The sequence below is a fragment of the Bradyrhizobium sp. MI1.10 genome (genome assembly GCF_055811035.1).
Map to the genome: position 1 here is coordinate 1 of NZ_JBVVPN010000052.1, position 50,179 is coordinate 50,179.

47 protein-coding genes and 1 pseudogene are annotated in these 50,179 nt (G+C 63.7%); 31 read left to right on the forward strand and 17 right to left on the reverse strand.

Annotated elements, in window-relative coordinates; genetic code table 11:
- Positions 1 to 225: 225 nt before the first annotated feature.
- Positions 226 to 1,632, reverse strand: a complete 1,407-nt coding sequence (locus AC0L3K_RS34630) for a DHA2 family efflux MFS transporter permease subunit (protein ID WP_473367691.1) — start codon at positions 1,630 to 1,632, stop codon at positions 226 to 228.
- Between the two features lie 197 nt (positions 1,633 to 1,829).
- On the opposite strand from AC0L3K_RS34630, the gene AC0L3K_RS34635 reads away from it, so the two are divergent.
- Complete coding sequence (locus AC0L3K_RS34635) at positions 1,830 to 2,138, forward strand: hypothetical protein (protein WP_473367692.1); 309 nt, start codon at positions 1,830 to 1,832, stop codon at positions 2,136 to 2,138.
- Between the two features lie 20 nt (positions 2,139 to 2,158).
- A complete protein-coding gene (locus AC0L3K_RS34640) occupies positions 2,159 to 3,046 on the forward strand; it encodes a sigma-70 family RNA polymerase sigma factor (RefSeq protein WP_473367693.1) in 888 nt (295 codons plus the stop codon).
- 150 nt (positions 3,047 to 3,196) lie between these two features.
- Here AC0L3K_RS34640 and AC0L3K_RS34645 read toward each other — a convergent pair whose 3' ends face one another.
- Positions 3,197 to 3,724 (reverse strand): winged helix-turn-helix transcriptional regulator, encoded by a 528-nt coding sequence (locus AC0L3K_RS34645; RefSeq protein ID WP_473367694.1) that lies wholly within the window; start codon positions 3,722 to 3,724, stop codon positions 3,197 to 3,199.
- A 215-nt stretch (positions 3,725 to 3,939) separates the two neighbouring features.
- On the opposite strand from AC0L3K_RS34645, the gene AC0L3K_RS34650 reads away from it, so the two are divergent.
- Complete coding sequence (locus AC0L3K_RS34650; RefSeq protein WP_007596006.1) at positions 3,940 to 4,677, forward strand: SDR family oxidoreductase; 738 nt, start codon at positions 3,940 to 3,942, stop codon at positions 4,675 to 4,677.
- 52 nt (positions 4,678 to 4,729) lie between these two features.
- On the opposite strand, the gene AC0L3K_RS34655 is transcribed toward AC0L3K_RS34650, so the two are convergent.
- Complete coding sequence (locus AC0L3K_RS34655) at positions 4,730 to 5,623, reverse strand: SMP-30/gluconolactonase/LRE family protein (protein ID WP_473254741.1); 894 nt, start codon at positions 5,621 to 5,623, stop codon at positions 4,730 to 4,732.
- Positions 5,624 to 5,656: 33 nt separating this feature from the next.
- Complete coding sequence (locus tag AC0L3K_RS34660; protein WP_007596002.1) at positions 5,657 to 6,316, reverse strand: GntR family transcriptional regulator; 660 nt, start codon at positions 6,314 to 6,316, stop codon at positions 5,657 to 5,659.
- 228 nt (positions 6,317 to 6,544) lie between these two features.
- Here AC0L3K_RS34660 and AC0L3K_RS34665 point away from each other — a divergent pair, with 228 nt between their 5' ends.
- The 9 genes from AC0L3K_RS34665 to AC0L3K_RS34705 all read left to right on the forward strand — a co-directional run bounded on the left by AC0L3K_RS34665 (position 6,545) and on the right by AC0L3K_RS34705 (position 14,147).
- The gene (locus AC0L3K_RS34665; RefSeq protein WP_473367695.1) at positions 6,545 to 7,561 is read left to right on the forward strand and encodes a TRAP transporter substrate-binding protein; all 1,017 of its coding nucleotides are present in this window, start codon (positions 6,545 to 6,547) and stop codon (positions 7,559 to 7,561) included.
- 76 nt (positions 7,562 to 7,637) lie between these two features.
- Positions 7,638 to 8,147: a TRAP transporter small permease gene (locus tag AC0L3K_RS34670; protein WP_007595997.1), complete on the forward strand. Its 510-nt coding sequence runs from the start codon at positions 7,638 to 7,640 to the stop codon at positions 8,145 to 8,147.
- A gap of 61 nt (positions 8,148 to 8,208) precedes the next feature.
- Complete coding sequence (locus AC0L3K_RS34675) at positions 8,209 to 9,489, forward strand: TRAP transporter large permease subunit (RefSeq protein ID WP_473367696.1); 1,281 nt, start codon at positions 8,209 to 8,211, stop codon at positions 9,487 to 9,489.
- 31 nt (positions 9,490 to 9,520) lie between these two features.
- Positions 9,521 to 10,015, forward strand: a complete 495-nt coding sequence (locus AC0L3K_RS34680; protein ID WP_473254740.1) for a type II 3-dehydroquinate dehydratase — start codon at positions 9,521 to 9,523, stop codon at positions 10,013 to 10,015.
- 14 nt (positions 10,016 to 10,029) lie between these two features.
- On the forward strand, positions 10,030 to 10,686 hold the full coding sequence (locus AC0L3K_RS34685; RefSeq protein WP_473367697.1) for a hypothetical protein: 657 nt from the start codon (positions 10,030 to 10,032) through the stop codon (positions 10,684 to 10,686).
- Entirely contained in the window at positions 10,686 to 11,504 is an 819-nt protein-coding gene (locus AC0L3K_RS34690) for a sugar phosphate isomerase/epimerase family protein (RefSeq protein ID WP_473254738.1), read from the forward strand. The genes AC0L3K_RS34685 and AC0L3K_RS34690 overlap by 1 nt, the downstream gene beginning before the upstream one ends.
- A 29-nt stretch (positions 11,505 to 11,533) precedes the next feature.
- Positions 11,534 to 13,255 (forward strand): FAD-dependent oxidoreductase, encoded by a 1,722-nt coding sequence (locus tag AC0L3K_RS34695; protein WP_473254737.1) that lies wholly within the window; start codon positions 11,534 to 11,536, stop codon positions 13,253 to 13,255.
- A 159-nt stretch (positions 13,256 to 13,414) separates the two neighbouring features.
- A complete protein-coding gene (locus AC0L3K_RS34700; RefSeq protein ID WP_007595988.1) occupies positions 13,415 to 13,576 on the forward strand; it encodes a DUF2934 domain-containing protein in 162 nt (53 codons plus the stop codon).
- Between the two features lie 283 nt (positions 13,577 to 13,859).
- Positions 13,860 to 14,147: a DUF2934 domain-containing protein gene (locus AC0L3K_RS34705; RefSeq protein ID WP_473367698.1), complete on the forward strand. Its 288-nt coding sequence runs from the start codon at positions 13,860 to 13,862 to the stop codon at positions 14,145 to 14,147.
- 277 nt (positions 14,148 to 14,424) lie between these two features.
- On the opposite strand, the gene AC0L3K_RS34710 is transcribed toward AC0L3K_RS34705, so the two are convergent.
- Positions 14,425 to 15,156 carry a DUF3750 domain-containing protein gene (locus tag AC0L3K_RS34710; protein WP_473367699.1) on the reverse strand — a complete coding sequence of 244 codons (732 nt, stop codon included), beginning with the start codon at positions 15,154 to 15,156 and terminating at the stop codon, positions 14,425 to 14,427.
- 121 nt (positions 15,157 to 15,277) lie between these two features.
- Between AC0L3K_RS34710 and AC0L3K_RS34715 the strand changes: the two genes are divergently transcribed.
- Positions 15,278 to 15,538, forward strand: a complete 261-nt coding sequence (locus AC0L3K_RS34715; RefSeq protein WP_007595982.1) for a hypothetical protein — start codon at positions 15,278 to 15,280, stop codon at positions 15,536 to 15,538.
- 152 nt (positions 15,539 to 15,690) lie between these two features.
- Here AC0L3K_RS34715 and AC0L3K_RS34720 read toward each other — a convergent pair whose 3' ends face one another.
- Positions 15,691 to 15,921: a hypothetical protein gene (locus AC0L3K_RS34720; protein WP_219681540.1), complete on the reverse strand. Its 231-nt coding sequence runs from the start codon at positions 15,919 to 15,921 to the stop codon at positions 15,691 to 15,693.
- Between AC0L3K_RS34720 and AC0L3K_RS34725 the strand changes: the two genes are divergently transcribed.
- Positions 15,920 to 19,030 carry a DEAD/DEAH box helicase gene (locus AC0L3K_RS34725; RefSeq protein WP_035993472.1) on the forward strand — a complete coding sequence of 1,037 codons (3,111 nt, stop codon included), beginning with the start codon at positions 15,920 to 15,922 and terminating at the stop codon, positions 19,028 to 19,030. The genes AC0L3K_RS34720 and AC0L3K_RS34725 overlap by 2 nt on opposite strands.
- Positions 19,031 to 19,033: 3 nt before the next feature.
- Here the strand turns inward: AC0L3K_RS34725 and AC0L3K_RS34730 are convergent, their stop codons facing one another.
- The 4 genes from AC0L3K_RS34730 to AC0L3K_RS34745 all read right to left on the reverse strand — a co-directional run bounded on the left by AC0L3K_RS34730 (position 19,034) and on the right by AC0L3K_RS34745 (position 23,384).
- Positions 19,034 to 20,305 carry a DUF892 family protein gene (locus AC0L3K_RS34730; protein ID WP_007595978.1) on the reverse strand — a complete coding sequence of 424 codons (1,272 nt, stop codon included), beginning with the start codon at positions 20,303 to 20,305 and terminating at the stop codon, positions 19,034 to 19,036.
- A 142-nt stretch (positions 20,306 to 20,447) separates the two neighbouring features.
- On the reverse strand, positions 20,448 to 20,741 hold the full coding sequence (locus AC0L3K_RS34735; protein WP_007595967.1) for a hypothetical protein: 294 nt from the start codon (positions 20,739 to 20,741) through the stop codon (positions 20,448 to 20,450).
- Between the two features lie 104 nt (positions 20,742 to 20,845).
- Positions 20,846 to 23,083 (reverse strand): glycogen debranching protein GlgX, encoded by a 2,238-nt coding sequence (glgX, locus tag AC0L3K_RS34740; RefSeq protein WP_473367700.1) that lies wholly within the window; start codon positions 23,081 to 23,083, stop codon positions 20,846 to 20,848.
- A gap of 19 nt (positions 23,084 to 23,102) precedes the next feature.
- Complete coding sequence (locus AC0L3K_RS34745) at positions 23,103 to 23,384, reverse strand: DUF3606 domain-containing protein (RefSeq protein WP_354127220.1); 282 nt, start codon at positions 23,382 to 23,384, stop codon at positions 23,103 to 23,105.
- A 276-nt stretch (positions 23,385 to 23,660) separates the two neighbouring features.
- Between AC0L3K_RS34745 and treZ the strand changes: the two genes are divergently transcribed.
- Together treZ and AC0L3K_RS34755 are read left to right on the forward strand one after the other, a co-directional pair.
- Positions 23,661 to 25,472: a malto-oligosyltrehalose trehalohydrolase gene (treZ, locus tag AC0L3K_RS34750; protein ID WP_354127221.1), complete on the forward strand. Its 1,812-nt coding sequence runs from the start codon at positions 23,661 to 23,663 to the stop codon at positions 25,470 to 25,472.
- Positions 25,473 to 25,535: 63 nt separating this feature from the next.
- Positions 25,536 to 26,393, forward strand: coding sequence for an SDR family oxidoreductase (locus AC0L3K_RS34755; RefSeq protein WP_473367701.1), 858 nt, complete (start codon positions 25,536 to 25,538; stop codon positions 26,391 to 26,393).
- Positions 26,394 to 26,469: 76 nt separating this feature from the next.
- On the opposite strand, the pseudogene AC0L3K_RS34760 reads toward AC0L3K_RS34755, so the two are convergent.
- Positions 26,470 to 26,583 (reverse strand): annotated as a pseudogene (locus AC0L3K_RS34760) (DUF892 family protein); the annotation flags it as partial.
- Between the two features lie 115 nt (positions 26,584 to 26,698).
- Between AC0L3K_RS34760 and AC0L3K_RS34765 the strand changes: the two are divergent.
- From AC0L3K_RS34765 to AC0L3K_RS34775, 3 genes are all read left to right on the forward strand, one after another.
- Positions 26,699 to 26,893 carry a hypothetical protein gene (locus AC0L3K_RS34765; protein WP_027519884.1) on the forward strand — a complete coding sequence of 65 codons (195 nt, stop codon included), beginning with the start codon at positions 26,699 to 26,701 and terminating at the stop codon, positions 26,891 to 26,893.
- A gap of 77 nt (positions 26,894 to 26,970) precedes the next feature.
- A complete protein-coding gene (locus AC0L3K_RS34770) occupies positions 26,971 to 27,198 on the forward strand; it encodes a hypothetical protein (protein WP_354127223.1) in 228 nt (75 codons plus the stop codon).
- A 317-nt stretch (positions 27,199 to 27,515) separates the two neighbouring features.
- On the forward strand, positions 27,516 to 27,719 hold the full coding sequence (locus AC0L3K_RS34775; RefSeq protein ID WP_473367702.1) for a hypothetical protein: 204 nt from the start codon (positions 27,516 to 27,518) through the stop codon (positions 27,717 to 27,719).
- A gap of 38 nt (positions 27,720 to 27,757) precedes the next feature.
- On the opposite strand, the gene AC0L3K_RS34780 is transcribed toward AC0L3K_RS34775, so the two are convergent.
- Both AC0L3K_RS34780 and AC0L3K_RS34785 read right to left on the reverse strand, forming a co-directional pair.
- Positions 27,758 to 29,545 carry a peptide ABC transporter substrate-binding protein gene (locus AC0L3K_RS34780; RefSeq protein ID WP_473367703.1) on the reverse strand — a complete coding sequence of 596 codons (1,788 nt, stop codon included), beginning with the start codon at positions 29,543 to 29,545 and terminating at the stop codon, positions 27,758 to 27,760.
- A 195-nt stretch (positions 29,546 to 29,740) separates the two neighbouring features.
- Positions 29,741 to 30,325 carry a TetR family transcriptional regulator gene (locus AC0L3K_RS34785; RefSeq protein WP_219681529.1) on the reverse strand — a complete coding sequence of 195 codons (585 nt, stop codon included), beginning with the start codon at positions 30,323 to 30,325 and terminating at the stop codon, positions 29,741 to 29,743.
- 136 nt (positions 30,326 to 30,461) lie between these two features.
- Here AC0L3K_RS34785 and AC0L3K_RS34790 point away from each other — a divergent pair, with 136 nt between their 5' ends.
- The 10 genes from AC0L3K_RS34790 to AC0L3K_RS34835 all read left to right on the forward strand — a co-directional run bounded on the left by AC0L3K_RS34790 (position 30,462) and on the right by AC0L3K_RS34835 (position 41,251).
- Positions 30,462 to 31,907 (forward strand): MATE family efflux transporter, encoded by a 1,446-nt coding sequence (locus tag AC0L3K_RS34790; RefSeq protein ID WP_473367704.1) that lies wholly within the window; start codon positions 30,462 to 30,464, stop codon positions 31,905 to 31,907.
- Between the two features lie 291 nt (positions 31,908 to 32,198).
- Entirely contained in the window at positions 32,199 to 32,993 is a 795-nt protein-coding gene (locus AC0L3K_RS34795) for a MetQ/NlpA family ABC transporter substrate-binding protein (protein WP_473367705.1), read from the forward strand.
- A gap of 131 nt (positions 32,994 to 33,124) precedes the next feature.
- Positions 33,125 to 34,159 carry a putative FMN-dependent luciferase-like monooxygenase gene (locus AC0L3K_RS34800; protein WP_473367706.1) on the forward strand — a complete coding sequence of 345 codons (1,035 nt, stop codon included), beginning with the start codon at positions 33,125 to 33,127 and terminating at the stop codon, positions 34,157 to 34,159.
- 33 nt (positions 34,160 to 34,192) lie between these two features.
- On the forward strand, positions 34,193 to 34,816 hold the full coding sequence (locus AC0L3K_RS34805) for a CMD domain protein (protein ID WP_007595947.1): 624 nt from the start codon (positions 34,193 to 34,195) through the stop codon (positions 34,814 to 34,816).
- Positions 34,817 to 34,829: 13 nt separating this feature from the next.
- Entirely contained in the window at positions 34,830 to 35,417 is a 588-nt protein-coding gene (locus AC0L3K_RS34810; protein WP_354127227.1) for an alkylhydroperoxidase domain protein, read from the forward strand.
- Between the two features lie 60 nt (positions 35,418 to 35,477).
- Positions 35,478 to 36,635 (forward strand): ABC transporter substrate-binding protein, encoded by a 1,158-nt coding sequence (locus AC0L3K_RS34815; RefSeq protein ID WP_007595945.1) that lies wholly within the window; start codon positions 35,478 to 35,480, stop codon positions 36,633 to 36,635.
- Positions 36,636 to 36,648: 13 nt separating this feature from the next.
- The gene (locus AC0L3K_RS34820; protein WP_473367707.1) at positions 36,649 to 38,472 is read left to right on the forward strand and encodes an ABC transporter permease; all 1,824 of its coding nucleotides are present in this window, start codon (positions 36,649 to 36,651) and stop codon (positions 38,470 to 38,472) included.
- Complete coding sequence (locus tag AC0L3K_RS34825) at positions 38,472 to 39,305, forward strand: ABC transporter ATP-binding protein (RefSeq protein ID WP_219681517.1); 834 nt, start codon at positions 38,472 to 38,474, stop codon at positions 39,303 to 39,305. Before AC0L3K_RS34820 ends, AC0L3K_RS34825 begins: the two co-directional genes overlap by 1 nt.
- Entirely contained in the window at positions 39,302 to 40,042 is a 741-nt protein-coding gene (locus AC0L3K_RS34830; protein WP_473254730.1) for an ABC transporter ATP-binding protein, read from the forward strand. The genes AC0L3K_RS34825 and AC0L3K_RS34830 overlap by 4 nt, the downstream gene beginning before the upstream one ends.
- A 177-nt stretch (positions 40,043 to 40,219) precedes the next feature.
- Positions 40,220 to 41,251 carry a HoxN/HupN/NixA family nickel/cobalt transporter gene (locus AC0L3K_RS34835; RefSeq protein ID WP_354127290.1) on the forward strand — a complete coding sequence of 344 codons (1,032 nt, stop codon included), beginning with the start codon at positions 40,220 to 40,222 and terminating at the stop codon, positions 41,249 to 41,251.
- 16 nt (positions 41,252 to 41,267) lie between these two features.
- On the opposite strand, the gene AC0L3K_RS34840 is transcribed toward AC0L3K_RS34835, so the two are convergent.
- The 3 genes from AC0L3K_RS34840 to AC0L3K_RS34850 form a co-directional block, all read right to left on the reverse strand.
- A complete protein-coding gene (locus AC0L3K_RS34840; RefSeq protein ID WP_473254729.1) occupies positions 41,268 to 42,779 on the reverse strand; it encodes a helicase HerA domain-containing protein in 1,512 nt (503 codons plus the stop codon).
- Positions 42,780 to 42,882: 103 nt separating this feature from the next.
- Complete coding sequence (locus AC0L3K_RS34845) at positions 42,883 to 43,701, reverse strand: CxxCxxCC domain-containing protein (RefSeq protein ID WP_473367708.1); 819 nt, start codon at positions 43,699 to 43,701, stop codon at positions 42,883 to 42,885.
- A 530-nt stretch (positions 43,702 to 44,231) separates the two neighbouring features.
- Complete coding sequence (locus AC0L3K_RS34850; RefSeq protein ID WP_007595931.1) at positions 44,232 to 45,296, reverse strand: ketopantoate reductase family protein; 1,065 nt, start codon at positions 45,294 to 45,296, stop codon at positions 44,232 to 44,234.
- 860 nt (positions 45,297 to 46,156) lie between these two features.
- Here AC0L3K_RS34850 and AC0L3K_RS34855 point away from each other — a divergent pair.
- The gene (locus AC0L3K_RS34855; protein WP_473367709.1) at positions 46,157 to 47,239 is read left to right on the forward strand and encodes an alpha/beta hydrolase family protein; all 1,083 of its coding nucleotides are present in this window, start codon (positions 46,157 to 46,159) and stop codon (positions 47,237 to 47,239) included.
- Between the two features lie 77 nt (positions 47,240 to 47,316).
- Here AC0L3K_RS34855 and AC0L3K_RS34860 read toward each other — a convergent pair whose 3' ends face one another.
- Entirely contained in the window at positions 47,317 to 47,796 is a 480-nt protein-coding gene (locus AC0L3K_RS34860) for a MarR family winged helix-turn-helix transcriptional regulator (protein ID WP_007595922.1), read from the reverse strand.
- 506 nt (positions 47,797 to 48,302) lie between these two features.
- Here AC0L3K_RS34860 and AC0L3K_RS34865 point away from each other — a divergent pair.
- Positions 48,303 to 49,886, forward strand: a complete 1,584-nt coding sequence (locus AC0L3K_RS34865; RefSeq protein WP_007595920.1) for a porin — start codon at positions 48,303 to 48,305, stop codon at positions 49,884 to 49,886.
- Positions 49,887 to 50,179 lie beyond the last annotated feature (293 nt).

A 50,179-nucleotide genomic window follows, 5' to 3' on the forward strand; every position in this document is an offset into this window, starting at 1 on the left:
CTTCCCTGCGCCCTCTTGGAAAAGAGGGTGGAGCTACCAGGCAAAGCTCGGGCGAAACGCGCCGCGAGGACGCGAAGACGTGTCCTGCGGGTTGCAATGCGTGTCGGAGGACTGCGATGTCTTCCACCAGATGTCGTTTTCATTTTAGAACGACGCTTCATGATCAGAAAGAAGCGTGACGGCACAAGCCGCCAGCCCGATAACGAAACTCCAGTGTTGTCAGCCTCACGCATCTTGCGGCGCGGCTGCGCCGGCGGTCCGTCGCCGTGCCGGCAGGAAAAACCCTGCAATCGCGCCGGCCAGCGACAGCGTTGCGGCGAGGCTCATCGCCGCGGCAAATCCGCTCTCGAAATGAGCGGCCGAATCGACCCCGCCATGGGCCGAGAAGTTCGCCACCAGCGCGGCGATGCCGAACATGCCGCCGAGGAAGCGGCCCATGTTGAAGATGCCGGACGCCTTGCCCATTTCGGCCACCGCGACCGAGCTCAGGATGGCGTTCTGTGCTGCCGGCATCGCCATCGAGACACCGACGCCGGCCAGCACCAGCGGCGCGACCAGAGCGGAGTAGGTAACCGCGGGGCTCACGATCTCCGCGATCCAGCCGAGGCCGATCGCCTGCATCAGCAATCCCGTCACCACCAGCGGCCGCTCGCCGAACCTGTTGACGACCGCGCCCGCGATCGGGGCGGTGACGAACAGCGTCGCTGTCCAGGGGAGCAGGCGAAGTCCGGCGCCGAAGGCGTCGAAGCCCAGCGTGGTCTGGAGGAACTGCGGCAGCAGGAACAAGACGCCATACATCGCGGCGTAGAACAGCACGCTTGCGGACATGCCGGAGGCAAGCGCCCGCGATGAGAACAGCCGCATCGGCACCATCGGCGCGGCCGCGCGCAATTCCCAGAGCACGAAGCCGGCCGTGAACACCAGGCCCGACATCAGCGTGGCGATGATTTCGGCGCTCGCCCACCCCACGGCGTTGCCGCGCAACAGGCTCCACACCCACGCCAGCGCCGCCAGCGCAACAAGCGCCAGTCCGGGGATGTCCAACGCGGCGGCCGGGCCGAAGCTTTCGCGCAACCGTGCCAGCACCAGGGTGATCGCGATCAGGCCGATCGGCAGGTTGATCCAGAACACCCAGCGCCAGCCGAAATGTTCGGTGATGAAGCCGCCGATGGCGGGGCCGATGATCAGCGCGCAGCCGGTGATGCTGGCGAAAATGCCGAGCGCGCGGGCGCGCTCCTCGCGGCCGAACGTGCCGCTCAGGATCGCCATGGCCAGCGGCATCACCAGCGCAGCGCCGGCGCCCTGCAGCGCGCGGGCGGCGATCAGCGCGGTGGCATTGCCTGCGAGCGCACAGGTCGCCGATGCAACGACGAACAGGGCGAGCCCGGCCGCGAACATGCGGCGGCGACCGAAGCGGTCGCCGAGCGCGGCACCGGTCAGGAGCAGCACGGCAAAGGTCAGGTTGAAGGCGTTGACGGTCCATTGCAGCGTCTCGACCGGGCTGCCGAATTCGGCGCGGATGGTCGCGAATGCCGTCGTGATGATCATGGCGTCCAGCGCCATCATGAAGGATGCCAGCGCGGTGACGCCGAGCACCCAGTTCTGCGCGGCGCGATTGGTCGGGGTCTGCATCGCCCTCTCTCCGTGTGTCGCGCCAGCCTGTCGCGGCGCGTTCTGCGGGCTAGACGAGGGCTGAGCGGCAAAGGATGCGCCCAAAAATAATTGTTTCCGGGCCGCATCCTTCGCCGGTCGGCAAACGTCCTAGGGGTGATGCGGCCATGTGCGCGATTTTGAGCGAACCAGGTCGCGACATGAGCAAGGAGCGCGCGATGAGAAGGACGTTGATCAGGTACAAGGCTAGGCCGGAGCTGGCCGATCGGAATGCTGAGCTGGTTTCGGCCGTATTTGCCGAATTGAAGGCGGCCGGGCCGGACGGTGTGCGCTATCTGACGCTGCGGCTGGAGGACGACACCTTCATCCATCTTGTCGAGGCCGCGGCCGAGGACGGCTCGAGCCCGATCCCGAAACTCAAGGCATTTCAGACGTTCCAGGACGGCATCCGTGACCGCTGCGCGGAGCCGCCGCTGGTTCGTGATGTGAGGATTGTCGGCAACTATCGTATGCTGGACGAGTCCTGAGCAGGCGAAGCGGAGGAGCAATGGCGCCAGACCCCCTGGCCACCGTCGATGTCGAGGCCCTGCTGGCGCGGATGCGGCCGAAACTCCATCGCTACTGCGCGCGCATGGTCGGCTCGGTCATCGACGGTGAGGATGTGCTGCAGGATGCGCTGATCAAGGCGATGGAAGCGCTGCAATCGGTCACGCCTGTCAATATGGAGGGCTGGCTGTTCCGCATCGCGCACAACACCGCGCTGGATTTCCTGCGCCGCCGCAACCGGCAGGAGGCGCTGCATTCGGCCGAGGAGGTGGAGATGATTGCCGACCGGCTCGATGATGTGGAAAGCCGCCAGATCGCCGCGACCAGCCTGCGCACCTTCATGCGGCTGCCGGTGGCGCAGCGCTCCAGCGTGATCCTGATGGACGTGCTCGGCTGCTCGCTTGCCGAGGTCTGCGACATCATGGATTTCAGCCTGCCGGCGGTGAAGGCCGCGCTGCATCGCGGACGCACGCAGCTGCGTGAGTTCGCCGGAGAGCCGGACGACGTGTCGCAGCCGGGCCTGTCGGAAGCCGATCGGACGCGGCTCAGCGCCTATGTCGGCCATTTCAACGCTCGCGACTTCGACGCGATCCGCGCCATGATCGCCGACGACGTCAGGCTCGAGCTAGTCAACCGCACCAGGCTGAAAGGCAAGGCTGAGGTGTCGAACTATTTCGGCAATTATTCGAAGGTCAGCGACTGGCACCTGGTGACGGGGCAGGTCGAGGGACGTCCCGCGATCCTGGTGTTCGATCCGAACGAGCCAGCCGGGCGGGCGAAATATTTCATGCTGCTCGACTGGTCCGCCGGCAAGCTCGCCACTATCAGGGATTTTCGTCACGCAGCCTATGTTATCGATGCTGCGGAGTGCGTGGTGGATAGAGGGTGAACTTGCCTATGTGCTTTTCGCGCAGCGGACCGCGGGTGCCAGCCGGCTCGCGCGAAATGCGCCGCGGGAACGAGAGTTCATGTCGGTTTGAAAGATCAGTCGCATCACTTCCGGGGATATGTCGAACGTTGCTCGCGCTACGCAGCCATCTCACGCGGCGCTGCGGTGGGCCTTTGTCTTTGCCCTTGTCTCTCGCTTTGCCTTCGGCTTCTCCGGCGCCGGGGTGCGTCGAGCACCAGGGCCGGGGTGAGTATGAACCTCCTTGGCCAAAAGCGGCTCGCCGCATTCGGAGCAAACCATGACCGGATCGAAGTCCTTGCCGCATTTGCGGTGTTGATGCAGCAAAGGTCGTCCGCGCGCGTCGACCATATGAGTGTCGCCCCAATGCACGATTGCCATCATGATCGGATAGAGATCGAGCCCCTTCTGAGTGAGGATGTATTCGTGCCGCTTGGGCGAGTCCTGATAGGGGATACGCCGCAACACGCCTTGCCGGACCAGCTTCTTCAGCCGCTCGGCGAGCAGGTGGCGCGTGATTCCGAGCGAAGACTGAAAGCCCTCGAAACGGCGTGTGCGCAGGAAGCATTCACGCAGGATCAGAAGGGTCCAGCGGTCGCCGATCACGCCGATGGTTCGGGCCATCGAACACGGCTCGTCCTCCAGCTCACCCCATTTCATTCCAGATCTCCACTCTGCCCGCGGCTTCCGCGCGAATATCGTTCAGGAAGCCTTTGGTTCAGATACCATTCTAAATCGGTACCTACTGCGAGACAATGTCTTTGCTAGAGCACAAAATCTACTCGAATTGACAGTTCGGTTTTAGAACTGTAAGACAATCTGCGGTCTGAATTATGATCCGACGACCGGATCCAGACCTGACCGGGAGAAGTCCCATGCAAAAGAGAAACGCGACCGTGGCCGTGATCGGCGCCGGTGATTTTATCGGCAGCGAGATTGCAAAGAAGTTCGCCTCCGAGGGCTTTACGGTGTTTGCGGGACGCCGCGACGGCGCCAAGCTCGAACCGCTCGTCAAGGAGATCGAGCAGGCCGGCGGCGAAATTCACGCGTGCGCGCTCGACGCGCGCAAGGAAGACCAGGTCATCTCGTTTCTCGGCGATGCCGACAAGCATGCCCCGCTCGAGGTTTGCATCTTCAACGTCGGCGCCAACGTCAACTTTCCGATTCTGGACACGACCGAACGGGTGTTCCGCAAGGTCTGGGAAATGGCTTGCTATTCCGGTTTCCTCGCCGGCCGCGAGGCCGCGCGCCTGATGCTGCCCCGTGGCCAGGGCAACATCTTCTTCACAGGTGCGACGGCGAGCTTGCGCGGCGGCAGCGGCTATGCGGCCTTCGCCAGCGCCAAGTTCGGCCTGCGGGCGGTCGCGCAAGCCGCGGCGCGCGAATTGGGCCCGAAGAACATTCACGTGGCGCATCTGATCATCGATTCCGGCGTCGACACGGAATGGGTCCGGCAACGGCGGATCGAGGCGCTCGGTCCGAACGCGCTGGACAATCCCGACCTCCTGATGCCGCCATCGTCGGTCGCCGAATCCTACTGGATGCTCTATCAGCAACCCAAAAGCGCCTGGACCTTCGAGCTGGAGATTCGTCCCTTCGGCGAGAAATGGTAGCGAAGCCGGTTCACGACGGCCCGTGCAAGTTCTGAATGAAGAGGGTTCAGGATCAATTGCCGAAGCGGTGTTCTGGAAGTCCCTGTGCGATGCCCTCAATGGCCAGAACATGACCCGCTTGGGGTTCGCGGCTCAATTGCTCACGATCTAGAAACTTTCGCGCCGTCGTCACGAACAAGGTCTTCAGATCGGCTCCGCCGAAGCACACGCAGGTCGGATTGGTCGCCGGCACCGGAATGACGGTGTCGATCCGGCCGTCCGGCCGATAGCGCACCACCCGGCCGCCGGAGAAGAATGCGGTCCACAATCCGCCGGCGACGTCGATACAAGCGCCGTCGGGCCTCTCCCCGGAGGCGCTGCAATCCGCGAACAGCCGCCTGTTTCGGATCACGCCGTCATCGAGATCGAAGTCGAACTGCCAGGTGCGGTAACGCCTGGTATCCGTGAAGTAGAGCGTGCGATTGTCGGGTGAGAACGCGATGCCGTTCGTTACGATGACATCGCCGAACATGCGCACCGTCCGGCCGTCGGCATCTACGCGATACAGCGCTCCGTTCGGTCGATGCAGCTGGTTGTCCATGGTGCCGATCCATAGCCGGCCCCGGGCGTCGACGCGCCCGTCGTTGAGGCGGTTGTCGAGGCCGCTTTCGACCTCGCAGAGCTGAACTGGACGACCGTCATCGGACGCGCGGCGATAAAGTCCCAGATCCTTCGCGAGCAGGTGGGAGCCATCCGCCGTCAGAGCCTGACTGCCGAGAAAGTTGCATGCGTACGGAACAACCTGATGAGCGCCTGTCGCCGGATCGAACGATTGATGCAGCCGCCGGTCGACGTCGACCCACCACAGCTTACGGGAGCGGTCACACCACAACGGCGTCTCCCCGAGGATGTCGCCTGCGGCGACCGCGGTCTCGACCCGATATGCGGGGATCATGTCGGCGGTCATTCCGATATCCGATTCCAGCCGCGAGCCGGGCGATCAGTCCTCGTTCCAGGAGGCGAGGGCGTGCGCGACGCACCCGTTGATGTGCTCGGTGAGCACGGTTTTGGCGCCTTTGATGTCGCGCTTGAGGGCGCATTCGAGCAGCGCCTTGTGCTGGTTGATCGTCTCCGCGCCGCGGTAGCGCAGCGCATAGCGGAAATATTTGTCGAACACGACCGCATGGGTCTGCATCAGCTCGCGCGAACCGCAACTCGAGATCAGCGCCTGGTGGAATTCGCCGTCGTAGCGTTTGCGCAGCTCGGGATCGTCACCCTCCTTGAGGACGGTGCGTTCGGTGGCCGCCAGCTTGTGATGCGCGGACACCACGCGGCCCTCCCACTCGACGTCGCCGGCACGAAACGACTCGGCCATCGCGTGATGCTCCAGCAGGATGCGCAGGCCGGCGAGCTCACGCAGGTTCTGGATGGAGATCGGCGCCACCTCGAAGCCGCGCTGGCCCTCGGCAACCACGAAGCCCTCGGAGGTCAGACGATTGAGGATCTCGCGCAGCGTGGAGATGCTGACCCCGTAGTCCTCCTTCATGGCGTCGAGCTTGAGGCGTCCGGATGGCGTGAGCACTCCGAAAATGATGTCGGCCCGGATGCGCTGATAGCCGCTGTGGCCTGCCGACAGGGGCCGTTCCTCGACTGACGTCATGCCTTCTGATCCCGCCTGTCCCGATCGTCGGCCACTTCGGACGCGGCCGAACCATCAATGTTGCCAGCACTATAGCAGATTTCAGATGTATGATGTATGACAAATCATCATATGAAATAGATATCGTCATTTGACACGGAAATGTATGTGTGATGTCTAAATAGGCTGAGGGCACGAAAAATAATGGCTTAAGCCGCCGGTCGTGCCCGGTCGAACAGGGAGGAAACGATGAGCTTGTTGGTACGGGCGCTGTCTGCGACGGCGATCTGCGTGGCGCTGACGGTCGGCGCATCCGCTGAGGACATTCAGGAGCGCACGATCAGGTGGGGACACCTGAACAACACCGATCACCCCGTCAGCGCGGGGGTGCAGAAATTTGCGGAGATCCTGCTGGCGAAGAGCGGGGGCAAGATGAAGATCCGTGAGTTCGCGGCCTCGCAGCTCGGCAACGAGCTGCAGCAGCAATCGGCGCTGCGCGGCGGTACCCAGGAAATGCTCTCGGCCTCGACGACGTCGCTCGCAACCGTCGTGCCGGAGTTCGGCCTCATCGACTTTCCATTCATCGTGAAGACCATCGAGCAGGCCGACGCGCTCGGGACCGGAAAATTCGGCACGTCAATGCTCGATACGCTGCCGTCGAAGGGGCTGATCGGTCTGGGCTATTGGGGCCTCGGCTTCCGCAACGTCACCAACAGCACGCGGCCGATCACCAAGGTCGAGGATTTCAACGGCCTCAAGCTTCGCGTCATTCCGAACCCGGTCTACCTTGAGACCTTCGGATCGTTCAAGGCCAATCCCGTTCCGATGGCCTTCGGCGAACTCTACTCGGCGCTGGAGACGCGCACCGTCGATGGCGAGGAGAACCCTTTTACGGTCATTCTCTCCAACAAGTTCTACGAAGTGCAAAAGTACGTTTCCGCCACCAATCACACCTTCACCCTGAACATCATCCTGGTGAGCAAGGCGTTCTGGGACAAGCTCTCGCCGACCGAGCAGCGCCTGATGCGCGAGGCGTATGAGGAAAGCCGAGGCTATCAAAAGGAGCAGACACGCCTTCAGACCGAAAAGGCGCTGTCGGAATTGCAGGCCAAAGGCATGCAGTACAACACCGTCGCGCCGGAAGAGCTCGATCGCATGCGCAAGACGGCGCAGCCGGTGGTCGACAAGATTGCCGCCAATCTCAAGCCGGACGCGGTTAAGCTCTTCAACGACGAGCTCGATCGCATCCGCAAGAACGTGAAATAGTCGACCTCGTCAGCATGCAAGACGCAGAGCCGTCCAGTCGGCCGGCTCTGAATCCGACTTTGCCCGGACGGCACGTATGGCGCGATTTCTCGACCTGTATTGCACCCTGCTGAAAGGCATCATCGCCGCATTTCTCGCGGTGATGGTGGTGCTGGTGTTCGGCAACGTGGTTCTGCGCTACGGCTTCAACTCCGGTATCGCGATTTCCGAGGAGCTGTCGCGCTGGCTCCTGGTCTGGCTGACTTTCCTCGGTGCGGTCGTGGCAATGCGTGAGCACGCCCATCTCGGCGTCGATAGCCTTGTGCGGATGCTGCCGGCTTACGGCAAACGCATCTGCTTCATCGTCAGCTACGTCCTGATGCTGTTCGCCGACTGGCTTCTGCTCTCGGGAAGTTGGCGGCAGACGATCATCAATCTCGACGACCGCGCGCCGGCGACCGGCCTGTCGCTCGGCATCTTCTATGGCGTGGGCGTGATCTTCGGCGTTTCGGCCGGCGTGATCCTTCTCTACGATCTGTTCCGCGTCATGTCCGGACAAGCCAGCGAAGCCGACATGGTGGCCGTCAGGGAATCGGAGGAGCACTGATGCTGTCTCCCAATATCGTGTCGCCCGGCGCTCACATCCTGAGAATCTCCGGGATCACGCCATGACGATTGCCGTCTTCACTTTCTCGCTGCTCGGCGCCATGGCGCTGGGCATGCCGATCGCCTTTGCGCTGATCGTCTGCGGCGTGGCCCTGATGAGCACGATCGACATGTTCGATGCCCAGATCGTGGCGCAGAACGTCATCAACGGCGCAGACAGCTTTCCACTCATGGCCATTCCCTTCTTCATGCTCGCCGGCGAGGTCATGAACAAGGGCGGTCTGGCCAAGCGAATCGTCAATGTTGCGCTCGTCGCAGTCGGACATTTTCGCGGCGGACTCGGTTACGTCACGATCCTCGCGTCCTGCATCCTCGCGTCGCTCTCGGGCTCCGCGGCGGCCGACGCCGCAGCGCTGGCTGCGCTGCTGGTGCCGATGATGGTGGCGGCGGGCCACAAGAAGTCCTATGCGGCGGGTCTGGTGGCGGCCGGCGGCATCATCGCGCCTGTGATTCCGCCCAGCATCGGGTTCGTCATCTTCGGTGTCGCCGCGGGCGTGTCGATCTCGAAGCTGTTTCTGGCCGGGATCGTCCCGGGGCTGCTGCTCGGGGCTGGGCTCTGCCTGGCCTGGTGGTGGGTGGTGCGCCAGGAGAACCTGACGCCCCCGCCAAGGGCATCGCTCTCGGAGATGGTAAAAGCCGTGGTCGACGGCTTCTGGGCGTTGATGCTCCCGGTCATCATCATCGTCGGCCTGCGCTTCGGCATCTTCACGCCGACGGAAGCCGCAGTGGTCGTCGCCGTCTATTCGCTGTTCGTCGCGACCTGCATCTATCGGGAATTGAAGCCGTCGCAGCTTTATGAGGTGTTTGTCTCCTCGGCCCTGACGACGAGCATCGTGATGTTTCTGGTGGCAGCGGCGCTGGTATCGTCCTGGCTCATCACCGTGTCCGAGATTTCGGCACAGATCGTCACCCTGCTGAAGCCTTTCATGGGCAACAACACGCTCCTGATGCTGGCGATCATGGTCGTGGTGGTGATCGTGGGAACGGCCCTCGACATGACGCCGACCATCCTCATTCTCACGCCGATCCTGATGCCGATCGTCAAGGCAGCGGGCATCGATCCCGTCTACTTCGGCGTCCTCTTCATCATCAACAATGCGATCGGCCTCATCACGCCGCCGGTCGGTATCGTTCTGAATGTGGTTTGCGGCGTCTCCAGGATCAGCATGCAGGACATCATCAAGGGCGTCTGGCCCTTCTTGATCGCGCAATTGATCGTGCTGTTCGCGATGGTGCTATTCCCGGGACTGGTGACAATCCCGGCCAAATGGTTTGCCGGCTAGACCCGTCGGCACAAAAGAAGGAAAAGCGAAAATGGCCGCAAGGATCATGATCCTCAACGGACCCAATCTCAATTTCCTCGGCATCCGCGAGCCCCACATCTACGGCTCGACGACGCTCGGGGAGATCGAGGCGAGCTGCAAGGCGCTGGCCGATCAGCTCGGAGTTTCGATGTCGTTCCATCAAACGAACATGGAGGGCGAGCTCGTCAGCCTGATCCAGTCCGCCAATGGCAACGCGGACGCCATCATCATGAATCCCGCGGCCTATTCATTCACATCGATCGCGCTGATCGACGCGCTGAAGATATTCGAGGGCGTGAAGATCGAGGTGCACATCTCGAACATCCACGCGCGGGACGAGCTGCACCGCCACTCGATCACGTCGAGTGCCTGCACGGCTGTCATTTGCGGCCTGGGTCCCTATGGTTATCTCGCGGCGATGCTCGCGGCGGTCCAACGGCTGGGGCAAATGCCTGCGACCATGGCACCGGCTCTGCGCGGGCTTCCGGCCGGCGGCAAGGCGTAGGCATGGAGGGCGGAATGCGCGGCACGGGATTTCTCGCCATCTGGAGCGACGTCGAGGCTCACGACCTGACCGACTACCGACACTGGCTGACGCGTGAACACACGACCGAGCGCGTGACGACGAAGGGCTTCCTGGCATCGCGTGTCTTCCGCGCGGCAAGGGACGACATCAACCGCTTCTTCATTCTGTATGAGCTGGAGACGCCGGAGGTCCTCGACGGCGAGGCCTATCTGGCGCGCCTCAACGCTCCGACGCAATGGTCCCAGCGCATCATGCCGAAGCTCGGCAATTTCATGCGGGGCGGCGGTGTCATGATCGCGCGGGCAGGGCGGGGCGAGGGCGCGTCGGTCGTGGCGCTCCGGATCGAGACGTTGCCGAAAGATCCGGAAGGTCTGGCCCAGGCGCTCGTTGCGTGCGACGGGGTCGCCGCCGTGCAGATCGGCGCGACCGACGAGGCGCGGACGTCGGTGCGGACGACGGAGAAGGGCATGCGGAAGAATGAGGGCTTCTTCGGGGGGCTTTTGCTGATCGAGGCGCTCGACGTCGCCTCGTTGCAGGCTGCCTTGCGGCGGGCGAGCGAGCTTGCGCCCGACGTCATGGTCGGGGCGAGCGAGCCGGAAGTTTATCAAAGCATGTTTGCGCTCGACGCCCGTATCGCGGATTTCGGCTGATGACAACGTTCTCGCTCGCCGCGTTGACCGTGCTCGAGCTTGCGCCGCCCGAGATGATCGAATTGGCGGCGCATTGCGGTTACGAAAAGGTCGGGCTCAGGCTGTTGCCCGCCACGCCTGGCAGTGTTGCCTATCGCCTGATGGACGATGCGCCGCTCCTGCGGGAGACGCTTCGGCGGTTGGAGTTGACGGGGGTGTCTGTCGCCGATCTCGAGGTCGTTGCGTTCAGACCGGAAACCGAGATTGCCTCGTTCACGCCCTTCTTCGAGGTGGGCGCGCGCCTCGGCGCCAAACACATCCTCGTCGCGGCCCACGATCCGGACCTGGCGCGGTTTTCGGATCGCTACCAGCAATTTTGTGAAGCGGCAGCAAGCTATGGCCTGACCTCCGACCTCGAATTCATGCCCTGGACCAGCGTTCCGGACCTGAAGACCGCAATGCGGATCGTCGGCGACGTCGATCATCCCGGTGCCGGCATTCTGGTCGATGCACTGCATTTCGATCGGTCGCAATGTTCGCTTGCGGACCTCCGCGCTATCCCGGCGCAACGCTTTCACTACTGGCAACTTTGCGACGGCCCGGCCGAGCGCCCGGCGACCACGGAGCAGCTCATCCATGCCGCTCGCGAGGAGCGGATGTTTCCGGGCGAGGGCGGAATAGACCTGATGGGGCTTGCAAGCGCGATGCCGAATGATCTGACGATCAGCATCGAGGTTCCGACCGTTCAGCTGGCCAAGAGCGTCGACGCCGCGACGCGAGCACGCCGGGCGTTGGCGGCAGGCAGAGCCGTTGTCGAGCGGGTGCGCAGCGAGAGGTGAGAATTTCGGGACGAGAAGGGTAGTGCGGGATGTCGCAAGCCGATCGCTCCTGGGACGTCGAGACCGATCTTCTGGTCGTCGGGGCGGGTGCCGCCGGCATGACGACGTCGCTGGTGGCCGCCCTCGAAGGGCTCGACGTGATCCTTTGCGAGAAGTCGGACACGGTTGGCGGCACGACCGCGACCTCCGCCGGCACCATCTGGATTCCGGGCAATCGGCAGGGATTGCTTGCAGGGATCTCAGACTCCACCGAGGCGGCGCGGGTCTATCTTGAAGCATTGCTCGGCGAACACGCCGCGGACGCGCGTGTGGATGCGTTCCTCCAGACGGGTCCAATGATGCTCGATTATCTCGAGCAGAGGACGAGCGTACGGTTTGCGGCGCCGCCGGTCCATCCCGACTACAAGAATCTTCCAGGGGCAGCGATCGGTGGTCGTGCTCTCGGCGCCGTTCCGTTCGACGGCCGCAAGCTTGGCAAGGACTTCGAGCGCATAAGGGCCCCGCGGCGAGAGTTCATGGTCCTCGGCGGCATGATGGTCGGAAAGGCGGACATCCCGGCGTTGCTGGCGCCATTCCGCAACTGGACGAATTTCAGGCATGTCGTTGGTCTGCTCGGTCGGCATTTGCTTGATCGACTTCGCTACAACCGCGGAACGCGTCTGATCATGGGCAACGCTCTCGTCGCGAGGCTGTTTGACAGCCTTCGTCGTTCCGGCGTGGATCTGCGATATGAGACCGAGCTCGCTGAGCTCATCCGTAATGGCGACGCAGTCGTCGGGGCCGTTTTGTCATCGCCCTCAGGAGCATTGGCGATACGTGCCCGCAAGGGCGTGGTGCTGGCAACGGGAGGCATCGGCTGGAGCCGCGAGCTTCGCGACAGGTTTTTCCCCGAGGCCGCGCGCCGATTTTCACTCGCGCCTTCGTGCAATACCGGGGACGGCCTGCTCGCGGCCGAACGCGTCGACGCGGTGATTGAGCGTAATTTCGATAGCCCCGCCTTGTGGATGCCGAGCTCGGTCATGACGCAGGCGGACGGCTACGTCTCGGTATTTCCGCACATTATGCTGGATCGTGCCAAGCCAGGACTGCTTGCGGTGAACAAGTCGGGCCGCCGTTTCGTGAATGAAGCCGACTCCTATCACGACTTCGTGGAAGCGATGTTGCGATCGGACTCGTCTTCGGTATTGGCAACGCCAGCTTTCCTGATTTGCGATCGCGCCTTTATCGGCGACTATGGCATTGGTCTCGTTCATCCCGGGACGAGGGATTTGGACAAATTTCTCAAGGCTAAATATTTGCTGGCGGGCGAAACGATTGAAGCACTGGCCGAAAACATCGGCGTCGATGGCGGCGAGCTTGCTCAAACGATCGAGCGATACAATCGCTATGCCGAGAGCGGTGTGGACGAAGAGTTCGGCCGCGGTTCAAGCGAGTTGAACCGGTTCAATGGTGATCCCCGGAACGTGCCAAACCCGTGCCTGCGGCGGGTCGGTCCTGGGCCATACTATGCCGTCGCAGTATGGCCGACGGATCTCGCTAGCAGCGCCGGCTTGTGCACGGATTCAACCGCCCGCGTCTTGTCTAGCCGTGGGACCGCCATACCCGGACTCTACGCCGTCGGTACCGATTCATCCTCGATCTTTCGAGGCACTTATCCGGGCCCGGGCACGATGATCGGGCCTGCGATGGTATTCGGATGGTGCGCGGCAATGCATGCCGCGGGCGCTTCAGCTCAGGACGAAGGTAACTGAAAGCCGGATCGTTCGCCGCTCAGGGCTAGGAACTCTGCGCACCATCGAGGCTTGACTCAGCGGGCCAGCGTCGCCGCCGATTTGCTGGCCTGCACGGCCCCGCCTCCAAGCCCCCCATACCCCCCAGGTGGGGCCGTGTCTCTCGTCGCAGGAGATGCAATGCCGGAGCCGACCGATCACGACATCAGAGAACGCGCGCACCGCTTGTGGGAACAGGCGGGCAAGCCGGAAGGCCGCGAGGAAGAATTCTGGCATGCGGCCGAGCAGGAGTTGCGCAACGAGGACAAGTCGAACCCCATGCGGACGCCGGATACGCTGTGACCGACAAGAGATGCCCATTCTGCCACGGTCTGGGATGGGTCTGCGCAAACCATCCGCTCCGCGCCTGGAGCGAGGAACTGGGCGGCTGCCGCTGCGGTGAGGGAATGCCCTGCACCTGCAACACGACGGAAGATCCCGAAGCAAGGGCGGTGGTCGTCGAAGCGGACACGACGTGGCACTAGCAAGACCTGGCATTGAAGGCGGAACAGAGCCTTCCAGCAGGAATTGAGGTTGTGAGCAGCACGGGCTGCGACGCAGGCCCGTGGCTACGGCGGGGTTTGCGGTGGACGAGCGGCAAAAGATAGAGCACCAGATCGAACTCGCAACGCGAGCGGCAGCCCTTGTCAAAGACGAAACCACCGTCCAGCGATTCAGGACGTTCGCCGAGGAGCTGAAGCAAAAGCTGCTTCGCATGATGCGGCGCGGAAAGCTGCGAGCGCGCGCCTACGAACTCTGGGAGCAGGCCGGTCGCCCGGTCGATCGGGACGTGGAGTTTTGGCTCGAGGCCGAACGGCAGATCGACGAAGAGCGCGATCAGCGGAGGCTCTCGGATTCCTCAGACAAACGGTAGAGGTTCCGGGAGCCACATCGGCAGCGAACAAGCTTCGGCCGCGCGTTCCCTGGACAGAGAAAAAGCCGCCGAGTTCTTCACCTGGCGGCTTCAAAAGTCCGTAGCTGTCGGTCGCCTTTCCAGCCTCGTGCGTACCGCCGTTACCTTGTTTGCGGCCATGCAAGTTCAGTTTAGGCCAAGGCGCTCGATTCTGCTGTGACCTGAAGCACACATTGAAAAGACAATGTCGGGAAGCTTGGGAGGGCGCCGACTTTGATGGGATTGCCCCGCCATGGCGCTACGCGCCGGCCGTGACACCCAGGCGGCCTATGCCTGGAAGCTTCAGCGCGGGGCGGCGGATGTCGAGGCCGAGCACCGCGCCGAGGAAATTGATCTCGACCCCTTCGACCCAGCCGATGGTCATGCCGAGATAGCCCGACAGCGAGGCGTAGAGCCCGGTGCCGGACGCCGTGATGCCGGCCCAGCGTCCGCTGTAGGGAAAGTCCTTACCGATGGCGGTCGGCGGCAGCACGGCGCGCAACTCGGGAACGGCGTCAAGCGCCGCCTGCACGAAGGTGTTGGAATTCGGCCCCGGCCAGGCGCTGTAGTCGCCATAGGCGCGGAACTTATAGTTCTCGATGACGGTGCGGATCTTCGGAATCAATGCTTCTGCCCGCGCGCCGTTGACCGCCACGACCGTTTCCGGCATCGCGCCGAACCAGCGGCCATCGGGCGCAAAGCCGTTGCTGCGAACAGGGTCGCCCCAGGCCGTGTAATCGTATCGGCTGTAGGTCGCGGCGCCCTTCTCCTTGACGACGATCCAGGTATGGACAGCAAAAATACTGCGCCAGCGCACCGTGCGCGCGGCGAACACGCGGATCAGCGCGTCCGGATTGGCGGACGCGGGCGGCAGCAGGCCGGCGCTGGAGCGATCCGCCGTCTGCCAATTGCCGCGGCCGTCGCCGCGCAAATAATAGCGGCCGGCCGACACGGCGATCGGCAGGAAGATCAGCAGCAGGAACAGAATCAAGGATTTCCTCAAGGGCAAACGGCGGTCAGGCGGGACGATGCCACCAATATAGTTCGCAAGGCACGCCGCGCCAGCGCTCTCCTGCTCTTGCATTCGGATGGTGCGGCCATATGTTGCGTCCATGAGGAAGTTGTCGCTCGTCGAGGACCAGGCCATCCAGGCGCGAATCGCGTACATCGCGGGCGCCGAGATTTTCGATCGCCTGTTCGCCGGCATCCGGTTCGACGAAATCGACGGCAATCTGCTGTTTGCCATTGCCAGCGACGAAGACTGCGCGGCCGAGATCGAGGACGAGTTCTCGCACCAGCTCGCTGTGGTCGCAACGCATATCCTCGCGCAAAGCGTGGATGTGGTCGTAGTGCTGCCGAAGGTCCTGCAATAGCCCGCTAGCCTTCTGGCCGTCCAAGCCGCTTGCCTTCACGCTCTGTCTCTGCTTTTCAACGCAATTGCAAAATTGTAATGACGTCATTGGGCGCTCAGGCCCGAGGCGCGTTATCGACGGAGCTCAACGGGAGGGCTCGTCGTCGCTCGCCTCTATTTGCGAAACAAAGTTGGATACACATTGGCGCCCACCAGGAAAGCCCGGGCCACGACCGGCGCGATAAAGACACAAAGCAAGAGCTCAAAAAGCAAAGGCTCGCTAAGCAAGAGCGCGAAAAGCAAGAGCACGAAGAGCACAAGCTCGAGAAGCAGGAGCTCGACAAGCAAGCGTCCGGACAAGAGCGCCTCGCGTTCCGCGGTCGCCTCCTCATCGCCGCTCGGCATGCTGGCGCTGCATCTGCTCGAGCAGTGGGAGAAGTCCGACGGCCTCGTCTTCCTCTGCGACGACGAGAGCAGGGCGGAGCGGCTGGGCGGCGTGATTCACGCTCTCGATCCCTCGGTCGACGTGCTGGTGTTTCCGCGCCTGAACACGCTGCCCTTCGACGGCCTCGAGCCATCCCGCGAGATCGCGGGACGGCGCAGCTCGGTGCTGCGGCGTCTCGCCAAGGCAAAGAAGCCCGTCTTCCTGGTGTCGACCGCGGAAGCCATCATGGAACGGCTGCCGCTGCCGGCGAGCTGGTCGCGGTCGAGCCTCACGCTGAAGGTGGGCGCGCCCTATTCCGGGCCCGAGCTGGAGACGCGGCTGGAGGCTCTCGGCTACGATCTCGACGAAGAGGCGGAGTATCCGGGCGGCGTCCTGTTCCACGGCAAGACGTTCGAAGTGTTTCCCGCCGGCGCGCTCGCTCCCTTCCGGATCGAGCATTCCGGAGACACGATTCGCAAGATCGTCGCGGTCGATCCGATCGAGCACGAGGTCGTCTACGAGACCGCGGAATTGATCATCGATCCCATGTCCGAGCGGATCGCGCTGGGAGCTACGCGCGGACAGCGGGCGACGCTGCCTGATTATTGCAGCCGCGCGCGGTGGATCGCGGATGCCGGGGTATCGACCCACGCCGAGAGCTGGCAGGCCACGATTGAGGACGCCGCCGGCCGCAGGGATGCGGAGCGCGAGTATCTGGGGCAGGCGGATTGGAAGCAGCTGAAGAAGCGCATCAGCGTGCTGCCGCGCAAGGCCGCCTTCATCTCGACTCCGGAGTTCTCGAAGCTGGCCTCGCCGCGCAAGGCGCTTCGCGCCTTCGTCGCCGACATGCAGCGCGGCGGATCGCGGCTGCTGTTCGTCGCGGCCGTCGAGGACGACCTTCGCGCGATGGAGCGCATGAGCGGCATCAAGGCGGAGCGCCTGGCCGATTGGAGCGAGGTGGCGAAGGCACGGAGCCGCGAAGGCGCGCTGCTGGCCGATTTCGACGCGGGGTTCATTGGCGCCGGCCGCAAGCCGCTTGTCGTCGTGACCGCGTCCGACGTGCTCGGCAGCCGGGCCCATCATCCCCAGCCGATGGCGCGCGCATGGAACCCGGCGTTCGATCATCCCGATGTGCCCGAAAAGGGCGCCGCCATTGTCCATCTGCAACGCGGGCTAGCCGTGCTCGATGGCTTGCAGACCCTCGATATGGGCAAGGGATCGCGACGCGAGATGATCAGGCTCAAATTCGCGGGCGACAATGCCGTGCTCGTTCCACCGGCCGATCTTGCGGTGATCTGGCCCTATGCCGGCGAACCCGGCAAGCTGACGCTCGACAAGGCGGACGGCAGCAGCTGGTGGGCGCGGCGTACCGAGGCGGAAGCGGAAATCCAGGTCGCCGCCAAGGCGCTCGCCAAACACATCAGCCAGCGCCTCCGCCGTCGTGCACCCAAACTGGTGCCGCCGGGGCCGGCTTATGAAAAATTCGTCGCACGGTTCCCCTATTTCACGACAGCGGACCAGGGCCAGGCCATTCAAGACGTCCTCGACGATCTTGCGGCGGGCCATCCCATGGACAGGGTGATCTGCGGTGATGTCGGATTCGGCAAGACCGAGGTCGCGCTGCGGGCGGCGGCGGCCGTGGCGCTGTCCGGCAAGCAGGTGGCGATCGCGGCGCCGACCACCGTGCTGGCGCGGCAGCATGTCGAAACCTTCCGCAAACGGTTCGGCCCTCTTGGGATCGAGGTGGGAAGCCTGTCGCGAGCCAGTTCAGGCCCGGAGACGAGAGAGACGAAAGAAGGACTGCGGCGCGGCACGCTGAAAGTCGTGGTCGGCACGCAGGCTCTTGCGGCAAAGGACGTGAAGTTCGCCGACCTTGGCCTCGTCATCATCGACGAAGAGCAGCATTTCGGGGCGGCGGAGAAGGCGAAGCTCTCAGGCCTCGCCAAGGGGGCCCATTCGCTGTGGATGAGCGCCACGCCGATCCCGCGCACGCTCGCGGCGGGTCTTGCCGGCTTCAGGGACCTCAGCGTGATCGCCTCGCCGCCGGTTCATCGCCTTCCCATCGTGACCAGGATCGCGCCGCTGTCCGACGCTGCCATTGCCGCGGCGCTGCTGCGCGAGCGCAGGCGGCACGGTCAGAGCTTCCTGATCTGCCCACGCATCCAGGATCTGGAGCCGATGCTGGCGCGCGTGCAATCGGTGGCGCCGGAGCTGCGCATCGTCTGTCTTCACGGCAGGTTGCCCGTGGACGAGATCGACGACCGCATGATGAGTTTCGTCGACGGCGAGGCGGACGTGCTGTTGGCGACCAATATCGTGGAAAGCGGGCTCGATATTCCGCGCGCGAACACCATCGTGGTGTGCTGGCCCGAAAAGTTCGGGCTTGCGCAGCTGCATCAGCTCAGGGGACGGGTGGGACGCGGCGGCACGCGCGCTTTTGCCCATCTGCTGACGGAATCGACCTCAGAGCAGTCCGAGAAACGTCTGGCGGTACTGGAGGAGTTCAGCAAGCCGGGTGCCGGCTTTGCGATCAGCGAGCGCGACCTCGACCTCAGGGGCGCCGGCGATCTGTTCTCGGAACAGCAGTCCGGCCATGTCCAGGTGTTCGGACCGGTGCTCTACAGTCATCTGCTGAAGCGGGCGTCCGAGCGAGGCAGCGACGCCGGCGCCGATCTGTGGGTGCCCGATCTCAATATGCCGTTGGCCGACATGCTGCCTGAGGGCTACGTGCAATCGGAAGCGGTCCGGCTCGAGATCTATGGCCGCGCTGCCCGATGCCGAAGCGACGACGATCTGGAAGATCTGGAGGAGGAGATCTCGCGTCGTTTCGGTCGGTTGCCGCCGGAGGCCCGCGACTTCTTCGCATCCGCCAGGCTCCGGATCGATTGCAAACGGCGCGGCATCGTCAGGCTCGATGTCGGGCCCGAGGCGGTCGCCGCGACGTTCCTGCCGGGGCGGCTGCGGAAATCCAGAGGAAAGTCGCAGACGGGAGCGCTGCAGCGCGACGGCGACCGCGTCGTTCACGCCGGCCGCCGCGACGCGGATCCGTTCAGCCGGGTCGAGGAGTTTCTCGACCTGCTGGACGGCTAGGGATCATTCGGTCTGCTCGACTGCCGCGGGCATTTTCGCCACCGACATCAGCGAGCGGGCCACCTGGTTGAGGAGCTGATCCGCGTTCTCCTCCTCCGCGAGTGATTTCGACAGCAGGGCGACAACGGCGCTGTGGCGAAGCTGCTGGGCGAGGTTGCGCGCCGTGGTATAGCCTGCGATCTCGTAGTGCTCGACGCGTTGCGCCGCGCCGATCAGCGCGAGGTCGGCCGCCGCGTCCTCCTTGTCCTCACCCTCGGCCATGATCTCCTGGCCCTCCTCGACGAGGCCCATCATGCCCTTGCAGGGCTTGGCGCGGGCGGATTTGCCGAGCATCTCGAAGCATTCGTTGATGCGCTCGACCTGTGCTTCGGTCTCCGCCAAGTGCTGCTCGAACAGCTCGCGCAACTGGTCGAAGCGGGCGGCCTCCGCCATCTTGGGAAGCGCCTTGGTCAATTGCTTCTCGGCATGCAAGATATCGCGCAGCTCGTTGATGAGCAGATCGCCGAGACCCGCTTCGTCGGCCGGCGGCGAGCTCTCGGTGACGATGGCCGAGGCCGGACCCGGTTCGCCCGCCTGGATCGCCGGCGACTCCGTGAAGACCCAGTCGCCGCCCTCGTTCCAGGGGCCGCGCGTGTCGATCTCGCCATGGTCGCCGGCGCCGGTGGAATCGTTGAAGAACTGGTCGACAAGGCCGGGCGTCGGGGCGATGCGGCCGATGCTGAAGGCCGGCTTGCCCATGCTCTCGAGCGCCAGCGCGAACGCCTTCATGTGCGTGATCTCGCGGGTCATCAGGAACTGCAGCGCGTCCTTGCTGCCGGCGTCGTCGCAGAAATTGATCAGCCGCTCATAGACGATCTTGGCCCGCGCCTCTGCGGCGATGTTGCTGCGCAGATCGACGTCGAGCTCGCCGGTGATCTTCAGATAGTCGGCGGTCCAGGCATTGCCCTGCGAGTTGAACAGATTGACTCCGCCGCCGCCCGCGATGGCGATGAGGGGATCGGCTTCGGCCGCCTGGCGGTCGAACTTCGAGGGCTTGAGATGCATCCGCGCCAGCGTGCCCACCACTTCCAGATGACTGAGCTCCTCGGTGCCGATGTCCATCAGCAGGTCCTTACGATCGGGATCCTCACAGTTCAATCCCTGGATCGAGTACTGCATCGCGGCGGCGAGCTCGCCATTGGCGCCGCCGAACTGCTCCAGCAGCATGTTGCCGAAGCGCGGATCCGGCTCGTCGACGCGAACGGTGAACATCAGCTTCTTGACGTGATGATACATGGCGGGACTCTCGGATTGGGAGGGCAGGAAAAGAAGATGTCTTCCGAACGGGCGGCTTCAGTGTTCGTTCCTAGCGAAACGACCTGCGCCGATCAGGCGCAGGTCGTTCAAAGACGATCGGCAGGATTGTGGACGTACTCGCTCAGCGTTGGTCCGGACGCTTGGCGGGCGGCCCGCTCTTGTTGCCCGGTGCGCCCTGAATATGCGCCGGGTCCTGCGATTGCACGGCGGTGTTGCCGGTGGAGTTTGTCGAACTTGATCCGACGGTTTCACCGGGCTTGGCGGCCGGACCGTTCTTGTTGCCGGGCTGTCCGGCAATGCCGGCACCCGAATTCTGCGCGCTCGGCGCGGACGAAACGTCAGGCTTGCTGGCCTGCGCCCAAGCTGCACCAGGCAGCGCAAGAGCGGCGAGGATAACGGCACCTGTGAACTTCATCTCGGTGTTCTCCGACTGATGCCCCATCTACTCGAACGCCGGTGACCTGCGTGCGTTCCCTATTGTCATCAACTCGAAAGCATCGGCTCGCCTGATCGTGGCGACTATCCCGGCAGCGGCGCCTCCACGACGTCGAGCAGCGCTCCCAGGCCCTGGCGCAGGCGGCGGGTGGCGATGCTCTCGGTGGCGAGACCGAACACCACGAGGGATCGCCCGGTCATCACATAAACATGCCCGAAGTCGAACGCGGGCATCTGCCCCTCCGGTTGATTGGTGTCGATCAACCCGACCCAGCTGCGTCCCTCGGCGACGGCGGGCAGGGTGAAATGGACGACGTCGTGATGAGCATTGTAGATCAGCAGCATGGTTGCGTCCGAGCCGCGGCGCTTGATGCCGGTCTCCTGGGCGCGGCCGTCGAGCAGCAAAGCGAAACATTTGGCGTTGCCGTCCTGCCACTGCTCCGTCGTCATTTCCTCTCCGGACGGCGCGAGCCACGTCACGTCCTTCACGTCCAGCTCTTCATTGTGCGAGCCGACCAGGAAGCGACTGCGGTAGAGAATCGGAAATGCCTTGCGCGTGGCGATCAGCTTTCGGGTGAATTCGCGCAGGCTGCGGCCGTTCGCGGTGATGCCCATCCAGTCGTGCCATGTGGTCTCGTTGTCCTGGGCGTACGCGTTGTTGTTGCCGTGCTGGGTGTGTCCGAATTCGTCACCGGCAAGCAGCATGGGCGTGCCGTGCGACAACAGCATGGTTGCCAGCAGATTGCGCTTCTGGCGCTCGCGCAGCGCAATGATGTCCGGATCGTCCGTCGGTCCCTCGGCGCCGCAGTTCCAGGAGTGATTGTTGCTGTGGCCGTCGCGATTGTCCTCGCCATTGGCTTCATTGTGCTTGTCGTTGTACGAGACGAGATCGTTGAGATTGAAACCATCATGTGCGGTGACGAAGTTGACGCTGGCCCACGGCCGGCGGCCGCGCTTGTTGAAGAGATCGCCGGATCCGGACACGCGCTTGGCGAAGTCCGCGATCGATCCCTCGTCGCCCTTCCAGAAGGCGCGCACCGTGTCCCTGAACTTGTCGTTCCACTCCGCCCATCCCGGCGGAAACTGGCCGACCTGATAGCCACCCGGACCGATGTCCCAAGGCTCGGCGATCAGCTTGACGCTGGAGAGCACGGGGTCCTGGCGGCAGGCATCGAGAAAGCCGCCGCCTTCGTCGAATCCGTAGGGCTCCCGTGCCAGGATGGTGGCGAGGTCGAAACGGAAGCCGTCGATCCTCATCTCGGTCGCCCAATAGCGCAGGGAATCCGCGACGAGTTGCAGCACACGCGGGTGCGACAGGTTCACAGTATTCCCTGTACCGGTATCGTTGATGTAGTAGCGCTGCTGGTCCGGCAGCAGGCGGTAATAGCTAGCGTTGTCGATGCCCTTGAAGGACAGGGTCGGGCCGAGCTCGTTTCCTTCAGCGGTGTGATTGTAGACGACGTCGAGGATGACCTCGATGCCATGGGCGTGGAACTGGTTGACCATGGCTTTGAATTCGTTCGCGAACGGCGTCTTGAGGTAACGTGGCTCCGGCGCGAAGAAGGCGAGGGAGTTGTAGCCCCAGTAATTGCGCAGGCCTTTCTCAACCAAATAGCTGTCGTCGACGAAGGCATGGATCGGCAGCAATTCTGCACTGGTGATGCCGAGCGATCGCAGATAGGCCGGGACCTCCGAATGCGCGAGGCCGGAGAACGTGCCGCGGTCTGCGTCGGGCACCAGCGGATGCAGCTGGGTAAAACCCTTGACGTGCATCTCGTAGACGATCGTCCGCTCCCATGGCACTTCCGGCTTGCGCGCGGCGCCCCAGGTGAAGGCCGGGTCGATGACGCGGCATTTCTGCATCAAGGGCGCGCTGTCGCGTTCGTCGTAGGAGAGATCCTTGTCGGCATGGTCGAGCTGGTAGCCGAACAGCTCCGGTCCCCAGCGCAACCGGCCGACCAGCTGCTTGGCGTAAGGATCGAGCACGAGCTTGTTGGGATTGAAGCGGTGTCCCGCGTCGGGTTCGTAGGGGCCGTGAACACGATAGCCATAGATGGTGCCGGGACGGGCCGCGGGCAAATAGCCATGCCAGACTTCGTCGGTATATTCCGGGAGTTCGATCCGCTCCAGTTCGGTCTCGCCGTCGTCGTCGAACAGGCAGAGTTCGACCTTGGTGGCATGGGCCGAAAATAGCGCGAAATTGACGCCGAGCCCGTCCCAGGTGGCGCCGAGCGGAAACGGCTTGCCCTCGCTGATGCGGGAGCGGCGCAGGCGCGAAGCCGCCCGCGTCAGGGCGTCGTCTGGATGTACTGTTTGATCCATCGCTGCCCCGAAAAGTCGTTCAAGAATTTGGTGGGATTGCCGTCACTTCCGTCGTCGCCTGCTCGCCGACGGTCGCCGAAGCGATCGCGGCGGCGGGAGGCACATCGTCCGGCTTGGGCAGCGTGGTTGCCCTTTGCAGCGCCGCCTCCTTGCTGATGGCCGCAATCGAGTTGCCGGTCCGCTCGACGATGCTGGTCAGCTCCGCATCTGACAGTCCGAGACGCTTTCTGACGAGCCGCACCTGAGTACGGTCGGCAAGATCGAGCTTGTTGCGGATCGGCTGTGGCTTCGAGCGGCGCATGGCGAAAACTCCCGTGTAGAATTGCAACCGTCGCCGAGGCGATTCCGTTCCCTGTTTGCAACAGTGATCTTCCCCAACCATCGTCGCCGCACCTCGGCCCAAAAGTGCACACAACGCGCACGGCGCATCGGTGTGGCGCCGGCCTGAGGAACGAATGCCTCCATCTCGGCTTCTCCCGTCCTGAGCATGCTCGAGCGATCGTAAAATCGAGCCTCGCGAAGCGTGCTGTTACTTCCAGCCACGCAAAGGCGGCCAGGTTTGAGTCACAGATTGGGAATGGCCGGGCAAGCGCGACACCACGGCCCTCGATGCCTCGATCACGGGGTCTGCTTCAATCTCTGGGCGCCGACGGCGCAATCGGTCGAATTGCTCGAAGCCGGCCGGCCGCCACTCCGGATGACGCGCGACCATGATGGCTGGTACCAGTTGTTGAGTCCCACCGCGCATGTCGGCACGCGCTATCAGTTCAGGATCAACGAAGACCTGGTTGTTCCCGATCCCGCCTCGTTCTTCCAGCCAGACGACGTCGGGGCGCCGAGCGAGGTGATCGACACCGCGACGTTCCGGGACTCGGTGCTCTATCCCGGCCGCCCCTGGGCGGAGGCCGTGATCTACGAGTTGCATGTCGGCACCTTCAGTGAGGAAGGCACCTATGCCGGCGTCGAGAAAAAGTTGCCCTATCTGCACGATCTCGGCATCACCGCAATCGAGCTGATGCCGCTCAATGACGTCCCCGGCCGGCACAATTGGGGCTATGACGGCGTGCTGCTGAATGCGCCAAATGCGCGCTACGGCAGGCCGGAAGACCTCAAGCGGTTGTTACGCGCGGCGCATGCCCTCGACATCATGGTCTACCTCGATGTGGTCTATAACCATTTCGGGCCGCAGCTGAACTATCTGCACCTCTATGCGGAAAGCTTCTTCACCACGCGCCATAGCACCGGCTGGGGCCCTGCCGTCAACCTCGAGGGACACGACGGCGCGTTCGTGCGCGAGTTCCTGATCGAGAACGCGTTGATGTGGCTGCGCGACTACGGGTTCGACGGCTTGCGGCTCGATGCGGTTCACGCGCTCAAGGACGATTCCGACCGCCATTTCCTGATCGAGCTTGCCGAGACGGTTCGCAGTCAGCTGCCGGGCCGACGCGTGCATCTGATGCTGGAGAACGAGGCCAATCAGGCCCGCCTGCTCGACCGTGCTCAAGGGCGAACCCGGCTCTATGACGCGCAATGGGGCGATGATTTTCACAACGCGCTCCACGTCCTGTTGACGGGCGAGGACGAAGGCTACTATCGCGCCTTCGCAGACAGGCCGCTCGAACATCTCGCGCGAGCGCTCACCGAGGGCTTTGCCTACCAGGGCGAAGTCTTTCCGCTGCATGACGAACCGCGCGGCGAGCCGAGCGCGCATCTGCCGCCCGAGGCCACCATCTTCTTCGCCCAGAACCACGACCAGATCGGCAATCGCGCGCTCGGGGAGCGGCTTTCCGCGCTGGTCGGTCCGGAGAAACTGGATCAGGCCATGGCGCTGGTTCTCTTGAATCCGCACATTCCGATGTTGTTCATGGGTGAGGAAGCCGCGGCCGAGACACCGTTCCTGTTTTTCGCAGACTGGTCCGGCGAAGCTGCCGAGCTGACGCGGGAAGGGCGGCGTAAGGAGTTCGCGCACTTCAAGGCGTTCTCGACGCCCGACATACGCGCCAGGATTCCGGATCCGTGCGATGAAAAAACCTTCGCGGCATCGAAGCTCGACTGGACCGGCATCGACCGCTCTCCCGCCAGCGCCAGGTTTCGCAGCCTAACATCCCGATTGCTGAAGATACGGCGCGAGAAGATCGTTCCGCTGATCAAACGGGGTTTCCTTTCGGCTCATTGCAAGTTGCTGGGGGAGAACCAGCGTAAGGGCGGCCTGGATGCCCGTTGGCGGACGGCGAACGGAGACATCTTGCAGATCGTCGCCAATTTCGCGGACGGCGAACTGCCCATGCCGGCGCTGGTTGCGGGCGAGAGCCTATGGCGATTGGGCGCCGCCGACGCGCCAGCCCTGTTGCGGAGCGACATCATCGTAAGGCTTGGCCACGAGGCGTGATGGAACAGCGAGGAACGCTTCCGAAAGCTTTCCGTTAGCGGAGTAAATCTCTGGAGCCGCTTCATGACCGAATATCCAAAGCCGCCTTTCCCGCCGCAGCAGCAATCGATGCCCGGTTCGACGCGCGCGATGAACCCGCGACCGGATCATGGCGAGGAAAGTTACAGGGGCGCCGGGCGCCTGACCGGAAAGAAGGCAATTATCACCGGAGGCGACAGTGGCATCGGCCGCGCGGTCGCGATCGCCTATGCCAGGGAAGGTGCCGACATCGTCATCGCCTATTTGAACGAGGACGAGGATGCCGCCGAGGTCAAGACGCTGGTGGAGCGCGCAGGACGCAAGGTCGTCCTGATCCCCGGCGACATCCGCAATCCCGATCATTGCCGCGCGATCATCCAGCGCACCGTCGAGGCGTTCGGCGCAATAGACATCCTCGTCAACAACGCGGCGCATCAGGACACGTTCAAGGAGATCGCTGACATCAGCGACGAGGAATGGCAGCGGACGTTCGAGACCAATATCCACGCCATGTTCTATCTCACCAAGGCTGCGGTCCCCCACATGCGCCCGGGAGCGGCGATCATCAACACCGCGTCGGTGAACTCCGACATGCCGAATCCGACTTTGCTGGCCTATGCCACGACCAAGGGCGCCATTCAGAATTTTACCGGTGGGCTCGCCCAGATGCTGGCGAGCAAAGGCATTCGGGTCAATGCGGTCGCCCCGGGTCCGATCTGGACGCCGCTGATTCCGTCGACGATGGCGGAGGACACTGTGAAGAACTTCGGCAAGCAGGTGCCGATGCAACGGGCCGGCCAGCCGGCCGAACTCGCGACAGCCTATGTCATGCTCGCCGATCCGCTCTCGAGCTACACATCGGGAGCGACCCTGGCGGTCACCGGCGGCAAGCCGTTCATCTGACCGAACGTGCGACGAGAACGTGGCAGCCCTGCGAGCAGGGCCGCCACGCCCAGCATGTCTTCACCAGTACGCCTCGACCGGCGACGAGGTCCTTGTTTGTCGCCCTATCGATCATCTTCGGCAGCGCCTTGAGGATCTGCTGTTCCGCGTAATAGATATCCTGCAGCCCGTGCAGCAGCAGGTCTTCCATCGATTTGATGTCCTTGGTGAAGAATCCCGTAAACGACGTCTCCTTGTCAATGATGGAACTGGAACGCCGCACAGCTGCAGCTGTTCCATTCCCGTGACCAGATCAGGAGAGCCGAATGAGCGATGGAGCGGATCATCTTGCGAGCCTGCTCGGACGAGCGGCGATGGACGTCTGGGGTGACATGCCCCGCGACATCCAGGAAGCGCTGTTCGAGACCGCCATGAAGGGACGGCCAGCGGAGCGGGAAGAGCTCGCGCGACTGCTGCACGAGCGGCATCCCCGTACGCTTCATCCGGCGCGGCCTGGCTGAGCCGTTGCAGGAACGATCGGGCAAGAAGCCGATTTGTAAAATGGGCGAGGCGCGGCGAATGGGATTGGACGAAGCCCGTGAGCCGTAGCTCCGCCCAGGATCAAATCGGTGAGTCGATCGGCGTGACTGAAATGATGATCGGAAAATGGTACGACCCGATCTCCCAGAGATGGATCGTGCCGCGTGAAACGCACCCGGTGGCGGGCCACTCGCAGTCCGACCCGGAGAAGGGGCTCGAAGCCCGCAAGCCGGCCGAGGCGCAGCGGATCTGGGACCTGTTGGTCGATTGCTGCGCGCGCGGGTGATGTCCGAGCCGCACCATCATTGGCTTCTGCTGTCGGCAATTCACAGAGTGATGACATAGACCGCGAAGGCAATGATGAGCGCCAGGCTTACGACGGCGGTGCTGATCAATATCTTGCCCATGGCGCGTCCGTGCTGTCTCGCCGCGTCAATGTAACAGCCGTCATTTTCGTTCCGGACCGGCAGCTGAAGGCAGCTCCGACTGTTCACATGTGCACAAAGGGCGTCGGTACCAAATGGCTTGAACTATATCATTTGATGCAGACATGGCTGCGCTCGCTCTTATCATCGGCCATGCGGAAAGGCACCGCATGGTGCCATGACATGGAGACCCGATCGTGCACAGGCGCGTCGCGTTCAGCAAACCACCACGCTTCAAGAGCGGCTTGCAGAGTTCACCAGGACCATCCGCGAAAAGGCCGAGGCGTTGCCCGATGGCAAGGAGCGGGATGAGCTGATGAAGCGGCTGAGAAGCGCAGACACTGCGTCAAACCTCGACCGTCAATTCGCCGGCAGGGATTGAGCTCGCAAGGATTGAACTGGCAATTGAGCTGGAAAGCGTCAGCTGCGGTACCAACTCGCCAGATTCCAGGTCGTGACGTCCCAGCCTGACATGTCGACCATGAGATTGTTGACCCCTGCGTTGACGATGTTGCGGGATAGAAGCGGCAGGAACACGTTGGCCTCGCAAAAAGTTTCGTCGACCTTGATCAGCAGCGCGGCCCGCTTGACCGGATCGAGCTCGTTCTGGGCGGCCTTGTAGGCCTTGTCGGCCTCGGGATCGGACCAGCGCGAGACGTTGCGGCCGAGCCATTTGTTGTCCTTGTTGGAAATCTCCCAGGAGACGCACTGGTTCAGGAAGCGCTCCGGGTCGGGCTGCGGCTGCGTCGTGTTGTACATCTCCATGTCGGCATAGAACTTCGAGTAGGTGTCGGGGTTGCCGACGTCGGACGAGAAGAACACCGATGCCGTGACCGCCTTGATCTCGATCTCGATGCCGGCCTTCTGGCAGGCCTGCTTGATGATGGCCTGCGTCTTCTGACGCGGCGCATTGGTCGAAGTCTGGAAGACGAATTTGAGCTTCTTGCCGTCCTTCTCGCGGATGCCGTCCGCGCCCTTTGCCCAGCCGGCGTCATCCAGGACCTTGTTGGCCTTGTCGACGTCGAACTCGTATTTCAGCTTGGCCGACTTGAACTGTTTGGGTGCGTTGACGAAGCTCGCGGTGGCGACGCCGCCGCGCCCGTAAATGAACTTCTGGATCGACTCGCGGTCGATCAGCAAGTTCATCGCGCGGCGAACGGCGGGATCGGACAGCGTCGGGTGCTTGGTCTTGGGGCTGGAGCGCTCGCCGTCCACCTCGGTCCACGGATCGGTCGTGTTGAGGATGATGAACTCGACATTGCCTGACGGCGTGACGTCGAGCTTGCCCTTGCCGCTGGCCTCCATGCGTTTGAGGACCTCCTCCTCCACTTGCATGTTCCAGGCGTAGTCATATTCGCCGGTCTGCAGCACGGCGCGCGCCGCGGATACCGCATCGCCGCCGCCCTTGATTTCGAGCGTGTCGAAATGCGGCTGGTTCTTGACGTGATAGTCGGGATTGCGTTCGGCCCGGATCAGGTCGCCCGGCTTGAACTCGACGAATTTGTAGGGACCAGTGCCGACCGGCTTCAGATTGCCGGGCGCTTCGCGCGACTTCGCGCCGACATAATCGCCGAAATGATGCTTCGGCAGGATCGGACCGACCGAGCCGACGAAGGGATCGGCCCAGAACGGCGTCGGCGCCTTCAACAGCACCTTGATGGTGTGGTCGTCGATCTTCTCGACCGTGATGTCCTTGTAGGAACCCGTGGTGTACGCCGCGGTCGCGAGATCCGAGGCGTATTGCCAGGTGAAGACGACATCGTCGGCAGTGAAGGGCTTGCCGTCATGCCACCTCACGCCCTGTTTCAGTTTCCAGGTCACGCTCAGGCCGTCCGGCGAAAGGCCGCCGTTCTGCTTGGATGGAGCCTCGGCCGCGAGGCAGGGGACGAGGTTGCCCTCCTTGTCCCAGCCGGCGAGCGGCTCGAAGAAGACGCGCGAGGCGATCTGGTCCTTGGTGCCGAGCGCGAAATGCGGATTGAGCAGCGTCGGGGCCTGCCAGAGCAGGATCTTGAGCGGGCCGCCGCCGCCGGCCTTGGTCGGCTTGTAAGGCAGCGTGGCGTCCGCCATCGCCATGTCATTCCAGACCAGGATCTGGCTCGCGACCGGCGCTGCGATCCCGATCGCAGCCATCGTCTGCATGAACGAACGTCGCGATAGCTTGCCTTGCTTCACCTCAGCGATGGACTTGCGGATTTCGTTCTCGTTCATCGGATGATCCCCACTTCACAGACAAGTCGTCACCGGCCAAGGCCCATCATGTTTCATCACGGGCGAGGCGGCAATGCCGACAGGGTGAGAAAACCCTGCGGCGAAATGACGAACGTAGGGGACGGCAGCTATGGCTGCCAAGGGGCGCTAGCTGGATCGCCGCGCGAGAGACCCAAGGCGGCGATCCAATGCGAGCTAGGGGAACCGCCCATTCGCAAGCGCCAGCGCAGCTCCAACCGCGTTCTCGAGAATTTCCTCCGACAATTGCCTGTCGCTCACCGCGCGCGACAATTGCAGCGCGCCGACCATGGTTGCGTAGACCGAAATCGCGCGTCGTCGACGCTCCGCAACCGGACCTTCCGGCATCTGCGCCGCCATCAGCGCGATGATCTCCGACGTCTTCTCGGTGAAGGCATCACGCGTCGCCTTGGGATGTCGGGCGATTTCGGCGACAAGGGCTGCGGTCGGGCAACCGGCGCCCGCGCGGTCGCGATGGCGCGGGGAGAGGTAGTCGCGGATCGTTTCCTCGAGCGCGACGCCGTTTGCAAGATTGTCCTTGTGCCTCTGCTCGCGCCGCTCCAGGGCGTCGATCAGCACCGCGCGTACCAGATCCTCCTTGGAAGCGAAATGCGTGTAGAAGGCGCCGTTGGTCAGGCCCGCTTCCGCCATGATGCCGGCGAGGCCGACCGCGGCGATGCCGCTCTCGCGGAACTGCGAAGAGGCGACGTCGATGATGTGCCGCCGCGTCGTGTCCCTGTGTCCCTTGTCGTAGCGCGCCAATCCCGCCTCCTGCGCGACCCCGCCACAAAATCGTGAGGCCGGGCCCATTGCATTATGATCATAATAATACATTATGAACATAATGCAATGGGCGGCCGATCGGCGGCGGCCCTTCGGGACCCCAGGGATCGAACCCATGTCAGTCGAGGATGCCGCCGCGCCGGCCTTGTCCGCCCCGCAGATCGTGGCTCGCGCCACCGCTCCGCTCCGCCAAGTGGCGGCATCAACACCAGGCGCGGCCGAGCAGCGGCGCGCAGCGCTGCTGAGGGCGCCGATCCTGCCGACGCTGCTCCGGCTCGCGCTGCCGACCGTGACCGTCCTGGTGGCGCAAACCGCGGTCAACATCGCGGAAGCCTATTATGTCGGCTTCCTCGGCACCGATGCGCTGGCCGGTGCGGCGCTCGTGTTCCCGATCTTCATGCTGATGACCATGATGTCGAATGGCGGCTTCGGCAGCGGCGTTGCCTCCTCGGTCGCGCGCGCGGTCGGTGCCGGCCGCCGCGACGATGCCGAAGCCGCGTTGTTTCATGCCGTGGTGCTCGCGATGATTGCCGGCGGCGTGTTCACGCTCGGCGTCATCGTCGGCGGTCCGCATCTCTACCGCGCCCTTGGCGGCGCCGACGGTGCCCTCGCTGCGGCCACCACCTATTCCAACTATCTGTTCGCCGGCGCCATCCCGGTCTGGATCGTCAATCTCCAGGCGGCGGCGCTACGCGGCGCGGGCAATGTCAAGGTGCCCGCGCTGGTGACGCTGGTCGGCGCGATCGTGACGATTCCGGTGTCGCCGGCGCTGATCTTCGGTCTGGGACCGATCCCGCGGTTCGGCGTCGGCGGCGCGGGCATCGCCTTCGGCCTCTATTACGGCGCGGCGATGCTGTTTCTGCTGCGCTACATGGCCTCAGGTGCGACCGGCCTCAAGCTGCACATCGTGCCGCTCCGCGCAAAAATTTTCGGTGACATGCTGAAGGTCGGCATTCCCACCGCCTTCAATGCGGTGCTGACCAATCTCACCGTCATTCTCGTCACCGGCGCGGTCGGCCTGTTCGGCACCTCCGCGCTCGCCGGCTACGGCATCGCCTCGCGGCTCGACTACATCATGATCCCGCTGCTGTTCGGCATCAGCACCGCGACGCTAACGATGGTCGGCGTCAACATGGGCGCGGGACAGACGGCGCGGGCACGTCGCATTGGCTGGATCAGCGGCGTTGTCGGCATGGTTTTGACCGGCACGATCGGCCTTTTGGTGGCGATCTTCCCGACGGCCTGGCTCAATCTCTTCAGTCACGATGCCGAGGTGGTGGGCGAAGGCATGACCTACTTGCGCATCGTCGCGCCGGCCTACGTCGCACTCGGCTTCGGCTTCGTGACGTCGTTCGCCGTGCAAGGCACCGGCCGCGCCATCGGCCCGCTCGCGTCTTCGGTCGCGCGCATCCTGATCGCGGCCGGTGGCGGCTGGATCGCGGTGGCAAGCTTCGGCGCCGGCATGGCGGGGCTCGCCACCATGGTGACGGCATCGCTCGCCGCCTATGCCGTGATCTGCGTCCTGATCATGCTGTCGCCGTCGACCTGGCGGTCCGAGTAGGCGCAGATCATCTGATGCTGGCAACACCGACAACCAGCACCGAAATCCCGGCTGGATTGCCTGCTGCTATCTCGCCGCCATTTCGCTCCCCGGCTGTTGTTGCGCCGTGATGCCCGTCACGATTGCGCAGAGCATTCCTAATCTCTGTGAATTCGTTTCCCGATTGGTATCGAATTGAGAAGGTGTCTGCCGCTGCCGGCATCCAATATGGATTTCCATTTCATTGATTTCGCCACATAGAGAAGCGAATACGGTTCCAGTCGTTGCCGCTGAGTCATGGAGACCAAGATCATGGAGACCAAGATGTCGTTTCGCCTCCCCCTGATCCTTTCTGCCGTCCTCGTCGTATGGTCGGCGGGCGCCTCGGCCGAGACCATCAAGATCGGCGTGACGCCGGGGCCGCACGCCCAGATTTTCGAGGCCGTGAAGCCGATCGCCGCCAAGCAGGGTCTCGACATCCAGCTCATCGAATTCTCCGACTACGTCGTGCCGAATGCCGCGCTCGATGCCGGCGAGATCCAGGCCAATTCGTTCCAGAACCAGCCTTACCTGGACAACCAGAAGGCGGACCGTGGCTACAAGATCGAAGCCGTCGGCTTGACCGTGAATTTCCCGATCGGTGTCTATTCCAAGAAGCACAAGGCATTCGCCGACATCCCCGAGGGCGGCAAGGTTTCGATCCCGAACGATCCGACTAATGGCGGCCGCGTGCTGCTGCTGCTGCGCGACAAGGGCGTGATCAAGCTGAAGGACGGCACGGGCTTCAAGCCGACGGTGCTTGATATCGCCGAGAATCCAAAGAAGCTGAAGTTCATCGAGGTCGACGCGGCGCAGGCGCCGCGCGCGCTCGACGACGTCGACGCCGCCGCGATCAACACCAATTATGCAACCCAGGCGGGCCTCGATCCCGTCAAGGATCCGATCCTGCGCGAGGACCCGAAGGGTCCCTACGTCAATCTCATCGCCGTTCGCACGGCCGACAAGGACAAGCCCTGGGTCAAGGTGCTGGTAGACAGCTATCACACGGCGGAGGTGAAGGAGTTCGTCCTGACCAAGTTCAAGGGCGCGGTACTGCCGAGCTGGTAGGCAGTCTGCCCAGCCAAAGTTCAGCTCAGGGCGATCCCGGCGGGCAGCGTACGAGCCCTGCGCAATGCCCGCTTGTCTGGAGCTGCGGCAACCGACATCATCGGGGCCTATCCTCGTCCGACAGGGGTCGTATGAAACGCTTAGCAAACCTGAAACGCCTGGGGTTTTTCACACGGCTTCTCGACGAGGCCCCGCCCGCCGATCGATATCGCTTCGCGGCCGAGCAGATCGTGCGCGCCGAGAAGGCGGGCCTCGATTCCGCATGGATCGCGCAGCACCATTTCCACGAGCGCGAGGGCGGTCTGCCGTCCCCCTTCACCTTTCTCGGCTACGTCGCAGCCCAAACCTCGCGCATCCGGCTCGGCACCGGCATCGTCACCTTGCCGCTGGAGAATGCTGTGCGGGTGGCGGAGGATGCCGCGGTGCTCGATCTGCTCTGCAATGGTCGCTTCGAGCTCGGTGTCGGCACCGGCGGCAATCCCTCGGCCTTTGCCGCCTTCGGCCTCGACAGCGCCCAGCGCAACGAGATCTTTGCGCGCAATCTGGAAATCGTCCGCACGGCGCTGACGGGCAAGCCGCTCGACGGTGGCGACACGCTCTATCCGCAGCGGCCGCAATTGGACAACCGGATCTGGCAGGCGACGTTCTCCGTTGCGGGCGGCGCGCGTGCCGGTAAGGCGGGCGATGGCCTGTTGCTGTCGCGCACCCAGCCTCGAACCAAGGAGGCGCCGAAGGCAACGCTGGCCGAGATTCAAAATCCGGTCATCGATGCCTATCTCGAAGCACTGCCGCCGGGACGCGAACCCCGCATCATGGCCTCGCGCACCATCTTCGTCGCCGACGACCGCACCGAGGCGCTACGCCTTGCCGATATCGGGCTGCGGCGCGCGCTGCCGCAATTCCTCAAGGGCGGCCACGCCAAGCCGGGCGAGACGCTCGAGGAGATGATCGCAGCGTTCGACACCCATGTCGGCGCGGCCGACGACGTGATCGCTTCGCTCCGCGCCGACGCCACGCTGGAGCGGGTGACCGATCTCGTCTTCCAGGCGCATTCGGTCGATGCCCCGCATCCCCATATCTTGCGCTCGATCGAGCTGGTCGCGGAGAAGGTCGCGCCGGCGCTGGGCTGGACCCGGACGGCGGCGGATGTGGCGCTGGCGGGCTAGTTGCGACACCAGAGAATTGTACGAGGCTGAATGATGGCTACGAAGGATATCATCGACGCGCTCGCTGGGATTGAGCCGGGATCGGCCCTGGACGGCATTCGCGCCAAGCGCGTGCAGGCGCGTGACAATGCGCAGAAGAGCTATCTCTCTTTGTTCGAGCCGATCGATGCCGGTGATGTCTCGCTTGTCGAGCGGGCGGCAGTCGCGTTCTTCGTGATCGGTCTTCACCGCGAGCCGACTGTAGCTGCCTTCTATCGGGCGAAGTTAACTGCGATCGCCGACGGTGCGCGCCTGATTGAGGCAATCGAGGCTGAAATCGCGCGGGGCGAGACTTCGGGCCCTTACGGCGCCTTTCCGGCCGGGCCGCTGTCGGTCGAGAACAAGGCCGGCCTGGCCTACCGCGTCAGCGCGGAGCGCAAGACCGATCTCGGGGACCGGCTCGTTGCGGCGTTCGAGCATGCGCATCTGCTGGTGTTCCGCCCGCGCGATGCGGCCGTGGCCGACATGAAGGCGCTGCTCGCTGCCGGCTGGTCGAACACCGGAATCGTCACGTTCTCTCAGCTCGTTGCGTTCCTGTCGTTCCAGGTGCGCGTCGTCACCGGACTGCGCGTGCTCGGCGCCTCGCTTGGCAGCGCAAACGCTGCGGGCGGCGCCTAAGGAGATCGCAATCATGAGCGCTGCAAACAACGTCAATCCGCCCGTCGTCTTCACCCAGGATGAACTGGGCTGGGTGTCGTGGATCGATCCGCTGCCCGAAGCCGAGCTGACCGAGCGGCATTTCGCCGGCCTCGTCGATCGCTCCCGTTCCAAGTCCGAATATTTTCGACTGCTGGTGCGCGATCCCGAGGTGCTGGAAGCCCGCACCAAGACTGACAAGGACATCTTCTACAACGTTGCCGACGGCCTGCCGCGCGCCGAGCGCGAGCTGGCGGCGGCTGCGACCTCGCGCTACAACGGCTGCATCTACTGCGCCTCCGTGCATGCGCGTTTCGCCAGCACTTATTCCAAGCGCCGCGACGATGTGCAGCGGCTGCTCGACGAAGGCGTCGGCGCCGATCTCGGCGACGAGCGCTGGAATGCGGTCGTCAATGCCTCGGTGGCGTTGGCCGCAACGCCGATCGCGTTCGGCCCCGACAATATCGATGAGCTGCGCCGCGCCGGTCTCGACGATGCCGAGATCGTCGACGTCATCAACGGCGCGTCGTTCTTCAACTGGGCGAACCGGCTGATGCTGTCGCTCGGCGAGCCCTCGAAATAGCCAATCTCACCGGCATGGAAATTGCTGGTTGTTTCAACACCTGACAGGATGGAGCCGTCCATGAGCAACATCGATCGTCGTACCCTGGTCAAGGGCTCGCTTGCCGCCATGATGGCGGGAGCAGCCTTCTCGCGCGCCGCGCTTGCGCAATCGTCCGAACCGATTTTGCTGGGCGTCAGCGGTCCGTTGACCGGGCCGAACGCACAATATGGCACGCAGTGGAAGCAGGGCTTTGATCTCGCGCTCGACGAGATCCAGGCAGCGGGCGGCATCAACGGCCGCAAGCTCGCCTACAGCTTCGAAGACAGCCAGAGCGACCCGCGCCAGTCGGTGGCGATCGCCCAGAAGTTCGTCTCCGATCCCAGGATTGTCATGGAGCTCGGCGACTTCTCCAGCCCCGCCTCGATGGCGGCCTCGCCGATCTATCAGCGCGGCGGGCTGGTGCAGTTCGGGTTCACCAATTCGCATCCCGATTTCACCAAGGGCGGCGACTTCATGTGGAGCACCTCCGTCAGCCAGGCTGACGAGCAGCCGCTGCTGGCGGCTTATGCCGTGAAGCGTCTCGGCCTGAAGAAGCTCGCCGTGCTGCACCTCAACACCGATTGGGGCCGGACCAGCCGAGACTATTTCGTCAAGGCCGCGAAAGAACACGGCGCCGAAATCGCCGTCACCGAAGGCTACATTGCGGAGGAGCGCGACTTCCGCTCCACGCTGGTGCGGGTCCGCGACGCCAATCCGGACGGGCTGATCCTGATCTCCTATTATTCCGACGGTGCGCTGATCGCGCGGCAGGCACGCCAGGTCGGGCTGAAGCAGGTGATCTGCGCCGCGAGCTCGGTCTACTCGCCGAAATTCCTGGAGCTCGGCGGCGAGGCCGTCGAGGACGTCCATGTCGGCACGCGCTACTTCCCGGAAGACCCGCGCCCCGAGGTGCAGACGTTCATCGCGGGCTTCAAGAAGAAGTACAACGGGGTGGAGCCCGACGCGTTCAACGCTTACGCCTATGACGCGATGAACATGGCCGCCGCCGTGGTGAAGATCGGCGGCACCGACCGGCGTGCGATCCGCGACGCCTTCACGAAAGTGAAGGACGTATCGAGCGTGATCTTCGGCAAAGCGACGTTCGACGTCGAGAGCCGGCGCGTCAAGGGCGCCATGAATGCCGAGCTCGTCGTACGCAAGGGCCAGTTCGCGCTCTGGGACGGCAAGCCGACCTGAGGGGATTTTCTGCGTGTCTTCCTGGCTCGACTACACGATCAACGGGCTGATCGTCGGTAACGTCTACGCCCTCGTTGCGGTCGGGCTCGCGCTGATTTTCGGCGTCAGCCGGCTGATCAACTTTGCGCAAGGGTCGATCTACCTCGTCGGCGCCTATATCGGCTGGGTCGCGGTGGTGCAGCTGCACACGCCGCTGCCGCTCACCATCATCGTGGTCGCGGTGGCGGCAGCGCTGGTCGGCCTGATCATCGAACGGTTCGGCCTGCGTCCGCTGCAGAACTCGGTGCGCATCGCGCCGCTGCTGGCGACGATCGGCATCAGCTTCGTGCTCGATCAGCTCGTGATGCTGACCTTCTCGCCCAATCCGCTCGCGCTGCCGAGCCAGTTGCCGGATATCCGCTTCCAGATCGGCGGCGGCACGATCGGACCGCTCGATCTCCTCATCGCCGGTGTCGGCCTCACCAGCGCGTTGCTGCTGTTCGTGTTCCTGCGCTACAGCAAGCTCGGCTGGGCCGTGCGTGCCACCGCGCAGGACCGCGACGCCGCGATGCAGATGGGCGTCGACGTCAATCGCGTCAATCAGGCGGTGTTCGGCATTGCGGCTGCGCTCGGCGGCGTTTCCGGCCTGCTGGTCGGCATGTATTACAACCAGATCGACACCGCGATGAGCCTGCAGGCGACGCTCAAGGGCGTCGTTGCCGAAGTCGTCGGCGGCGCCGGCAACGTGCCGGGCGCGGTGATCGGCAGCCTGCTGCTCGGACTGGTCGAGAGCTATGGCGTCGCCGTGTTCGGCACCAGCTACCGCAATCTGTTCGCATTCCTGCTGCTGGTCGTGGTGCTCGTGCTGCGCCCGAACGGTCTGTTCGCCAGCGCACGGCAGGCGCCGCCCGAGCCGCTCACCGGCACTTTCATTGCGCCGAGCCGCCCGGTGCGTATTCCGCGCTGGGCTCTGCTGATCGCGACCGCCGTCTTCGCGATCCTGCCGCTGTTGCCGGTGTCGTTCTACGTGCTCCAGACCCTGATCAACGCCTGGCTGCTCGGCATGCTCGCGCTGAGCCTCACCCTGGTGGCAGGCACGATCGGCCAGGTTTCGCTCGGGCACGCCGCGCTGCTCGCGATCGGCGCCTACACCTCCGCGCTGCTGTCGCTCACGTTCGCCGTCCCGGTTGGCCTTGCCATCATCGGCGGCGGCCTGATGAGTGCGGCGCTGGGCACGGCGCTGATCTCGCCGTCGTTCCGGCTGCGCGGGCATTATGTGTCGATCGCGACGCTCGCGATCGGCGAGATCGTCTCGCTGGTGATCCTGAACTGGGAGAGCGTCACGCGCGGGCCGATCGGCATCTCCGGCATTCCGCCGCTGTCGCTGTTTGGCTATGAGCTGGTCAGCCCGATTTCGATCTACTGGTTCAGCTTCATCGTGATGGTCGTGCTGGCGCTGCTGCAGGGACGCCTGCTCGGCTCGCATCTCGGCCGCAGTTTTCGCGCCATCCGCGACGACGACATCGCCGCGCGCGCCTATGGGCTCAGCCTGAATCGCTACAAATCGCTCGCCTTCATCTTCGGCGGCTTTGCCGCCGGCGTCAGCGGCGGCATCGCCGCGCACCTCTATTCCTACATCAACCACGAGACCTTCAACACCCAGCAATCCATCCTGGCGCTGACTGTGGTGATCCTCGGCGGCCTCGGCAATGTCGTCGGAGCGATTCTCGGGGCGGTCGCGCTGGTCGGCCTGCCGGAAGTGTTCCGCATTGCGGCGGAGTATCGCATCCTGATCTACGGCATCGTGCTGCTGCTGCTGGTGCGGTTCAGGCCGCAGGGCCTGTTGGGGACGATGTGATGAGCACGACCATGCTGTCCCTGCGCGGTCTGACGCGGCGTTTCGGCGGCCTCACCGCCGTCGACGCCATCGATCTCGATCTCGCCAAAGGCGAACTGATCAGCATCATCGGCCCGAACGGGGCCGGCAAGACGACGCTGTTCAATCTCGTGACCGGGCTTGATCTGCCGGACGCCGGGACGGTTCGCTTCGAAGGTCAGGACATCACGGGTCTCTCGCCGGAGCGGCTTGCCGCCGAAGGTATCGCGCGCACGTTCCAGCTCGGTCGCGTGTTTGGCAATCTCAGCGTCATGGACAACGTCTTGATCGGCGCCCATACGCGGCTGCGTGCCGTCAAGCCGGCCGTGCCGCTGATCGGCCCGCTGCTGGAACTGGGTCTGGCGCTGCTGCGCCCCGCCAGCGTCAAGGCCGAGGAGGAGCGGCTGCGCGAGGAGGTGAAGGTCATTCTCGCGCGCTTCGGCGAGCGGCTGCTGCCGCGCATCGACCAGCCCGCCTACAGTCTCTCTTACGCCAACCGCCGCCGCGTCGAGATCGCCCGTGCGCTCGCCTTGAGGCCGCGCCTGCTGCTGCTCGACGAGCCGACCGCCGGCATGAATCCAACCGAAACCACGGAGATGCAGGGGCTCGTCGCCGAGCTGAAAGCCGAAGGGCTGACGATCTTGCTGATCGAGCACAAGCTCGAAATGGTGATGCGCCTCTCCGATCGCGTCATCGTCATGGACGAGGGCAAGAAAATCGCGGAAGGCCCGGGTGAACAGGTGCGCGGCGATCCCAAGGTGATCGAGGCCTATCTCGGCCACGGCCTGACGACGAAGCAGGAGAGCGCGGCATGACGAACCCGCCTTCCGATGCGCTGCTGACGCTCACCGACGTCAACACCTTCTACGGTCAGGCCCAGGTGCATTTCGACCTGTCGATATCAGTTCCGCGCGGCCACATCGTCTGCCTGCTCGGCGGCAATGCCAGCGGCAAATCGACCACGATGAAGATCATTTTGGGCCTGGTGAAGCCGCGCTCGGGCGAGGTGACTTTCGACGGTGCCTCGCTGCTCGGACTTACCACGCCGCAGATCGTCCGCCGCGGCATCGCCTCGGTGCCGGAGGCGCGACGGCTGTTCGCCGACATGAGCGTGCGCGAGAACATCCTGATGGGTGCGTTCGTGCGCAACGACCGCGAGGCGATCGCGCAGGATCTCGACAAGATGCTCACGCTGTTCCCGAAGCTCGGCCAGCGGCTGTCGCAGCGCGCCGGCTCGCTCTCGGGCGGCGAGCAGCAGATGGTCGCGATGGCGCGCGCGCTGATGAGCCGTCCCAGGATGATCGTGATGGACGAGCCGACCATGGGCCTGTCGCCGCTTTACGTGGACCGCGTGCTGGAGCTGATCCGCACCATCAACCAGGAGGGCGTCTCGGTCTTCATGGTCGAGCAGAACGCCAGCCTCGCGCTCGAGATCGCGCACGAGGCCTATGTGCTCCAGACCGGCAAGATCGTTCTCTCCGGCTCCGCCCGCGCGCTGAAGGACGATCCCCGCATCCGCGATGCCTATCTCGGCGGCTCCGAGGCCGCGTAAGGGGTCCGCTGTCGTCTCCTCCCTCCCGCAAATCCGCATATGCGATCATCGGGTGGAAGTCGAGTCTGGCCAGTATGACCACCTTATGAAAAGATCATACCGCTCGTGCGATGGGCGTGCGCAGTGGACCGAATGATTGACGTGACGAGATTATCTTTGCGGGCGGTCGAGCCCGGGATGGTGCTGCTGTTCGGCGGGTTGATCGCGGCCAACATCGGGGCGTGGGCCTGGGCCTTCGCGGCGTTTGGTGACCGGCCGACGGTGATGGCGACCGCGCTGCTCGCCTGGGTGTTCGGCCTGCGCCACGCCGTCGATGCCGACCATATCGCGGCCATCGACAATGTCGTGCGCAAGCAGATGCAGGCAGGCGGCACGCCACGTAGCGTCGGTCTGTATTTCGCGCTCGGCCATTCGACGATCGTCGTGGTCGCGACCATGCTGCTCGCGCTCGGCGTCGTGACCCTGGGTGGCGACAGCCTGCTCAAGGAGATCGGCGGCTTCATCGGCACGTCGGTCTCGGCGCTGTTCCTGCTGGTGATCGCGGCCATCAATCTCGTCATCTTCGCCGGCCTGTGGCGGACGTTTCGCACCGCACGGGAGCAGGGCATTCACGACGCCGAGGGCCTCGACGCCCTGCTCGCCAGTCGCGGTCTCCTGGCGCGGCTGCTCGGCCCGATGTTCCGCCTGGTGACGAAACCCTGGCACATGTATCCGCTCGGCTTCCTGTTCGGGCTCGGCTTCGACACCGCAACCGAAATCGGCCTGCTCAGCATCTCCGCCGGCGAAGCCGCGCGCGGTGCTTCGTTTGCCGATGTTCTCGTTTTCCCCGCGCTGTTCGCGTCGGGCATGGCGCTGGTCGATACCGCCGACTCCGCGCTGATGGTGAGCGCCTATCGCTGGGCCTTCGTCGATCCGCTGCGAAAGCTCTGGTACAACCTCACGATCACAGGAGCTTCCGTGGCGGTGGCGCTGTTGATCGGGGGAATCGAGGCGCTCGGGCTGATCGCGGACCGGCTCGGCCTGTCCGGCGGCGCGTGGGCACTGGTCGACGCGCTCAACGACTCGCTCGCCAATGTCGGCTTCGCCGTGGTCGCGCTGTTCGCGGTCGCCTGGCTCGTCTCAGTCGTGCTCTATCGGCGCATGTTTGCAGTTGAGCGGCGGCGCGCGGCCGATGCGCTGATCGGCGCCGATGTCACCGAAGCGGCCTGATCGACAATCCGCTGGCTCAAGCCGAAGCCGCGCTCGGAGCCTGCTCCGCGGGTAAATCATCAGCATTGGGATCGCCCGGCGCGGTGGCCCAGGCCAGTTCTACCAGCGTCACGATCCGGCGGCCGGCGCCGTCGAGCTGGCAGACGATCAGACCCTGCTCTTCCATGTAGCCGAGCAGGCGCTGCGCCCGGCGCAGGGAGTGCGAGCCGTAGGCGCGGGCGATGGCGGCGTCGCCGGGACACGGCCAGCCTTCTTTCGCCGCGCGCGCGATCATCATGAACACGCCCTGCATGTCGTCGGGCAGGATCGAGGCGCGGAGCGACACATCCTGCCAGGCGTCGTCCTCGGCATGCTCGGCGCCGAGCCCGGCGCGTGCGCGCGTCAGCATGCGGCGGAATTCGGTGAGGTCGGGCACCGCCGAGCCGAGGCCCTCGATGCGGCAGCGGACCACGAACTCCTGGTACAGCACGCCTACCGCGCGGAAACCGGCGTCGGGCGCGGCGAGCACGGCACGAAGGGTCCGATCCACGCGCTCGCGCCGTTCGGCGAGCTCCTCGGCGCTGACCGGAACCTCGATCATTTCGGGCCCGATCTCCGGTGCCGCAGCCTTCGCGGCGCGGAGCTGCTCGAGCAGATCGGGCGCGGGCCGGCGCTGCGGCCGGCTGGCATCGGGGGGCGGCGCGGCCAGGATCACGGCGCGCATGTTTTCGAGTGCGGCTTCGGGCATCGGCATCAGCCGCGGCGTGGAATTGCGCGGCTGGGTTTCGGTCGTGCCGATATTCAAACGCAGGGGCCGTCGCGACAGCGCGGGGCCGAGCGCCATGAATTGTCCGCGTTCGAGATCGCGAAACGATTCGGCCTGCCGCCGCTCCATGCCGAGCAGGTCGGCGGCGCGCGCCATGTCGATGTCGAGGAAGGTGCGGCCCATCAGGAAGTTGGACGCTTCCGCCGCGACGTTCTTGGCGAGCTTTGCCAGCCGCTGGGTCGCGATGATCCCGGCGAGCCCGCGCTTGCGGCCGCGGCACATCAGATTGGTCATCGCGCCGAGCGAAAGCTTTCGCGCTTCGTCCGAGACTTCGCCCGCGACCGCAGGCGCAAACAGCTGCGCCTCGTCGACGACCACCAGCATCGGATACCAATGGTCGCGGTCCACGTCGAACAGCCCGCCGAGGAAGGCCGCGGCGCGGCGCATCTGGCTTTCGGCGTCGAGCCCTTCGAGATTGAGCACGGTGGAGACGCGATGCAGCCGCGCGCGCTCGCCGGCAACCTGAAGGCCGCGTTCGGTGTGATCCTCGGCCTCGATCACGAGATGGCCGAAATGCTCCGCCAGCGAGACGAAATCGCCTTCGGGATCGATGATGGCCTGCTGCACCCAGGGTGCGCTCTGCTCCAGCAACCGCCGTAGCAGATGCGATTTGCCGGAGCCGGAATTGCCCTGCACCAGGAGGCGGGTCGCCAGCAGTTCCTCGAGGTCCATGGCGGCCACAGCGCCCGCCGTGGTCTGCCCCATCTCGATTGCAACCGTCATGTCCCGACTCAAGTCCTATCATTCGCGGACAGGGACTTAACAACCCGGTCGCGGCGCGTCGAGCACCATGGCGGAAATCATGCGTTGTTGCCCACGGCGGAGTTCAGGCGTGATTCGATTGCCGTAGAAGTGCGGGCCGATAGGGCGCTTGCGGATCGTCGTCCTCATCGGAAGGAATGGCGCAGGAGCCGAATTCCTGCCTGATCCGCTCGATCTCGGCGATACGCTCGTGCAGCCGCTGCAGATGCTCCGGGGATGTCGCCCGCCAGAATCGAAATGTGTCGGCGGTGAGCGGCATGAACGCAGTGCCGAACAGCGTTGGCTCGGGAACGACGGTGGGCCCGAGCAGCAGGAACCGGTCGGCGCCGGAGACGACGAGCGTCGCGTAGCCGCGATTTCCGATTCGCTTGATGCCGTTCAGCGACCATTCGGCGAGCTTGCTGAAATAGGGCTCCTCGCGCCAGCGATCAGGGCAATGATCATCGACGGTGACGTTGACGGCGTCCTGGCTGAAATGCACGATGATGCCCGACTTCGCGGGAAACCAGTGGTCGTCGAGATGGCCTTGCAGCCAGGCGCAGACGAATGAACGGCACATCTGGGGACGGCGCTCGTAGATGGTGCAACCCGTGCCCGTCTGCCAATGCTTGCACAGCTGGTTCACCGGCTTGTCGACGGCGGCCACTTCGAGGATGTCGCAGCAGGCATTGCACGAGCCGCATTGTCGGGCAGGCTGGGCTGTCCTGGTCGGGCCGATTCCGCGAAAACCCTGGCCGTCGCGGACCAGCAGCTTCTGCTTCTCCAGCGCGTTCAACGCACGTTCGATTCTGAGACGGGACAGTCCGGTGGCGTCGATCACGCCCTTCATCGTCGTCGCGCCTGCCTCTACTGCGCGGACGACGCTCAGCATCGCCTGGTCCATTGCTTCTTTTTCTTCGATTTTTCTTGTCTGGATCCGAACGCGGGGACTGCAAACCGTGTCTGGAAAAGCCGTAAAAGACAGCTGCCTTGCAAAGCTATGTTACTCAGGCACATCCGCCAGACAAGACGGCGAGCCTGGCGCGCGCGCATGCGGCGTTTGCGCAAATGAAGGATCTCGTCCGAAGCGTGCGACCTCGTTCGAGCGCGCGGCGGACAAGGATTGTGCGCTTTGGTTCAGTTCGAGCGGAAATGCCGCATTTTCACGCTGCGCCACGTCTAGAAATGACGAGCCACATGGGCTCTGTGTCATTCAGGCGTGATATTTGCGGTGAAAACAGGAGGGAACTGAAAGCGACACGATCGCGTGATCGATGACTCGCGATCACTCCTGTTGAGTTTGCGTCACACCAGGAACAGTGCCGCGCGCGATCATTTGCGTGAGAGCATGGTGGCAGCCCCAGGCGCGACGCTCAGCCCCGGTGTCTTGGGAGCGTAAGCGCCGACGCGTCCGATCGCGAATGGAAGCGCCCGTTACAGCGCGCCCGATCCGCCCTGCACGATCTTCTCGTTGAGCTTCAGGTCCACGGTCTCGACAGTGCGGTCGATCTCTGCATTGGGCGCGCCGAGCTGATGCGAGATCAGCTTGACCAGCAGGTCGACGCGCTCGATGAAGGGCGCGCCGCCAGCCACCGCGCGTGCGGCCGATGACGGCTTCAGCAGGCTCTCGGCAGCCTTGGCGTATTTCGCGAACGGTACCTGGTCCTGCGGATCGGCGCCGAGACGCCGAGCGATGGCGTCGACATGCTCGTAGATCGTCTGCGAGCGCGCGAGATCGCCGTGCACAGCGTCGCGGATCGACTGCGGCTCGTGCGGCGTGATGCAGCGGTAGTTGCCGGTCAGCAGCATCGACCATTTCGCCAGCGGCACGAACAGAGAATCGAATACCTTCAGCTTCACCGGCACGTCGTGGCCGTCCAGGGTCACCGCGTCGATGTCGGCTTCGAGCTCGCGCAGCACCTTGTTGTGCTTCTCGTCGGCGAACACGGATGCCTTGAAATTCGTGGGCAGACCGACGTGAAGCACGTTCGCAGCCTCTTCCGGCGGACGGAACGCCTGCGGGTCGGGCGAGCACAGGGTCACCAGCCCGGGCTCGAAGCGCTCCCACACCTGCGCATTGGTGTAGGCCTCCTCGAGATCCATGTCTGCGAGCGAGGGGATCCGCTTCAGATAGGGCAGCGGCGGCATGTTCATGATCGACAGGCACGGCAGCTTCGCCGCGGCGATCCTGACCATGAGAACGCGCACCGTGTGGTTGGTGTATTGCGGCTCCTGCATCGCAAGGCCGACCATGTCGTAACGGGACAAGTCCACATTGGCCGGCGTCACGGCGTCGAGCTTGCCGGGCAGGTCGCGCGAGAAGATGGCGCGGTGAACCGCCTCGTCGCGCAACTTGATGCGCACCTCGGTACCCTCGCGGTTGATCAACTCCGCGGTCTTGGCGCGGCAGACCAGGGTCACGTTGTGCCCCGCCATCAGCAGCTTCGTGCCCAGCAGGGAGCCGTAGGAAGCCCCGAGAATCAGGATGTTACGCGCCATGTCTCGTCCCTTTGACAATTTGTGCGATTTTTGAGCCCCGGCCGTCATCCGCGGGCGAGTTTGGCCGGCATGTAAGGCAAAGTGCGTGGGGATGGCAACTGGGATAATGGATACAAGGCACGGAAGGCTCAGCAGGCGGCCCGGCGTGTTGCTTGACGCCGAAAGCGCGACGGCGCCTCACCGGCGACGGGTTCTGGATGTCCATGAGTTGCTCAAATAACTGGCTTACCGAAGTAAGAAATGTTGCACGCCTCAATCGCCGGGCTCGCCCAGAACGCGATCATACCTCGTCACGTCTCGCGCGCCGGGTGCGGATGAGCGACATCGAGGATTTCGTCGCGCGGGTTTTCCTGCGACGTCGACCGCGGGAAAGTCCCGTGGCGAAGGGCGTCGGCATCGATCAGGCGGCAACCCGCCGCATCTTTTGTCGCTGGCGTGATTGGTGGCACGGCGGATCGGCGTCATCAGGAATTCATGATGGAAGCCGACACAGGCGATGCCTTCTCCCTCGTTAAATGAGCTCCAATTTTAGTCGTCCACCGCAACAAAAAACTGCAAACGCGGAACAGCAAAAAATGGCAGAGTGGTGCGGGGCCTAAACTGTGTATCAGCAACGGAGCTGAGACGTGACGATTGAGTTGGAGTCGGCGTGAGACTTGCTTTGCGACCGGTTCGTTCGGACTGTAGTCCGTCTGGTCCAGTGCCCCCGCCCGCGAAGGGAAAGCGGAACGATCATCGGGACGGCAGACGCAAGCGCGATCACGCACGCGTGATATCGCATCGAGCAGACATGCAGGGCGTTGCGCTGACAGCGCTGCGCCGAGTCCAAGCAACCGCCGACGCGCCGTTCGGGGACTGTCATGGAACATGATCATTGGCCTCACGGCACGTGCGACGGCGCCGGTCGAAGCCTGGCGTGCTTGCGGAAACGCGCGTCCGATTTTTTCGAAAGCTTGTCCGTCACCGAACTCGTGCGCGAGGCGCACAGGCATCGGTGGATTTCGGACTGGTTGAGGATCTCAGGCGAGTACCGGATCTTCGCCGAATCGGTGCGCGCAGCCGGTTCAGCTCAGATCGCGCGGGAAGCGTGGCTGTGCTCGCTGACGGCCCTTGAAGTCGCGAGGAACCTGTCTTGGCCCGGAGATCCCGGGAGTACCGACCTCGTAGACAAGGTCGGACTCAGCCTGAGGGGCTTCGAGGAGGACGCCGGTTCGGCGATCGAGCGCGTGGAGATCGACTGCTTTGATCAAGGCTCGCTTGCGGGCTACTTTCTGCCGGCGTTCCCCGATCGGTCTTTCGCACCCGCGGTTATCTGTGTCAGCGACGAGGACATCACCCTGGGCTCGATGATGAGCAGGCTGTTGCCGGCCTCCGGGCGACGGAACATGTCACTCCTGCTCGTTGATACCGGCAATTCATCCGGTCGCAGCCCCTTCAAGCCGGCGCATATTCTGCAATGCTGGCTGGATTACCTGGAAGCGCGTCCGGACGTCGATTCGCAGCAGATCGCGGTCTACGGCGAGGGGGCGGCCGCCAGTCACGCATCCCGTCTTGCCCTCCTGGATCGCAGGATGGCTGCCGTCGTGGGCGACGGCGGCATTGCGACGCCGGTCATGCGCCGGGCATCGCTGCGCTGGATGATCGGCGTCGAGCAGACGGTCCGTGACGGGACCTCAACGGGTTCGTTGCCGCCGTCGCGTCGGATCCCTTGCCCACTTCTGATGGTCGTCGGGAGCCGCTCAATGGTTTGGGAGGAGGATGCTCTCGAACTGCAAGCCGGCTATCGGCAGGCCGGAGCCGATTGCGCGACCGTCGTGCCGAACTGCATTCCGCACCCCCTGGGCGAGGTCGAGAATTTCATCGCGGTGGACGATTTCATTTTCGAATGGCTCGACAGCAAACTCGGAATTGCCCCCCAGCTGGGCTCTGTGACCTACCTCTGAGCCGCGCAAGAGATTGGGAAGGCGAGAAGAGATTGGGGATTGATCGAGGCGCACGTTCCGCGTCTGAGGTCAGGGGGTCAGGAGGCGTCGATGGCCAGCAACCGTGCGGCCAACCGGGCATTCTTCGCAATCGTTGCGAGCGCGGCATTCAGATCGGCCAAGGTCTTCTCGTCGAGCTCGTTGAACATGGTCGAGTTCAAGGCGAGCTTTCTCTTGGACAGCTTTTCGATCTCCGAGGTCGCCTTTGCGGTGAGCGACATCAGGACGTAGCGTGCGTCGTCTGCTGCCGGCCGTCGCGATAGGAAGCCGCCCTTTTCGAGGGCCTTGGTCTGGTTGGTCACGAAGGCCGGGTGGACCCGCAGCTTGTTTGCGATGTCGATTCCGGCGACACCTCGCCCCTGGTCCAGTTCAGTGATTGCCATCAGGATCAGCCACTGCGGCTCGGTAATGCCCAGCAGTCCGGCCCAGCTGGTGTGGATGTCCTCCAGCTGGGAATGAATTTCAACGACGTTCCAGATAAAGTCCGTAATCGCCCTGTCGAGTTTCTTCTCGATCATGTGGCTCCCTCCCCATTTGTTCTATGAGCCATCTTTAATGGGATATCTTGGAAGCGTCTCGAAAATCGCGCGCCGACGACAGGGAGATACCGCGCAGCTGAAATCACAGGACAAATTATTGCTTGCAAAGAACAATTAATTTTATTATCGACTATCGTACTCTATTTCGCTGCTCTTGACCCGCTCGATGGACAGCGATGCGAGACCTCCAAGAAGCCCTCGGGATGCCCCCTGAGGGCTTTTCTTGTTTGGTTAGATGGAATCTTCGCTACCAAAGCCGCCGCTGTTGCTCTTAAGCCACATCCCGGCCGGAACTGTCGATTCATCAAATCAATAAATTGAGGCAGTTGTTTTTATAAACTATATGTGAAGCCACGACGGAGGGGGGGCACCTCGCTGTCGTTTCAGTCCGGACCTTCGTGCGGATCTGAATTGATCGAAATTGAGAGGGTAAAGCGGCGTCCACCGAGGACCCGAGCCCCCTGAACCGACCTGGAGGTTTACTAATGAAGTTGACGAAGACACTCTTTCTCGGCTCGGCTGCCGGCCTGATGGCCGCCTCCGGGGCGTTCGCAGCCGATCTTCCCGTGAAGGCCAAGGCGGTCGAATACGTGAAGATCTGTTCGCTGTACGGCGCCGGCTTCTACTACATCCCGGGCACCGACACCTGCATCAAGCTCGGCGGCTACGTGCGCGCTGACGCGAACTTCAACACCAACTCGGACTTCAATCCGAACCAGGGCGGCACTGCCGGTGCTCGCAACCGCCTGATGAACTACTACACCTTCCGCGCTCGTGAAGACCTCAACATCGACACCCGCACAGCGACCGAATACGGCGTGGTCCGCACCTTCTTCGACGGCGTCTTCACCTGGACGAGCGGCAACTATACCCCGACCGGGTCGGCAACGGGCGCAACCCAGTACAGCGGTACGCTCGGTCTCAACGCTGCCGGCACCGGCCTCGTTGGTTCGAATGGTAGCGGCTCGGTCAACGGCACCGACGGCAACACCTCGGGTGGCGCACTCGGCGTGTACTACGCCTTCATTCAGTTCGCCGGCTTCACCATGGGTAAGGCCGTGTCGCAGTTCGACGCGCCCTGGACCAACTATCCCGGCAACATCACCGACAACCTCGTCGGCGGCAGCGGCACGGTCACTGGTGTCAACCAGTTCACCTACACCGCCGACTTCGGTCAGGGCATCACGGCGTCGTTCTCGGCTGAAGACGTCTCGGCCTACTATCAGGCCGGAAACGTCAACATGACCGGCGCGACCGCGGGCGGCATGATCGGCGGCTCGTACGGCACCAACGCGATCGGCGGCACTCGTTCGCCGAACCTTGTTGGTACGGTCCGTGTCGACCAGGCCTGGGGCCTGTTCCAGGCGTCGGTGGCTGCGCATGACAACCACGTCGGTTATTACGGCGCGACCGAGCCGACCGGCCACCCCGACGACAAATGGGGTTGGGCGGTTCAGCTCGCTCTGTCGATCAAGAACATCCCGACCGGCGCGGGTGACACGATCAACATCCAGGGCGTCTACACCGACGGTGCGACCCGCTACAACTTCCAGAATCTGTCGGGCAGCAGCTACGCGCTGTACGGCAATTCGGGCATTGCTGGCTCTTACGGCAGCATCGGCTTCGCCAGCGCTCCCGATACGGTGTTCGTGACCGGCAGTTCGCAGGAAACCGTCAAGACCTGGGGTTTCCGCGGCGCTTACACCCACAACTGGGATCCATACTGGAACTCCTCGCTGTACGGTGCCTACGCACAGGCCCAGTTCGGCACGCTGGCCAAGACCACCCTCTGCGGCGCCGGCGGTGCTGGCGGCGTGTTCGGCGGCCTGGCCGGTGTGACGGGTTGTAACCCGGACTTCGCCATCGGCCAGCTCGGTGTCGTCACCCGCTGGACCCCGGTCAAGAACCTGACGTTCTCGGCTGACGTCTCCTGGACCCACCTCGACCAGAAGTACTCCGGTACGGTTGGCCTCGTCCCGAACGTTATTACCGCTAAGCCGGCCGCGGTTTACGAACTGAAGGACCAGGACTCGATCGCCATGATCCTCCGCGCTCAGCGCAACTGGTAAGATCTGTCGAAACACATGAACGAACACCCGGCGGGAAACCGCCGGGTGTTTTTTTTGCGCAAAGCAGATGATGTAGGACGGCGAAGCCCCGGTGCCCGGATGGAGCGCAAGTGCGATCCGGGGCCGCTCGCGCGGTGTCTGGCACCTTCCCGGATTACGCTTGCGCTCCATCCGGGCTACGGGACCGCGCCTGTGTCGCTCCTCTGTCAATCGTTGGCCGCAAAAATATTCCACTTTACCGAAATTCGGTTTTGGCGTATGTGTCGCTCATCCCGGCTCATCCTTGAGGGGCG

Excerpts from the sequence above, each read along its gene's own strand:
- AC0L3K_RS34630 (WP_473367691.1), bottom strand. The coding sequence starts at position 1,632 with ATGCAGACCCCGACCAATCGCGCCGCGCAGAACTGGGTGCTCGGCGTC.
- AC0L3K_RS34635 (WP_473367692.1), top strand. The coding sequence starts at position 1,830 with ATGAGAAGGACGTTGATCAGGTACAAGGCTAGGCCGGAGCTGGCCGAT.
- AC0L3K_RS34640 (WP_473367693.1), top strand. The coding sequence starts at position 2,159 with ATGGCGCCAGACCCCCTGGCCACCGTCGATGTCGAGGCCCTGCTGGCG.
- AC0L3K_RS34645 (WP_473367694.1), bottom strand. The coding sequence starts at position 3,724 with ATGAAATGGGGTGAGCTGGAGGACGAGCCGTGTTCGATGGCCCGAACC.
- AC0L3K_RS34650 (WP_007596006.1), top strand. The coding sequence starts at position 3,940 with ATGCAAAAGAGAAACGCGACCGTGGCCGTGATCGGCGCCGGTGATTTT.
- AC0L3K_RS34655 (WP_473254741.1), bottom strand. The coding sequence starts at position 5,623 with ATGACCGCCGACATGATCCCCGCATATCGGGTCGAGACCGCGGTCGCC.
- AC0L3K_RS34660 (WP_007596002.1), bottom strand. The coding sequence starts at position 6,316 with ATGACGTCAGTCGAGGAACGGCCCCTGTCGGCAGGCCACAGCGGCTAT.
- AC0L3K_RS34665 (WP_473367695.1), top strand. The coding sequence starts at position 6,545 with ATGAGCTTGTTGGTACGGGCGCTGTCTGCGACGGCGATCTGCGTGGCG.
- AC0L3K_RS34670 (WP_007595997.1), top strand. The coding sequence starts at position 7,638 with ATGGCGCGATTTCTCGACCTGTATTGCACCCTGCTGAAAGGCATCATC.
- AC0L3K_RS34675 (WP_473367696.1), top strand. The coding sequence starts at position 8,209 with ATGACGATTGCCGTCTTCACTTTCTCGCTGCTCGGCGCCATGGCGCTG.
- AC0L3K_RS34680 (WP_473254740.1), top strand. The coding sequence starts at position 9,521 with ATGGCCGCAAGGATCATGATCCTCAACGGACCCAATCTCAATTTCCTC.
- AC0L3K_RS34685 (WP_473367697.1), top strand. The coding sequence starts at position 10,030 with ATGCGCGGCACGGGATTTCTCGCCATCTGGAGCGACGTCGAGGCTCAC.
- AC0L3K_RS34690 (WP_473254738.1), top strand. The coding sequence starts at position 10,686 with ATGACAACGTTCTCGCTCGCCGCGTTGACCGTGCTCGAGCTTGCGCCG.
- AC0L3K_RS34695 (WP_473254737.1), top strand. The coding sequence starts at position 11,534 with ATGTCGCAAGCCGATCGCTCCTGGGACGTCGAGACCGATCTTCTGGTC.
- AC0L3K_RS34700 (WP_007595988.1), top strand. The coding sequence starts at position 13,415 with ATGCCGGAGCCGACCGATCACGACATCAGAGAACGCGCGCACCGCTTG.
- AC0L3K_RS34715 (WP_007595982.1), top strand. The coding sequence starts at position 15,278 with ATGAGGAAGTTGTCGCTCGTCGAGGACCAGGCCATCCAGGCGCGAATC.
- AC0L3K_RS34725 (WP_035993472.1), top strand. The coding sequence starts at position 15,920 with ATGCTGGCGCTGCATCTGCTCGAGCAGTGGGAGAAGTCCGACGGCCTC.
- AC0L3K_RS34720 (WP_219681540.1), bottom strand. The coding sequence starts at position 15,921 with ATGCCGAGCGGCGATGAGGAGGCGACCGCGGAACGCGAGGCGCTCTTG.
- AC0L3K_RS34730 (WP_007595978.1), bottom strand. The coding sequence starts at position 20,305 with ATGTATCATCACGTCAAGAAGCTGATGTTCACCGTTCGCGTCGACGAG.
- AC0L3K_RS34735 (WP_007595967.1), bottom strand. The coding sequence starts at position 20,741 with ATGAAGTTCACAGGTGCCGTTATCCTCGCCGCTCTTGCGCTGCCTGGT.
- glgX (WP_473367700.1), bottom strand. The coding sequence starts at position 23,083 with ATGGATCAAACAGTACATCCAGACGACGCCCTGACGCGGGCGGCTTCG.
- AC0L3K_RS34745 (WP_354127220.1), bottom strand. The coding sequence starts at position 23,384 with ATGCGCCGCTCGAAGCCACAGCCGATCCGCAACAAGCTCGATCTTGCC.
- treZ (WP_354127221.1), top strand. The coding sequence starts at position 23,661 with ATGGCCGGGCAAGCGCGACACCACGGCCCTCGATGCCTCGATCACGGG.
- AC0L3K_RS34755 (WP_473367701.1), top strand. The coding sequence starts at position 25,536 with ATGACCGAATATCCAAAGCCGCCTTTCCCGCCGCAGCAGCAATCGATG.
- AC0L3K_RS34765 (WP_027519884.1), top strand. The coding sequence starts at position 26,699 with ATGAGCGATGGAGCGGATCATCTTGCGAGCCTGCTCGGACGAGCGGCG.
- AC0L3K_RS34775 (WP_473367702.1), top strand. The coding sequence starts at position 27,516 with ATGACATGGAGACCCGATCGTGCACAGGCGCGTCGCGTTCAGCAAACC.
- AC0L3K_RS34780 (WP_473367703.1), bottom strand. The coding sequence starts at position 29,545 with ATGAACGAGAACGAAATCCGCAAGTCCATCGCTGAGGTGAAGCAAGGC.
- AC0L3K_RS34790 (WP_473367704.1), top strand. The coding sequence starts at position 30,462 with ATGTCAGTCGAGGATGCCGCCGCGCCGGCCTTGTCCGCCCCGCAGATC.
- AC0L3K_RS34795 (WP_473367705.1), top strand. The coding sequence starts at position 32,199 with ATGGAGACCAAGATGTCGTTTCGCCTCCCCCTGATCCTTTCTGCCGTC.
- AC0L3K_RS34800 (WP_473367706.1), top strand. The coding sequence starts at position 33,125 with ATGAAACGCTTAGCAAACCTGAAACGCCTGGGGTTTTTCACACGGCTT.
- AC0L3K_RS34805 (WP_007595947.1), top strand. The coding sequence starts at position 34,193 with ATGGCTACGAAGGATATCATCGACGCGCTCGCTGGGATTGAGCCGGGA.
- AC0L3K_RS34810 (WP_354127227.1), top strand. The coding sequence starts at position 34,830 with ATGAGCGCTGCAAACAACGTCAATCCGCCCGTCGTCTTCACCCAGGAT.
- AC0L3K_RS34815 (WP_007595945.1), top strand. The coding sequence starts at position 35,478 with ATGAGCAACATCGATCGTCGTACCCTGGTCAAGGGCTCGCTTGCCGCC.
- AC0L3K_RS34825 (WP_219681517.1), top strand. The coding sequence starts at position 38,472 with ATGAGCACGACCATGCTGTCCCTGCGCGGTCTGACGCGGCGTTTCGGC.
- AC0L3K_RS34830 (WP_473254730.1), top strand. The coding sequence starts at position 39,302 with ATGACGAACCCGCCTTCCGATGCGCTGCTGACGCTCACCGACGTCAAC.
- AC0L3K_RS34835 (WP_354127290.1), top strand. The coding sequence starts at position 40,220 with ATGGTGCTGCTGTTCGGCGGGTTGATCGCGGCCAACATCGGGGCGTGG.
- AC0L3K_RS34840 (WP_473254729.1), bottom strand. The coding sequence starts at position 42,779 with ATGACGGTTGCAATCGAGATGGGGCAGACCACGGCGGGCGCTGTGGCC.
- AC0L3K_RS34845 (WP_473367708.1), bottom strand. The coding sequence starts at position 43,701 with ATGGACCAGGCGATGCTGAGCGTCGTCCGCGCAGTAGAGGCAGGCGCG.
- AC0L3K_RS34850 (WP_007595931.1), bottom strand. The coding sequence starts at position 45,296 with ATGGCGCGTAACATCCTGATTCTCGGGGCTTCCTACGGCTCCCTGCTG.
- AC0L3K_RS34855 (WP_473367709.1), top strand. The coding sequence starts at position 46,157 with ATGGAACATGATCATTGGCCTCACGGCACGTGCGACGGCGCCGGTCGA.
- AC0L3K_RS34860 (WP_007595922.1), bottom strand. The coding sequence starts at position 47,796 with ATGATCGAGAAGAAACTCGACAGGGCGATTACGGACTTTATCTGGAAC.
- AC0L3K_RS34865 (WP_007595920.1), top strand. The coding sequence starts at position 48,303 with ATGAAGTTGACGAAGACACTCTTTCTCGGCTCGGCTGCCGGCCTGATG.